The sequence below is a fragment of the Pseudomonas sp. FG36 genome (assembly GCF_057809275.1).
In genome coordinates this window covers 1-51,947 of sequence record NZ_JBMDJQ010000003.1, presented here as the reverse complement: position 1 = coordinate 51,947, position 51,947 = coordinate 1, and the positions used below count along the sequence as shown (strand labels likewise).

Genomic DNA, 51,947 nt, shown 5'->3' with positions numbered 1-51,947 from the left:
TCGTTTCCGTCCAGACCGCCAATTCATACCCATCAGGGTCCGTGAAGTGGAATCGCTTCCCGCCTGGGAACGAAAACACCTCTCGGCTGATCTTGCCGCCAGCAACCATCACTCTGTTCTGGGCGCCGGCGAGGTCGTCTGAATACAAGATGACCAGCGGGCCACCGGGCCTGACTGGCTCACCCGTGGTGAAGCCGCCAGCGAGCCGGCCGTCGCTGAACTCGGTGTATGTAGGGCCGTAATCTACGAAGGTCCAACCGAACCCCGAGCCGTAAAATGCCTTGCTGCGGCTGATGTCGCTGACGTTGAACTCGATGTTGTCGATCTGACGATCTGTTCCTCTGCTGCTCATTGGCACCTCCCTGTTGGAGGTCGGAATCTATCACAGCTAGTCATAGGTCCGCCGACAGGCGCCGCCCTATCCCCCTCCAGTTGGTCTACCCTTACCCTCCCCAACCACTCACATGAAGGGTGCGAAGATGCCCGACGATGAGAAGCGGCGATTTGCCGAGGCGCTAGAGCATTGGGCGGAGGCTGTGGATGCGATCCGCGCCCGGGAGCGGGCTGAGGCCATTGCCCAGGTCGAAGAAGTACGGAGCAGGCACCTGATGCGGGCTTTCCACACCAGCGCGCTATGGGAGCACTATGCGTGGAAGTGCCGGGGCCAGGGGTGAGCCCAGATGCAAAAAGCCCAGCGCGGGGCTGGGCTAGCTGAACGAATATAATGTGTCTAGCCTAATCCCAGGCACCTATCAAGATATTCGACCCAGATTGCCTAACAACTCTACCCTCCACAGCTTTGCTCCAGAAACTCCAAGCACGATCTACATGAGCACCTTGTTCCAGAACCTGAAGCGAATAGGTTTTGCTGTGCACTCGCTCAATGTAAGAGAACACCTCTCTAGCGGCAACTATACCCAGTCCGGAACGACGAAAGTTCGGCTGGATAAAAAACTTTGCGACTTCAGGAGGGCGATTAAGAGCAATCACACAAAATCCTATGTCATCCGTTCCCCTATTGATGATATGAAGCTCATAGTTCTTGACCCAGCTGGTATCCATGAATGGGGTGTCGCTATCGGACGCATTTATTTTTTCCGCAAGCTCATGACTCTCAACCATCTCCAATCGAATGTTGTGCCCTTCCATGATTCGCCCCCAAAACTAGAAATCTAACTCATTGCTGTCCACCTATCCACCCTGGACGGAAAGACAGTAGCACGGAGCAAGCGTTCGGATTAGCCTCCGACAGCTGCAATGCATGGCCAGGAGGGCCATATGACATCGCTCCTCTTCTATACAGACGCCAACGAGATAATCGTTGCAACCGATACGCTCCTACATTATCCCGACAGTTCTCCGCCAGGCTTCGTGAGCAAGGCCCTTGCCTTCCCGCACCTGCGAATGATCGTTGCTGGCACAGGATCCGGTCTGCTCTACAATCGCTGGATCGGCCTGGTGAATCACCAAGGCACCTTCCTCGATGTGGATGCGATCAATGTACACGCTCCGCAAGAGCTTCAGGTTCTCTGGAGCGAACTGAATGCTCAGGCCGAGGCCACGCAGGACCAGACGGCAACGATCTATCACTTTGGCTTCATTGATGATGCTGTTCATGGATTCGCCTATCGCTCTGTCAATGACTTTCGCTCGGAACGCTTGCAGTACGGACTTGGGGTGAAGCCTGAGCTAACTTCTTACTCAGGCCTTGACCTCCAGACTTTTCCGAAATGCGCGCCAGAGATAATGCGCACTCAAATTCGACAAGAACTTGAGAAGACAGATGGCCGTGTCTACATCGGTGGCACCGTACAGGTTACGCACGCAAGTAAGCAGGGCATCTCAATCTACTCGCTCGGCGATCTGAACACTCCGAATTGACCTAATCGGCCCCCGCATCAGCAATCACGGCCAGGGCTTCGTGCTCCATGATGCGGAGATCGGGGAAAATTTCGGTGAGTTCTCGGCGCTTGATTCCGAGCATCGATGCGACCGCGGGGATGGCTGTGTAGTCCAAACCCCAGGGTCCGCCCTGCCCTAAGCGCCACTGCGTGCCCAATGCCTCGAAAACTCGGACGGCCGCCCAGGCATCAGGCCAAACCTCCACCTCTTCCTCGGGGATGTCGGCCAGGGTCAGGCCAATGGCCGCAAGCTGCTCGGCGGACGGGCCACGCTCGTACAGTGCCCGCGCCGCCGCCCTCAGTTTCCCAGGCGGGCTGGGCTGTACGCAGCTTGGTAGGCATCGGTCACTGCCTTCGGCGCGCCGGTGCAGGTGCGCACGAGTTCGACGATAGCCTCGGCGCTGAACTCGTCCTCCAGATCCCAGCCGGTGATGATCTCGCCCAGCTGCTCGGCCTGCAGGGTGATTTCACCGGCGGTGACCTCCTCCCAGCTCGCGCCATCCTTCTGGGCCTTTTCTGCCCAGGTATCTCGCGCCTTGTTCCAACGGTCGAACATGCTGGCGAGGGCCACACGGTCCATGTATCGGAACTGGAACTCAACCGGCACCGACTCGCCGCCGATGCGCGGAACCTGCACAACCGCAGTGAAAGTCGGATTCTGCGCAATCTTGATCTTCGCCATGGGCTCTCCTTAGGCGCTGTAACGGGTAGGACGACCAGACAGGCCAACGCTGATGGTGCGGGTCATCAGCTGGTTGCGCTCCATGGTCGGCGTGCTGGTGATGCTGACGTAGCCAGGCATCAGGATCTGGCCGCCGCCCGGAAGCTTCAGGCGGATCACCGTCAGCTCCTTGGAGTCGTCGTAGCCCTCGACCACCGGCACGTACAGCGCGGCTGGCTGGTCCTCGACCGTTATCGAAACGCTGATCGGGTTACGGTTGGTCGGGAACTGCAGGTCGTCGTCGTTCTCGAGGTAGCCGACCGTGAGGAACTGCTGCTCGCCGCCGGAGACGGTGAAACCGGTCACCTTCGAGATCTGCGTCCAGCCTGATACAGGGACAACCGAGCCGATGCCGGCGCCGGCGGTGTAGCGGTCGGTGTTGGTGGTGTCCAGGCCTGCCAGCGAGAACGCGTCGGTAGTGACGTTGGCGGCCTTGGCGGTCCGGTCGTTGATGAGGGCCCAGCCGGAGCTGATCAGCAGAATGTCGTCGGCAACGATGCCGTGACCTACCGCGCTCGCCACTGGCGGTTTGGCATTGGTCAGGGCAGTGAAAGGCACGGCGGTGCCCAGGGTGCTGGCGATCTCCAGCACAGAACCGTTGGGCAGCGGGATGGCGCCGAACATGTCGGCGGCGTCGCCGGCGGTGAAGGCGGCATCTTGGAAGGCATTGGCACTGATCGAGGCGCCTGCGTCCTTGACCATGTCGCCGCCGTTCTGGGCGATGTTCGCCGCGATGATGCCGCGACCGGCTCCCATGAGGTAACGCTGCCACTGGCGGGTCCAGTAGGTGCCGAAGCGGTTGCGGATGTGCTGCATCGGCTCGGAGTTGGCCAGCTCAGCAGTCAGGTCGGAGACGCCGTAGCCTTTGTTGAGGTACAGGGTCCGGGCGCGCATGCTGCCCTGCTCGGCTTTGCCAACGGCGCCGAGGTCATCGGGGTCATCGTTGGAGATGTTCGGCGCCTCGTCGGCGTCGAGATCCTGCCAGTAGCTGATCTCGGAGGTGCCCTGGCCGTTCTTGGCGATGTTGTCCAGGGTGGCCGAGCGGGTGATGATGCCCGACTCGTAGACGGCGGTCTTTTCTGGAGAGTTAACCGGCTCCAGAGTGCCGTAGTAGTCGGCGACGAAGATGTCCGACAGTTGGGTAGATGCCATGGGTTAGGTTCCTCGGGTGGCTTGGAGTTTTTTGAAAGCGTCGGGGTTGTCACGAGCCATCGCCGCACGCTCGGTCTCGGTGTACTCGCCCCATTTCTTCGTGGCCTTGCCACCGTTGTCGCCGGTCTGGCCGGCACCCTGAGCCCTTGGCCACAGGTGTGATGCGGTTTCGCGAAGCGATTCCGCCCATTCGAGGGGAGACAGAGCGGTCTTGCCGTCCTTCCCGTACACAACTTCGCCGGCACGGTCGGTGGCAACGGGCTCGCCGTCTTCACTCAGCTTGAAGGTGCCACGGGCGCGGAGGATGATGTCCTCGGCAGCCTCGGGCAGCGCACCAGCCTTGATGGCGGCTGCGCGGATGGAGTCAGCCAGCACCTTGTCGCTGTACTTGGCAGCGAAGGCTTCGGCCTTGTCTGCTCGCTCATTGGCGGCCTTGACCTGCTTGTCCAGGTCAGTGCGCAGGCGCTCGGTACGCCGGCTGATGACTTCGTCCAGCTTGCCCTCGGCGATCAGCTTGGTTTCTTCGTCCTGGCCGACCTTGGCCAGCAGGCCCTTGACCGCTTCGATGTCCAGGCCGTCGAACTGGCCTTTCAGCTTGTCCAGCTCGGTCTTAATGGTCTTGTTTGAGCCGATCAGCTCGGCATTCTTGGTCTTGAGGCCCGCGACCTCGCCGTCGAGGAATTTCTGTACCTCGCCGCCCAGCGCTGCCTTCAGCGCGGCGGTTTGAGTTTCGTCGAGGGTGAGGCCGTGGGCGGCCGGGTCGAAGTCAAATGGCATGTGGCTATCCCCTGGGGATTGGATGGACCCGCCTGACGGGCGTAAAAAAGCCCCGTCGATACGGGGCTCTGAAAAATGAGGGTGAAAAAAAACCGCCATTCGGGCGGTCAGGGAAGACGAACTCTCAAAAAATAAAAAACTAGGTTGCAGACCTCACTCATTTCAATTATCTTCAATGAAAATAAACGAAAAGAGGTTTTCAATGAAATCTAACGTGCAGTTCATCCTCGATCAGAACGAGGCGCCGCTGTTCGCAGTGCTTCCTTACGCAGAATACACTCGCCTGATTGAAAACCAGAGCAATCCGGACGAGGCTCTAAGTGCCCCGTCCCTGTTGAGTGCAGATCGCCGCTTCATCCGACTGCCTCATGGCGGGCCCGGTGCGAAGCTGGACGTGTTCAAACTTCTCGATTGGTTGAATATGCGTGCGATTACGGACCTGGCAATCAATCAACGAGCCCAAACTTTGGACAAATTCCCTCAAGACCAAAGCATGACGCTCGACCCGATCATTCGCCGCGTCTTCCTGCCTGAGGGCTCGCCGTACAGGAACACCATGCAGGCTGTGACTGAAGTTGTTGATGCGCTCGAAGAAACCGGCTATTTCAAACGCGTCAAAAAATCCTATCCGTCGCTGTTCTACCGTCCTGTGAACGCTCTGGAAATTGATTGGGCGAAAGCTACTCCATTCTTGAAAGGCCAACCTGACTAGTACCTCGTGAATTAGCACAACCCAACCCGAGCGGTCAGCCTATCTCTGCCCGCTCAAACGCCAACGGCTCCAACTCCTTGAGCTGGTCAAGCGTCAGCGGCTTGAAGTTCCTGTCCAGTTGCAAGGCTGCGAAGCGCTCGGCAGTCAGCCCGCCATCTCGGAACAGCTTGCCGCGCACCGGACCTAGCGCGGCGTCCTGGAAGGCCGCTGGCTGCGTTTTTAGCCACTGGTAGTAGCTGATGCTTGCCGACACCTGCCCGCCTCCATCCGCGCCAACTGCAGCCCTCGTAGCACCTTGCCCGAACAACGCCGACAACCTGGTGATCGGCGTGATGGTGGTTCGGCAGTGGATGTGGAACGGTGGCACAGGCCCGTTGCCAACCTCGAACTCGCGGCCATCCAGGCTCCGGCACTGAACGCTGGTCTTCCGGTCCAGAGTGGCGACGATGCGATAGCCTGGCACCACCTCGGCATTCGCCTTGAGCGTTTCCATGCGCGCCGTGGTGGCCACATGCTGGACTGCGGTCTGGACGACTGCCCGCGCACTCCGGTTGGTGACAGCCAGCACGCCGTCGGTGAAGTTCTGCGCCGCGGTGCCGCGAATGGCCTGGGTGATCTCGGCATTGGTCTGGCCCTGCACGACACCCATTCGAATGGCGTTGGTTACCCGATCCGACTCCGTGCTGGTCCACCCGTTCAAGAAGGGCTTGAGCAGCTTGCCGCCATCCACCCCGGCCACCTGCAGGGGCTGTAGGTTGATCGCCGCCCGGATCAGGGAATCCGCTGGCATCACCGCGTCGATCAGCAGCGCCTTCGCCAGGCTGTGCCCCTCGAATGCGGCTTCGTACTGCGCGATGTCAACCAGGTCGGATTGCATCCGGTCGCTGAAGGCCTTGTAGATCTCCAGCAGCTTGCCACCTACCCGCCCCAGGAATTCCTCCAGTCTGCTCCGACCGTAGGTCGTCAGCTCCTTGCGGGTGAGCTGGTCACGGACATGTGTGTCAGCCCGGCGCAGGTAGGTTTCAGGCAGACTTGAGCAGACAGGTTCCGCAGGCCCTCGAAATGTTGATCTTGGCCACCTCAGGCGGCCGGCTTGCAGCGTCAGATGTGCGCCCAGGACTTCCTGTTCACGACATCTAGCGCAGTTCGCTTGTGCACCCCGTATCGATCAGCCAGGAATTCAACGCTGACTGATCCAGAGGCGTGTAGGCTGCGCATTTCGAGCACTTCGACTTCGCGCAGTTTTGCCTGTCCGTTCGATTCACCCTTCGCACACTGCAATCCAGCGGCGTATGCATGATGCTGGTTCGCAAATGAGGTGATCCATTCCAGGTTGGCAACGGACGCATTGCCCTTATTGCCGTCGATGTGATTGACCTCAGCGCCTGGGAATGGCGGCTCGCCAAGGAAAGCAATTGCCACAAGCCGATGAACCAGCTCTGTGCGCTTACCTCCCGGGAAGCAGAGATCAACGCTCAAGTAAGGTCTAGACTTGCTTCTGCCCGGTGTCTTGAGGATTGACCCAGCCTTGGCACAGGTGCGCGAGGTGAGCCTTTTCACCCGGCCAAGGTTGCTGATGGCGTAGTCGGGGTAATCCGCGATCGTTTTCCATTGTTCAAGCATTACGCAGACCTCAACAGGCATGTGCCACATGCATTGGCGATTGACGCTCGGCTGATGGATGGCGGTGATTTGGCAGCCTCAACCATGCGAGCCAGGTCGCCCTCGGGATGCCCAACGCCATAGCGCTGGACAATCGCAACGAACTCACTGACGTCATGTCCACGGAGGAAGAGCTTTGGCCTTCCGTCCTGGGTGAACTTGGGTGCGCCGTACTCATCGGTCGCCTGGGCGATGTGGTAGAGCTCGTGTTCGACCAAGGCGCAGAACTCGGCGTCGGTGCACTGGGCGCAGTAGTCGGCGGCCAGGGTGATGAGATAATCCGGCTCCTCGCCGAACCATTCCCGCATCTGCTGCTCTTGTCGGGCCTTCTGCCATCCGCCAGCGCGGAACATCAGCTGCTCTGCCTGGCCAAGGACTACCCGTCCCTGCTTGGCGAATCCGCTCGATGCCCACAGCACGCCGATGTTGGCGTCGAACAGGTGGGCATGCTCAGGGTTATGGATGCTGCCGGTGTCGGCGAGGATCTCGGATTGGAGCCATTCCCACACCTCGGGCGCAGGGGTCAGACACATACCAAAGTCGGACAAGTCGAGAAGTGACGATGGAGGGTATGGCCTATCCATGGATCACCTTCAGCTTGAAATGATGGCGTGATGCCGGTATTAAGTGCGTCCTTTCAAATGTAGGGATACTCATTCCATGTTCCGCGTTCAAAGCGTTTCTATCTTGGCGTTCGCGCTTGCCACAGCAACTCTGGCCGGATGTGTCGCGCCCCCCACATGGATCAACAGAGGGCCGACGGATCTGGTCACCGGCTCAGGCCTGATCTCTTGCTATACGGACGCGAACATCATTGATGGCGAAAGGATGGAAGGCACTATCTGTGCTACGCCCGAGTCGGGATTCTTCGGCGGCGGTGAGCCAGAGATCTACTTCGGCCCATGGAATAGAAAATTCATGAAAGAGCCTGCAAGCACAACAACTGCTGGTGTTACTCGCGACTACCGAGGCAAGAAGGTGTTTCTGCAGTGCAACCCTGTACTTGGCACAGATGAAAAAACCGAGGTTGGGCGCGACTGCAAGGTAACGGTCAATGGCCAGTTAATCGTCAGCGCGAACGTGATTTTCAAAAAGTAGGCTATCTACCTGCCGCACTCACCTGCGGCACACCTACCCTTCCCCGTCGCCCAGCAGCACATCAATCAGTTTCTGCTCCGCCAGCCTGAACATGGCCAGTGACTGCAGGTCGTCGGCTACCGGGCCGAAAGCGAACAGCTCTACCTGGCCGAGCGGGTCACGCATGGCCATGACTCCAATGCTGCACACCGGTAGTTCGCCGCTCTCCAGTTGATCTGCGATCTTGCGCAGGGTCCGGGGGGCGTCGCGCCAGTTCTCGCGCTGGAACTCGACAACCTTCATTCGGCCACCATCTTGTGCGTTTCGGCATGTGCGTGGCCAAGCAGCATTCCAACCAGCAGCCCCTGCGGAAGTCCGACTGCCTGGCGGCATCAATCGCTTTAACCAGGGCTGCATCGAACTCAGCCACCGCATTGACGATATCCAGGCTTACTGGCAGCTCATGGCGAATTCGCGTGACGTTGCTCATGGCTACTCCCGCGCCACGAAACGGCGCATCTGGAATTTGTGGCGCCCTACCCCGGCTGAAATACATGGCCGCGCCGGGCTACCGCATACAGGACGATCCCCAACTTGAGGATCACGCCGTACAGGGTGGGCACATAGCCGTTCATGGCCAGGACGAACGAGCCGAACGCGCCGATGGCGACCAGGTAGAACGCCACCGCCAACAGCGGCTCATCCATGGGCCTGATCCTGCGCAAGTAGTCGCACGCGGCGAGAACCACCATAACGCTCAGGAAGGCATTGGCGCCGATCAGGACTGAAATCAGGGTCGAGCTCATCAGGTCGCTCCCTTGGCTCCGAACTGACCCACGAGCGACTTCAGCACCGGGATGATGTTCATTGCCAGAAGGCCTATCAGGAAGGCCACGCCGTATTGGGTTTCTCCGCTGGTGCCAAGGCTGAAGTAGCTGATGGCGAGCGGGGTGCAGAAAACTGCCGATGCGAAGCCGGTGAAGAAGGCGGCGACCGCCTGGTCGCGGGTAAGGCCCCGCAAGAAGGTCAGCGAGAGGATTGCTCCTGCAAAGCCACCGATGATAACGCCGTACTTCACCAGCAGGACGCCGGCAGTAGTGCTAGCTGGTTCAGCCATTGGATATCCTTAAGAAATAGAGGCCTCTCGAGGGTCTGTGCGGGCAACAAAAAGCCCGGCTCTTGGCCGGGCTTGCTTAAGCTAAGACTGACAAACCAGGGAACAGAATCAGCTCAGTACGTCGTAGGTAGCGTAAAATCTGGAGTTAGAGCTGCCAGGCGCATACCAGAGCCCCATTCCCGCAGGGATGACAATCTCGTAAGGAATCATTCCATCCGCCAGCCAGATGGTTGGAACATTGTTCAGCGTTGGCTGAGTCGGAGTGACAGAGCCAGTGAGCAAACGCCCGCCGTAGATGAAGCAAGTACGAATGACGATGCCGGTTGGGTTGTTTGAAGGCGACACAATCGGGCGAACATAGTCATCAAAACCGGGCAGGTTAATGAATTTTTGGCCAGCTTTAAGTTGGTTCATAGCTATCTACCTTTAGTCGAATGATTTTGCGAAAAATTTCGCATTCATGTCGCTCAGTGGCGATAACCAGAGGCTCGCGGCCTTCGAGAGCTCGTAGCTCTTGGGAGAGGACCCGGCGTGTAACGGCAGGGCAAGAACAATACTGCCACAAAAATACTGTATGCACAATCAGTATTTTTCGCTTCCCCCGGACAGGTGCTGGGACTGGGACTGACGCCGATCGGGACCTTCCTGGCCCGTGCTAGGCCCTGTTTAGGGCCTCTTTGTGCAATAAAAACCCGCACATGGTCGGGCCTCTTGGCACGGCCGGCAGTTAGACCGACTTGATAAATACGTTCCACTCTTCAATGGCATCGTCAGCCGCCGAGTTATGCTTGCGCACAGCGTCTCGCTGCTCCTCAACAAATTCCAGCATGCAGGACTTGTACTCCTCAACATCGCTCAGGAATTGCTCTCGCTCGTACGCATCTTCGAATTCGTAGGGGATGATCGGCTCGCTGCAATCATGCGAAGGCTGCACGAAGTCGGCATTGGCTAAGGAGGAGAAAAGGGCAAGAAGCAGGAGCGGCGTTCGCATATCCATTGCCTCGCAGCAAAAAGCCCGACTGGACCGCCGGGCTTTGATAGTCACTCCTCAACACGCGCAGGAATGACAGGATGGAGCTAATTTCGCTCAGTCGCTCACTGATGTCAATAGGCGATTACGCTGCATGACTCAGAAGCAGGCCCTCCGCCTCCAGGATTTGCTGAACCTGAGTCATCGCTTCATCGACCATGCCATTGAGTTTGTCGTTGATGTCGGCTCGCCACCGGCGCCTGGTCGACTCTGGCGCTGCGTCGAGATCCCAGGTGTTCATGTCGTAGAAGCTGTCCGGCAGGATCAGAACATCCTCTTCAACCGCATCGACGCGCTTGCGCTCCGACGCTCCAGCAGCCACTGCGGCACGAATGAGGGCCTCACGGCGCCACTCAGGCAGGTCCAGCGGGATGTCAACCGAAACCGACCTGGCACTCTTGCGGCCGGCGCCTGGCAGTTTCGGTATAGCCCATGCGGTGACCGCCTTGAACACAAACAGCGGCTTTGCCGGGCTTGCGATGAGCGGCTTTACCGCGGCGATCGCCTGCACCTTCTTCGCCTTGCTGGTGCTGTACTTCGCCACCAAGGCATCCCAGTGGCGCGGGATCAGCTGGTGGTGGATGCGCGCCGCCAGCCAGTAGTCGACCTGAGTTCGGTCCAGATCTCCGCCGGCGGACGACAGCAAAGCGAGGCAGCCACCCTCCTCTTCGTTCGGGTTGTACAGCTTCTGCCAGGCCTGGCCCTTCGCCGCGCCTTTCTCACCTGCCGCCAGGGCTGCAACCACTGCTCCGGATACGCTCGAGTAGATCATGCTGCTGCCCTCCTGAGGTCTTTGAGTTTTTGCCTGTACAGGGCCTTGATGGCCTGCAGGTCTTCGATGGTCACGGCCTATCTGGTCAAGTACTACGGCGCCGAGAAAGACGGCATATCCATGCGAGAGCCGATGCACACCATTCCGTCGAAGGATCGGATGGCCGTGGTGCAGGTCGTGCAGCTGCAAACCCATACCCTGACGGATGAGCAGCTGGCCGGCGCCCGCAAATGTGCCGCGTTCATGCGCAAATACCTTCCGCAGCATTTCACCGAGCATGCCGACGTGGTGATGGTTGGCGACTACGTGATGATCGACATCACGCTTCGCATGCTCAAGCCGCACGAGCTGAAGCGCGCCCAAGGCTTCCGGGCTGAGTACATCATCGACCGCGGGCTCTTCCTCAACGAGGAAACAGGCCAGCTGTACTGGAAAGAAATCTCAGGCGCCAACCAGGTGAAGCTGCTTGGCAACAGCGTCTGCAAGGACGAAGCCCGGGCACTGGTGGCAGCCAACGCCTCGGACCTCATCGAGCTATATCAGCGCCTTGCTGCTTGAATGGTGTTAGGTTTGCTTCTGAAAAAAACGCCCCACTTAATACATTGAAGGCCTGCTCGGCTCGCCCTTCATGGTAGACAACCTGGGTGATAACTAAACGCTCTTCGTCCCCCAGTGCGTTCCACTCCCCGAGCCGTTCACAGGTTTTAATAGCGAAACTGCAGGCTACTTTTAGATCCATGAGGAGCAGATTCTGAACTCCGTTTACATGCTTAACATCAACCGACCGCAGAGCCTCCAACGTATGAGGCCATTTGCTGTCTCCACCGAGCGCCACGTACTTAACCAGCGACGGGCTTCCAAAATCCTTGGTCGATTCCGAAAGAGCAATACGGAGTTCCGTCAGATCGAACCATAAAAGCTGTGATATACGCACCAACATGCCTTTGGTTTGGTCTTTCTCTTCCTGTATTTCCTGGATCCTGCGCTCTTTTTCTCGCTCGTGAGCCAGGCTTCCCACCCGAAATGCCCCCCAAATTGCAAGGATGGAGCCGACTGCCTGCACCCAGCTCGCTACGTCGCTCCAGGTGATGCTCCCCGTCCGAATGCCAAGAACAATGAGAAAAAAAACCGCCAGAGCGACCAAGACATTTTGAACTGAGCACCACGGTTTGAAGAGACTCTTGCCGTAATCGTTGAGCATTTTTCTACCCATTTGACAATTTGGCAGAATATTACTTGCCGAGGTATCCCCATGCCCACAGAAAACCGATCCAGCACAGAGCCGAACGCTAAGCAGGCCTTCCGCGACTACTGCGACCGCTGCGCAGAGATAGTGGCGCCATGGCCAGCATGGAAGCGTCAGGCAATCAAGTCCCCTCCCGTGCCTGCTGTTGTGTGCCGGGGTGACGCTGCACTGGGCGCGGCATGTGGCAAGCGCATCAAATGCGAACGCATCGCCAGGGAGAGCAACACGTGAATAGCCAGTCGCATCTGTCGGAGATGGATGAAGTATCCAATTTGAAACAGCTGGTGGCGAAGCTGCAAGCCGACCTTACCGATCGCGACCAACGCATCGATCAACTGGAAAACGGTGAGCTCGACTGGATGGATCCGCGCCGTGCCAAGCTGCTCTCGGACGGTCGAGCGCAAGGGCTGAACGAAGCCACCGAGCTCTGCAGTCGCATGGCCTGGGCCGCCTACTACCCGCCCGGCACCAGGTACAAGGAGTTTGTGCCGAAGGGCCGCACTGCCCTTGGTGACTTGCTGATCGACGCCGCCAACGCGATCGCCGACCTGCCCGACGGTCCATACGAGCGATTCAAGGCGCGCCAGGCCAAGAAGAAATCCTGACAAGAGCACATTTGTACTCCATCCAGCTGTAACCCCTCTCCCCTCTATTCACTGCCGCGAGCGAGCGGCAAAGGAATCGTCATGCCTGAAGAAATCAAGCTGATCCAACGCGTGGCAGTCAAGCGCGACCAAGATGGTTGGTGGAGTCATCCCGACATCCCTTCCTTGGATGGCGGCGAAGACCCGGCACCGTACATGGCCTGGGCAACTGAGCAAGGCCTTGAGCTGAAGACCTGGGGTATGGATTCGGATCTGGTTGAGCACCCGTACTTCGACGGCGCCGGCCACTGCAACGGCTGGGAGCCGGAATCGCCAGGTCCTGAGTGGTTCTTAATGGGCATCTTCGACACGGAAGACGGCCCGCATGTGCAGTGGGCGCGCCGCGAGGTGCAGCAATGACCCGCCTCGCCCTCTGCCTCCTGCTACTTGCCACCCTGACCGGTTGCCAGCCTGACTGCTGGAGTAGCGATCCTGCCCAGTGCCGAGACGAGCGCGAGCAGGCGCGCGTCCAGGCCAACCGCGAGAGGATGGCCAGCCACTTCCCAAGCTCGGACATTCGCACGCTTACCACGATACTAAACGTCTATCGCGACTCAGCCAACGGCGTCCTCTGCTGGTCGGCCGGAGGAAGCACCTTGTCCTGCCTGCCTGAGTGGATGCTGAGGCCAAACGTCCAGGCCGGCAACGAGCGCCAGCTCTCCCCGCACGAAACACAACCCGAACCTACACCCGCACTGGCGCCTGGGCGCTGGATTGATGAGAGGTATCAGCTGTGACTGAACTCGAAGAGCTTCTGCTCGCCGCGAAGGCCGCCGGGCTTGAAGTTGAGCCCTGCACCTGCAGCGACCCGAAATGGCCGCTGCGCATAAAGGGCCAGCTAGGCACCAGAGCCCACTGGAACCCCAACATCAACGACGGCGACGCATTCAAGCTTGCGATTGGGCTGGGCATGCAGATCAACGTCGAAGGTTCCGGTGAGGATGAGGCCGTCTGGGCTGATGACACCATGATCTGGGTGAACAGCGAGCACGCCCAGGGCGATCGCCGGAAGGCTGCGCGGACTGCAATCGTCAGCGTCGCCGCCCAGCGCGGAGAGCAGATGCCATGACCGACCTGATCGAAGTGAAGACGGCAGACCTGGCCGGCGAGGCCCTGGGCTGGGCGGTCGGGATCGCTGAAGGCCTGGACCTGATCCTGGTACCTCCGGAGTACGGCAACCCCTGGCGCGTGTTCGCTCGGTACCAGGGCCAGGCCACGGAGAACACCAAACGCTACAACCCGTGGGAAGACTGGTCGCTGGGCGGACCGCTGATCGAGCGCCATATGGTCAGCCTGCACTGCCCACAGAGCACCGACGACGTGTGGGCTGGTTGGGTTATTACAGACAAGGGCGAGTTTTGTCAGGCCGGCGAAAGCGCCCTGATCGCCGCCTGCCGCGCCATCGCCGCCGCCAAGATCGGCGCCATCGCCCACGTGCCAAAGGAGCTGACGCGATGATCGCCCTCGCCTACATGGCCTACCTGATCTATCGGGCGCCGCGATGATCCCGCATACAGGCTGGCTACGGCGCCAGCTTGAGTCTGCACTGATCCTGCTGGCCGCCTGGATCCTTGGCGGCCGCAACGTCATCAGGTCCGGGGTCGTCTCGCGCCGCGACAACAACGAGATGTTCGAGATGGACGGCGACCTACGCGCCATCGCCAGCCGCATCCGCAAGCAGTACAGCGAGTAACCCCTCCCCCAACTACTCAAGCCCGCCGACAGCGGGCATGGAGAGCTATTGCCATGAAAAAACATAAGCACACACCAGGCCCGTGGGAAGTCCTGAACGACACCGAAGTGTTCACCGGCCTTGGCGCCGACAGCGGCGATGGCGTGAAAGCGCTGCCCTCCGATGGCTGGATGATCGCGGATTGCGGCAGCAGCGTGACCTTCAGTGAGATTGGGGCGGCAGAGCTTAGTCTGGACCTGCGCCGGTCGAACGCCAAGTTGATTGCCGCAGCACCGACGATGCTGGCCGACCTGATCGACGCTGCTGCCCAGCTGCGCAAGTACGAAAACCTGCACCGCGCCAAAGGCACCGCCGACAGCCTGGCCAAGGCCCAGGTCAATGCCGAACTTGCCTCGCGCTTCGAGCAGACCATCGCCCAGGCCACGGCCTGACAAACCTGCCGCCACCGGCGGCGTGGAGACCATCCCATGGGAACCGAAAGCACCGGTGACGTCGACAAGGTCACCGAAAAACGCATGGCCGAGCTGATCGGCTGCACCAAGCGCGCCCTCGAGCACCGGCGCCAGGAAGGCAAAATCCCCGAAGGCGTCTGGATGAAGCACGGCGGCCGGATCATCTACAGCAAGAAGAGGTACGACGAATGGCTGGAAAGCCAATGGATTTACCCCGAGGGGTCGAAATCTTCCGCGGCTCCCTCCGCATACGTTTCACATGGGATGGTGTCCGTCGATGTGAAACGCTCCCCTATCCCCCGACACAAAAAGGGGTCAAGGCTGCATCCACCCTTCGCGATCAGGTAGCCAGCCTCAACAAGCTAGGTCTGCTGGACCAGGAGAAGTACGCCGAGCTCTTCCCCGGGTCCCAGACCGTAGTGGGCGGCAAGCCGACATTCGGCGAGTACGCCCAGCTCTGGTTGGACAGCCGAGAAATCACCCAGGGAACGCATAACAATTACAAGAGCGCGCTGAATCTGTACTGGGTGCCACGGCTGGCCATGGTGCGCATCGATCTCATCACAACCACGCTGATCCGCCGCATCATCACGGAAACCGAGTGGACGTCGGCGAACGTCAAGCGCAACGCGATCACCAGGTTGTCGACGATCCTTGCCGCCGCGATGCGAGAAGGCCTGCTGAGCAAGAATCCAGCGGAGGTGATCGACCTGCCGAAGCGGTCGCGCAAGGAGATCGACCCGTTCAGCCTTGAAGAAGCGAACGCGATCATCGCCAGGCTGTACGAACACCCGCATTGGCCAAGCCGAATCTACGCTGCGCTGTTCGAGTTCATGTTCTTTACCGGGCTCAGGCTGTCGGAGGCCCTGGCGGTACGGTGGGAGGTGATCGACGAGGAGAAAAGGACGGTTCACGTCAGGAGGACCATCGCCTTGGGCGAGGTTGAGGAAAGAACGAAGACAGGGAGGGATAGGTTCGTTCTGCTGAACGAGAGGGCTTTGCGAGCGCTGCAGTATGCCAGGGAGTACGCCGAGCGGCGCAAGCAAGGGAAGGGACTGGCGGCCAATACGCCCTACGTTTCCCCCCCGTCGAAAGGGAGCGAATACGTGAAACAGACGTCGGACCTGCACAAGCAGTGGGTGCCGGTGCTGAATGAGCTGGGCATCAGGAGGAGGCCCCCATACAACTGTCGTCACACCTATGCGACAATATGCTTAATGTCTGGCCTCAACCCCGCATTTATCGCCCAACAGCTGGGTCACAGCGTGCAAATGCTGCTGTCGACGTATGCGCGTTGGCTCAACTCAAGCTCCGACTGGAGCGAGCTGGAAAAGCTCAAGATTGGTATCAAATCGGTATCAGCCGAGAATCCAGCCGCGTAAGTTACTGATAGGTAAGCGCTTTGATCTCCACCGCCAATATCACCATGCAGTTCGGCTCCAAGCCCCTGTTCGAAAACGTCTCGGTCAAATTCAACAACGGCAACCGCTACGGCCTGATCGGCGCCAACGGTTGCGGCAAGTCGACCTTCATGAAGATCCTCGGCGGCGACCTTGAGCCGTCCGGCGGCCAGGTGATGCTCGAGCCCAACACCCGCCTGGGCAAGCTGCGCCAGGACCAGTTCGCCTATGAAGAGTTCGCCGTGATCGATACCGTGATCATGGGCCACGAGCAGCTGTGGAAGGTCAAGGCTGAGCGCGATCGCATCTACTCGCTGCCGGAAATGACCGAGGAAGACGGCATGGCCGTCGCCGAGCTGGAAACCGAGTTCGCCGAGATGGACGGCTACACCGCCGAATCCCGCGCTGGCGAGCTGCTGCTGGGCCTGGGCATTCCCCTGGAACAGCACTTCGGCCCGATGAGCGAAGTGGCGCCAGGCTGGAAACTGCGCGTGCTGCTGGCCCAGGCGCTGTTCTCCGACCCGGACGTGCTGCTGCTCGACGAACCGACCAACCACCTGGACATCAACACCATCCGCTGGCTGGAAACGATCCTCACGGCGCGCAACAGCACCATGATCATCATTTCCCACGACCGTCACTTCCTCAACAGCGTCTGCACCCACATGGCCGACCTGGACTACGGTGAGCTACGCCTGTTCCCGGGCAACTACGACGAGTACATGACCGCGGCCACCCAGTCGCGCGAGCAACTGCTGTCGGACAACGCCAAGAAGAAAGCCCAGATCGCCGAGCTGCAGACCTTCGTCAGCCGCTTCTCGGCCAACGCCTCCAAGGCCAAGCAGGCCACCTCGCGCGCCAAGCAGATCGACAAGATCCAGCTGGCCGAGGTCAAGCCATCGAGCCGTGTCAGCCCGTTCATCCGCTTCGAGCAGACGAAAAAGCTGCACCGCCAGGCGGTGATCGTCGAGAAAATGGCCAAGGCCTTCGACGACAAGGTGCTGTTCAAGGACTTCAGCTTCACTATCGAGGCCGGCGAGCGCGTGGCGATCATCGGCCCCAACGGTATCGGCAAGACCACCCTGCTGCGCACCCTGGTCGGCGAAATGAAGCCGGACGCGGGCGCGGTGAAGTGGACCGACAGCGCCGAAGTGGGCTACTACGCCCAGGACCACGCCCACGATTTCGAGGACGACGTGACGCTGTTCGACTGGATGGGCCAGTGGACCAGCGGCGAGCAGGTGATCCGCGGCACCCTGGGGCGCATGCTGTTCTCCAACGACGAGATCCTCAAGTCGGTGAAGGTGATCTCCGGTGGTGAACAGGGCCGCATGCTGTTCGGCAAGCTGATCCTGCAAAAGCCCAACGTACTGGTGATGGACGAACCGACCAACCACCTGGACATGGAATCGATCGAGGCGCTTAACCTGGCGCTGGAAAACTACCCGGGCACCCTGCTGTTCGTCAGCCACGACCGTGAGTTCGTGTCGTCGCTGGCCACCCGCATCATCGAGCTGACGCCCGAGGGCGTGGTCGACTTCAGCGGTACCTATGACGACTACCTGCGCAGCCAGGGTGTGGTGGTCTGACCCAACGCTGAGTCATCTTCATCGCGGGGCAAGCCCGCTTCTGCAGTGCCTTCGCAGCATTCGCAGGAGCGGGCTTGCCCCGCGTTGCGTTTAATTAGTTAGCCTGCTTCCTTTTCCCTCGCGCCGCAGCCATGATGGGCACAGCCCCACCGCCCGCCCGCGAACGACTCCATGACAGCCCCTCACGCTTCCAGTGTCACCCTGCAGATCCTCTCGATCGTCTTCTACACCTTCATCGCCTTCCTCTGCATCGGCCTGCCGATCGCGGTGCTGCCTGGCCATGTACACGATCAGCTGGGCTTCGGCGCGGTGATCGCTGGCCTGACCATCGGCCTGCAGTACCTGGCCACCCTGCTCAGCCGGCCTTTCGCCGGGCGTGTGGCGGACACCCTGGGCGGTAAGCGCGCTATCCGCTATGGCCTGTACGGCATCGCCGGCTGCGGCGTGCTGACCCTGCTGTCGGCCTGGGCTCTCGCCCTGCCCTGGCTGAGCCTGGCGCTGCTGTTGGGCGGCCGGCTGCTGCTGGGGATCGCTCAGGGGCTGATCGGCGTCGCGACCTTGAGCTGGGGGATCGGCCAGGTGGGGCCGGAACATACCGCCCGGGTCATTTCCTGGAACGGCATCGCGTCCTATGGCGCCATCGCCATCGGCGCGCCCGCTGGCGTGCTGCTGGTGGATGGCCTGAGCTTCGCCGTGCTCGGACCAGCACTGTTGGTGCTGGCGCTATTGGCCTTGCTGGTGCTGCGCACGCGCCCCGAGGTCGTGGTAGCCGGCGGTGAACGGTTGCCGTTCTGGTCGGCGTTCGGGCGGGTGGCACCTTGCGGCGTGGGGCTGACCCTGGCGTCGATCGGCTACGGCACCCTGACCACCTTCGTCACCCTGTACTACCTGGAGCGCGGCTGGGTCGGCGCAGCCTGGTGCCTGAGCGCCTTCGGCCTGTGCTTCATCCTTTCGCGACTGCTGTTCGTCAACGCGGTCAACCGCTTCGGCGGCTACAACGTGGCCATCGTCTGCATGGCCACCGAGGTCCTGGGCTTGACCATGCTGTGGCTGGCGCCCTCGCCGCTGTGGGCGATGCTCGGCGCCGGGCTGACCGGCTTCGGCCTGTCGCTGGTTTACCCGGCCCTGGGAGTCGAGGCGATCCGCCAGGTACCCAGCAGCAGCCGTGGCGCCGGCCTGGGCGCCTACGCGGTGTTCTTCGACCTGGCGCTGGCCATCGCCGGCCCGGTGATGGGCGCGGTGGCGGTGCGCCTGGGGTATGCCTCGATCTTCGCCGTCGCCGCCCTGCTTTCCCTGTCAGGGGTGGGCCTGACCCTGTTGCTGGCCCGCCGCGGCTGAACGTTCGGCGGGCTCCGGTGCGCCCAGTGCCTGGCTGAAGAAGGCCGTGGTCTCGCTGCGCAGCGAGCGATGGATATGTCGACGGTCGACACCCTCGGCGTCCTTGCACAGGACCGGCATGCGCTGATGCTGCTCATCGTCGCATGGAGCCATGAACACGAAATGCCCGGCACCGGCCAGCAGGCGGTAGTCAGGCGTTACCGGCAGCTTGCGCGCCAGGGCATCGGCGTTGTGCTCCAAGGCCAGTAATTGGTCGTTGTCGCCGCTGTAGATCAGCGCCGGCACCTGCACGCCGGCCAGGGCGTGGCGACCGAACATCAGGCTCAACGGCGCCATCAGCATCACCGCGCCCACCCTGGCGTCGGCGCGGGGCGCCAGTTCACTGTGGTCGGCGATCAGCACGCCATGGGTCTTGCAGGCATCGGCGTCACCGGGGCGTTGCTCGCAGTAGCGGCGCAGGCGTTCGAGGTCGGGCCGCGCGCCAGAAAGGATCAGCGCGGTCTCGCCGCCGGCGGAATAGCCAATCACCCCGACCTTGCCGTCATTCAGGTACGGCGCGAGCAGTCTGTCGTTTCGCGCCGCTGTGATCGCGACGCTGATCTGCAGCGGCCGGCCATAGAGGTTGCTGAGGGTGCCCAGGCGGCTATGGTCACGGCTGTTGTCGCCGGGATGGACCACCGCCACCACCACGAAGCCCTGCCGGGCCAGGCCGTTGGCCAGGTCATGCAGGGCCATCGGGCTGCCGGTGTTTCCATGGGAGATCACCAGCAGCGGGAACTGGCCCATGGCTACCGGCGCCTCTTCGGCAACACGGGTCTGGTAGCCCTCGATGCGCACCGGGCGCGCCTCGCCGCTGGAGGGGTAGAACGCCAGGGCCTGCATGGGTTTGGCGTCCACCGGATCGACCAGGGTCAGCCGGTGCAATCCGGCCACCCACGGTGCTGCATCGGCGCGGGCCAACAGGCCGCCCAGCAGGAATAGCGCCATCAGCAGGCTGCTTCGCTTCATCGCAGGGCGCTCCCAGGTTCAAGGCACTGCGCGGTACACGGGTATGGATGCCAGCATAGAACCCAATGCACTGGCGGCACATGAAAACTGGATGAAAAAAGCCGGCTGGCGCACGAGGCGACAGCCGGCTTTGAATCGATGGCAACGATCAGGCAGCGGCGAACAGCTCACCGACGATCTGCGCCTGGGCGGCATCGATGGCCTTGGCGCGGTGCTCCGGGCCATAGGCCAGGCCGTGGGCGCGGACGATTTCCAGGTCGGTAATGCCGATGAAGCCGAGGAACACCTTGAGGAAGTCCTCATGGCCGACACCGGTCGGCTGGCCCTGGTGCAGGCCACCGGCGGTGGACACCAGGATCACTTTCTTGTCACCGCACAGGCCTTCAGGGCCGGCTTCGGTGTAGCGGAAGGTCTGGCCAGCTACCGCCACGCGGTCGATCCAGGCCTTGAGCTGGGTCGGCACGGTGAAGTTGTACATCGGCGCACCGATCACCACCGCGTCGGCGGCGAGGAATTCTGCCAGGGTCTCGGCACTGAGGCTGGCTTCATGAGCCTGGGCGGCATCGCGCATTTCCTCGGGGGTACCGGCGGCTACCAGGGTGGCGGCGGAGAAGTGGCTGATGGCGTCGCTGGCCAGGTCGCGGTAGACCACCTCGATGCTCGGATCGGCGGCCTTCCAGGCCTCGACCACTTCGCGGCTCAGCTGGCGGGAGGCGGAATTGTCGCCCAGGATGCTCGAATCGATATGCAACAGTTTCATGGGACTCTCCTGTGAATGAAGACCGCGGCGGTGGGCGATCACGATGGAGAGAATCCTACCGGCACATCGAATAGCTGATAAGTCGGCAAAAACGCGTTAGTTTGTTCCACTGATGGAACAATGAGACTGTCAAATGCAAGACCTCAACGATCTCTTCTACTTCGCCCGGGTGGTCGAAGCCGGTGGCTTCGCTGCCGCCGGGCGCCAGCTGGGCATACCCAAGTCGCGCCTGTCGCGGCGCATCGCCGAACTGGAGGAGCGTCTGGGTACGCGCCTGCTGCAGCGCACCACCCGGCAACTCAAGCTCACCGCCGTGGGCGAGCGCTATCTGAGCCATTGCCAGGCGATGCTGCTGGAGGCGGAGATGGCCGACGAAGTGGTGGCCAGCATGTCCAGCGAGCCCCGCGGCCGGCTGCGCGTATCGTGCCCCGTCGCCCTGGCCCATGCATTCCTGCCGGATATCATCAGCCGCTTCCTCGCCCAGTACCCCTTGGTGCAACTGGACATGGTGCTGCTCAACCGCCGGGTCGACCTGATCTCCGAAGGCATCGACGTAGCCCTGCGCGTGCGCGACCTGGGCGATGAGGACCCGGCCCTGGTCACCCGGCGCCTGCGCCAGGCGCAGATGCAACTGGTGGCTGCACCAGGGTTTGCCGACCATGTCCGCGAACCCACGCAACTGGGGACCCTGCCGGTGCTGGGCGCTGCCGAGGCCGACCGGTTGGTGCATTTTCGCCTGCATGGCCCCAACGGCCGGCAGGAGGAAGTCGCCCTGGAGCCGCGCCTGGCCATCGACGACTTCGTCGTGCGCAATGCCGCGGTACGCGCCGGCCTGGGCTTCACCGCCCTGCCGTCGATGTTCTGCGAAGAGGAGCTGGCCCGTGGCGAACTGGTGCGCCTGCTGCCAGACTGGTCGCTGCCTGGGGGCTACCTGCAGGCGGTCTACCCGCACCGGCGCGGCCTGCTGCCGGCGGTACGCGCATGGATCGATCACCTGGCGACCTCGTTCGAGGCCTGTGGAGAGCGTTATGTCTGAGAAAAGGATGTCCGAGGAGCAAGTGGCGGCGCTGTGCCTGGCCCTGCCGGGCGCGCAGGAGGACTACAAGTGGGGTGGCATCCGCGTGTTCTCGGTGGCCGGCAACAAGATGTTCGCCGTGCAGGACCTGGGCGGCGCGGGCCTGTCGTTCAAGGTGGCCGACGAGCTGTTCCTGGGCTATTGCGACCGCCCCGGAATCCGCCCGGCCCCCTACCTGGCACGGGCGAAGTGGATCAGCATGCTGCCGCCCTACCCCATGGGCCACGACGAGCTGAGCGACCTGCTGCGCCGCTCGCACCAACTGGTGGTGCGACGCTTGCCAAGGCGCCAGCAGGTTGGGTTGCTGCTGGGGACGGGCGACGCCTAGGCTTCAACCCGGCAATGGCGGCCCCTTGAGCTCGACCCGGTTGCCGTCCGGGTCGAAGCAGTACAGCGACATGCCCTCACCTTCGGCGCCGTAACGCTTCTCGGCAGCCTCCACCCTGACGCCGGCCTCATGCAGCAGCACGCTCAGCGCCTGCTCGTCGAACGGTTCGATGCGCAAGCAGACATGATCGACATTGTGCCCACACTGGCCGGGCGCCTCGCCGCCCTGGCGCCCCAGCGGGCCATCGACCGCCACCAGGTCGATCAGACCGTCACCGGCGCCGAGATGGATCATCCCCAGCGTGTCCCGGCGCTTGCGCACCGGGCAGCCGAGCAGCTCGTGATAGAAAGCCAGGCTGCGGGTCAGGTCGCTGACGCGCAGGACGACATGGTCGATACGTAGTATGGCGAAAGCTGGCATGGCAAAACTCCACGATCAGGCTTTGTCTAGACCATAGCAGCCGACCTGCGAAGAAGCCCTAGGCCATTGCTGCCAATGACCGACGGTGGGTACGGCGCAGCCGCTGTGGGGCAAACGGTCGTGGGCGTGTCAGCCATTGCCCTGGTAACGGCAGCAATCATGTACCGCCCCAGGCGCCACCCCCTGCCCTTGAATGGCCGCTCCCACCCATTGGAATGCGACCATGCACTACAGCGAACCGCCCTACCACCAGCAACAGATCCTGCGCAGCCTGCCAGGCTGGACCAGGCATCTGCATCCCCACCACGCCAGTAGACTGCTGCGGCGTGCCCACCGCGAGCATATCCAGCAGGACGGGCAGCCAGCCCCCTGGTTCGCCCAGGCCCCGGCCGCCCGCCAGGCCGAGTTGCGCCAGGCCATCAAGCAACGCGCGACGAGCCACCAGGCACTGGCCAAGGCACTCCAGGATTTGCGCGGTATCACCGAGTTCTGCGAGCCGCTTCTGCAGGCACGGCTGGGCATTCAGGTGGCGCTGACACAAGCCCAATTCAGGCATCAGCCGTACACGTCGAGCCTGGGCGGCGAATTCCCCGACCCGGACGCGTCCCATCATGCCCCCCGCACACCGGCCTCGATCGAGGAACCTGCCGGCACCGCCAATCTCACCAGCCTGCTCGAAGCGGCCCTGCACAATTTCGAAGGTGTTGCCGAGGTCGGCCCTTTCAGCACCCTGCAAGTCAGTGCCGACGACAGCAGCGCACTCCCCGGCCTGAGCACCACTGCGTTTATCACCCACTGCCGTGCACTCGACCTGGGGCAGCGCTATCAGGAGCACCTGCAGGAAATCTACGGCGGCCAGCGTAAAGCGCTGTTGCGCGGCCTGTGGAGCCAGGCCCGACGCGATGAACTCAGGGTGCAGGCATTGATCGCGCGAATGCGCGGACACCTGACAGACGACGGCCTCCAGGCCCTGCAACAGCTCTGTAGCACGGACTCGCCGCCCTGCTACCGAGGAGCACCGGCCAAGGTAGCAGTCTTGCGCATGCTGGATATCCAGTTGCACGATCTGTTGCTGCTGACATCCAGCAGGCGGGCCACGCCGAACTGCATCGCCTACCTGCCTTTCGACGACGCGCAACCAGTGCAGGAGTTCAGCAACCTGCAGGCCTTTGGCAGGTACCTGCGTCGTCGCTTGCTGGAGCCCGCCTATCGCGAACGCTTCCTGGAGCACGTCGCCCTGAAGGACCGCCCTGGAATGGCGAGCAAGCTCAAGGCCAGACTGTTCGAAGCCACCCCAAGCGGCATGCGCCCACTGGAAACACCGTCCCCCGCCTTCGCCGAAACCGAACCCGACACACATCCCTGGCAAGGATTGCCGGCCACCACCTCGCGACAGGAGCAAGATTCGCCCCGTCCCACGCGCTTCCCGGCACTGGCGGTCCATGAGGTCGCGGTCGCCTTCCCGGTATGGCCCAAGCTGTTCAATGACCATGTCCAGCGCATGCAGGAGGACGCCCGCCGAATTGCGGTGTCAACGGCGGACATCAATGCCAGGGCCAGACGTGAGCGCCTGGCGTTGTGGGGCGAGCGTGGCTTGACCCTGCTCGGCGTGGCAGCCATGTTCGTCCCCGGCCTGGACGTCGCCATGCTGGCCGTGGGCGCGGGCCAGGTCATGGCCAGCATTTTCCACGGCTTCGAAGCCTGGTCCGAAGGTAACAACGCCGAAGCGGTAAACCAGGTCGAGTCGCTGCTGGTCAACCTGGGCAGCGTGGCCGCCATTGCCGGTGCCGCCAAACTGGCAGAAGCCTCCGGCTTCGTCGACTGGATGCAAAGCCTCTGGCTGGATGGCGAGGAGCGGCTATGGCCCCCCCAGCTAGAGCAGTACCGCAGCCCGGTCGAGTTGCCGGCGGACCTGCAGCCGGACGAGCAAGGCGTCTTGCGCCATGACGACCGGCATTTCGTCGACCTGGACAATACACTGCACGAGATCCGCCAAGACCCCGAGGGACACTGGCGTGTTGTCCACCCGGCCAACCCACGGGCCTATCAGCCACGGCTGCACGGCAATGGCAGCGGGGCCTGGCGCATGGCGCACGAGCGGCCACAGGACTGGGGACGGGTCAAGCTGATGCGCCGGCTAGGCCCGCTTGCCAGCGGCTTGACCGATGAGGAACTTATTGCGGTACTCGACAGTACCGACCTGGAACGCGGTGTGCTCGAGCAGGTTCACGTCGATGGCAGGCGCCCTCCCGCGCTGCTCGAGAACGCCCTGCGACGCATCAAGGCCGACAGCATCAGCATCCCGTACCATCCATCCACACCGGCTTCTGCGCTGGCGCTGACGATCGGCCGCGTGTTCCCCGGCCTGCCCAGTCAAGCACTGGAGGAGTTGGTGGACGCGGCCAACGGCGCCGAACGCCAGGCCCTGCTCAGCGGACGAATTCCCCTGCGACTGGCCGAAGAGGCGCGGCTGATGCAGGCCCGGTGCCGACTGGATCGGGCGATCCTGGGCTTGTACCGCCCCAGCCTGGCCAATGACGACAGCCGGCTCATCAGCGACAGCCTGTTGGCCGCACACCCACAATGGACGGAAGAACAGCGCTATCACGCCGCACTGGCCAACCGTCCGGCGACAGCACGCCTGCTCGGCCAGCAACCTGTGCGACCGGGTTGGCGCTCGCCCTTGCGCCTGAGCGAAGGGCGATACGGATATCCACTTAGCCCCGGTATATTCGCCTCGCGTGCAGAGCGCGAGCTGCATGCCCTGTACCCAGGGTTGAATGGCCGTGAAATCCGCCAATCGCTCGCCACCCTGCGTCTGCGGGGAAGTGTTGCCGAGCAGATACAGGCCCTGCGCACCCAGCTGTCCTTGCTGCGCGAACAGCTTCACGCCTGGGCCGAAAGAGGCGCCCATGACTGGGGTGAAGAAGTCGGTGCCTATTACACCAGGACCGCCGACCTGTTGGTTCGGGCCTGGCAACGTCTGGACGGCGACGTGCTGAACCTGTCAAACGTCGCCCTGGACGCGCTACCTGCGCTCCCCGCGAGATTCGACCACATCACCAGGCTGTCGCTGGAAAACCTCAACGTGATTGAGATGCCTGCCGATTTACTGCAGTCCTTCCCGACACTGAGGCGGATCGATATACGAAATAGCCCCCAGTTGAGTGCCACATCAGTCCTGCAGGCATTGCAAAACGCACCACACTTGCAGGTTTTGTCCTTGAGCGGTACCGGTTTGGCGGAGCTTCCAGCAGCGGCACACCAGGTGCTGCCTGGATTGAACCATCTGCGCAGCCTGGAATTGCCCAACAACCAGCTGACGCTGACTCATGACGATTGGCGAATGCTGGCTGGCCTGCGCCTGGAAACCCTGAACCTTCGCGCCAACCAGATCGTTCTGAACAGCGACCAGGCGAACCTGCTCGGCTCCATGCGCACGCTGCGCCACCTGCATCTGAGCGACAACCCCCTCGATACCAGCCCCAACCTGACCGAACTCGGCAACCTCGCCACCTTGCGCCTGGCTAACTGTCAGTTGAGCGAGTGGCCTGCCGGGATGAGCAACCTCATGCAGCGCACCCCGTGCATGTTGCGTGAGGTCGACCTGAGCATAAACAACATCCAGCAGGTGCCAGACCTCCATGCGCTGCTGTCATCGCCCTATCTCAGCGCACTGTTGGCCAGACGTCCGCAGTACAGTTGGCGCTTCAACTACAACCCATTGGCGGAGGCTACCCGTGAAAGCCTGCAGATTGTCGGCGCATCCGTCGAACAGCGGATCGAGGACGTCATCGGTACGCTCGAACCCTCGTCACGGATTGATTGGTTGCGCGATGCCAACCAAGCGCAGCGGGAGATCTGGCAAGCGCTGTTCGATACCAATGAAAATACCAGCCTGCGCCAAATCATCGAACAAGTCGGCTTGTCGGCCAATGCTCGACGTCGCCCCAGTACATTTGCCCGACAGGTATGGGCGCTGCTCGAACGAGCGGCCAGCAGCACTCGTCTGCGTGCACGCCTGAACGAAGTCGCCGACGAGTTCCCGGTGACATGCGGCGATGCGGGCGCTGATGGTTTCGGCACCCTCCAAGTGGAGGTGTTGACGTACGATGAGGCCGCTGGATCGGAATTCGCTACACCTCAGTTGTTCAGTTTTTTCCGCCGGCTGTTCCGCCGCGATCAAGTGAACGTGCTGGCACAGGAGCTGTACAACGCCCGCGTGGCCCGGCGCAACGCACTAAGGCAGCTGGATGCCTGGACGGCCCTGCCACTTGCCGCGCGCGGTGAAAGACCTATTTTGCCGGCCCTGCATCGCTTCGACTCCTTGTCGGATGATGTACTGCACAACGGCCTCGGTGAAGGCCTGGACCTTATCGAGATCCGCCTGGTATTGCGAACAGGCCTGTCAAGAGAACTGGACTTCCCGGAGCCGCAGCAGGGCATGCTGTATGGGCACATCGCTGAAGTTTCGGACTGGACTATGGAGGATGTAGCCTACGAGGTCAGAGTCCGGGAAGCCAACGCACAGGCGCGTCGGCAGTGGATCTCGCGCCATCCGGGCTGGCGCCGCCTGTTGCGTCATGAGTATCAAGCCCGGTTCGACGCGCTCAGAAAGCGCTGGGACATGGGCATGGATTACCTCGACGGCAGCGACCTCGACGGCCCGCTGGAGCCGCCGGTGATCGAAGCGCTGACCCAAGCCTTGGGCCACAGCCCACTGGCAGAGGATGGCCAGCCCCTGCGCGAGCCCATTGCCAGCGACGGCTACGTCGCGGGCATGAACCGCATGGCGCTGGGCCTGGAACAGGACGAGGACGCCCTCTACCTGCGCCTGACCCGCCGCCGCGACCCCAACAACTGAGGCTACTGACCGCGCAGGTCTTCGAAGAAGGCCTGCCGCCCCTGCACCTGGCTCGACGCGCGCGGCTGCGCGGCAGTCTCGCCGCTGGCTCTTTCCACGTGCCAGTAGCAATGCCGGACCGCCCGCGTCACCGCCACATAGGCCAGGCGCTGCACCTCTTCCTTCTGCGCCGTATCGAATGCCTGGGTGTCGCCCGGCTTGCCCAAGCCGGCCAGGCGATACGCCTGATTCTTGTAGGGCGAGCTGGTCAGGTACTGGCAATCGCCAAGCATGAACACCGCGTCAGCCTGCAGCCCCTTGGCGCTGTGATAGGTCAGCTGGCGTAGCCGGCGCTGGCCGGGCGGCAAGCTAGAATCTGCTTTAACTATTTGCGACAAATACTGATCAATCAATAACTTATCGCTAGATTTTCGAAACAGCATCATGACCGTTTCACCCCGTTGGTAATGCTCGATCACGGTTTCGGCCAGTGCCGCCTCGTCCCGGTCGAAGACCTTCACCGGCGACAGCGGCAGCTCGGCCGCCAGTCCGCTGGCCCTGGCTTTCTTGCCGGTGATGGCGGGGGTGCCTTTGACCAGGTGCTCGGCGGCCTCGATGATGTGCTGCTGGCTGCGGTAGTTCTCCACCAGCATCACCCGCGTGTTGGCCGGTGACGGGAAGGCCTTGGTGAACTCCATGAAGTATTTCGGCGAGCTGCCGCGCCAACCGTAGATCGACTGCCAGTCGTCGCCCACGCACATTAGCGATGAATGTTGCGCCACCCGCCCGCTGTGCATGGCCGGCCCACGGCGGCGGATTTCGGCGAGGCAGGCACGCAGCCAGCTGACGATCTGCGGCGAGACGTCCTGGAACTCGTCGATCATCAGGTGCGCCAATGGGCGCAGCAACGGATCGGGCAGCAAACCGAGATTCTCCGGGTTGTTCTCGCCGAACAGGGCAAACATGCGGTTGTAGGTCAGCACCGGCGGCGATTGCGCCAGCAGGTGTGCTTCCAGTGCCTTCCAGAACAGCGCGAGGGCCTCGAAGAATGCCGCGTCGCTGTCGCCGGACGGGAAGCTCATGGCGGCCACGGCGTTGTTGACGTCCAGGCCGAGGTTCTCGATGAAGCTGGCGGCGCTGACGAAGGCGTCGAGCAAGGGTGCCGGCGCCAGTTCGCCCTTGACCTTGTACTCGAAGCCCGGACCGGCCACGGCATCACCCGCCAAAGACGTGGCAAGTCGCTTTGCAGACACGTAGTTATCTAGCCATATCAATGGCTTATCACAGAAAGCTTGAAACAGTGTGCGCTTTACCGCCCATTCCGCGCGCACCGCCAGCTTGGCGCCCGGACGCTGGTACTGGGCGCTTTCGGACGGGTCGAAGCCCAGTACCACCCAGGCGTCCAGCCCTTCCAGGCGGCCATGGACATGAAAGCGGCTGCCGCGGATCTGCACCGTGTCCCGGCAGGGTTCGATACCCTTGATCGGCCAGGCACCAGCGGCGAACCACAGGTCCTCGATCACATCGCTCAGTTCCTCGTCGCGCTGAGCGGCCAGCTGGGTTACCTGCACACGCTTCTGCACATCCGGGTGGTCCGGATCCAGCGGCTTGAGCAGCAGCGCCTCCTGGCGCAACGCGCCGACCAGCTGGGCGAAACGTGGGCTCTGGCCCAGCAGGTCGCTGTAGCACTGGTTGAGCTGCTGGCGCTGGGCATCGTTCAGGCGCAGGTCGAACGGGTTGCTCTCAGCGTTCGCCTCGCCGCCTGCGGGCATCTCGTTGCCCAGGGTCTCGAACGCCCGCACCTGGGCGAAGCCCGGCAGGCTGCGCACCAGCGGCAGGATACGCGAATGGAATGTACGCACCAGCTCCCGCCCCTGGGCAGGCGACAGTTCAAGCTGCCACAAGGCGAACACCTGCAGCAGGCGCTGAATGAAATCACGGCGCGACTCGCGGGTGAATGTCACCACGGTCAGGGCATCGAGCTCGAAGCCCAGGTAATGACGCAGCAGCAGGATACGCAGCACCAGCGAGGTCGACTTGCCGGCACCGGCGCCGGCCACGACGCAAGTCGAGGGCGTGTCGCTGAAGATCAGCTTCCATTGTGCCGCACTCGGTTGCGCCTCGGCAGGCAGACGCCTGGCGACATCAGCCTTGAAGCGCTTTTTCAGCTCGGCGGTCAACGGCAGGCGCCAGTCGTCGAACAGGTTGTCGTCCTGCCCCGGCACACCGGCATTCTCCGGGCGGGTATCGCGGATCACCAGGACCTGGCGCCCGGCCTCGAAACCAGCGGCCCGGCCCTGCTCGTAGCCCTCACGCAAGCCATCGGCATGGCCGTTGCGCTGCCCCGTGGCGTGGCCGAGGAACCAGGAGTCGCGGTGCTGCGCCTGCAGGCGCGACAAGCCTCGCCCCAACAGGCGGGCGGCCAGGCGGCGCAGCCAGGGCAACTGGGCGGGAGGGGTCAGGTCGGCCGGGGCCCGGGGATGCTCGTGCGGCACGGTCACTCCATTGAAAATCAGAACAGCCGGCATGTTCGCCTCATCCGCTTAAAAGTGCCAGCGAATGCTTATGGATCATGGGATTAGGCGATGAACCGCATGCGGAGTCGCACAATTAAATATCGTATTTATAGATAGTAAAGAGCCGATATTTACGCTTTTTATCGATATTTAAGGCGCGCATCATGGCCTCATTCCAGCGAATCAGAGGAGCACCACCATGCTGCAACTGCGACCCTTCGAAAGCCTTGGCCACGCCAACCACGGCTGGCTCGACGCCCATCATCACTTCTCCTTCGCCGAGTACCATGACCCGGCACGCATGCACTGGGGCAACCTGCGCGTATGGAACGACGACCTGATCGCCGCCGGTGCAGGCTTCCCACCGCACCCGCACCGTGACATGGAGATCATCACCTACGTTCGCGAAGGCGCCATCACCCATCAGGACAGCCTGGGCAACAAGGGCCGTACCGAGGCCGGCGACGTGCAGGTCATGAGCGCCGGCAGCGGCATCGTCCACAGCGAGTACAACCAGGAGAAAGTCGACACACGGATCTTCCAGATCTGGATCATCCCGGAAAAGGTCGGTGACGCGCCCTCCTGGGGTAGCCGCCCGTTCCCCAAGGGTGAACGTGGCGAAGGCTTCGTGACCCTGGCCAGCGGCCGCGAAGGCGATGACGACAGCCTGCGCATCCGCACCGACGCGCGCCTGGTGGCCGCGACCCTGCGCGCCGGTGAAAGCGCCGAGTACCGCCTCGACGAGGGCCGCCGCGGCTACCTGGTGCCGGCCAAGGGACTGATCGAGGTGAACGGCGTGCAAGCCAAGGCCCGTGACGGTGTGGCGATCGAGCGGGAAACGCTGCTCAAGGTGACGGCGCTGGAAGACAGCGAAATCGTGCTGGTCGATGTGGCCTGATCGTCCTTGGCCGGCTTGCCGACGCAGGCCGATATCGCACTTTTTCGCGTTTGTGCGCTCTATGCATGGCCAGGTCCCACCGATCCCCGGTGGGACCGCCTTTTCCAACCGGTGCCGATGGCCGCACGAAGACGCTTTCCGTTTCCTCGCTTACTGCTGATGGCCGGCAGCCTGGCGTGCCTGGTCGCCTGCACCCAACAGCAGGGCCGCGACATGCTCACCCAGTTCGGCAACGGCAAGCCCGACGAGCTGTTCCAGACCAGCGTCGACCGCATGGCCACCCTGGCCATGCGCGACAACCTGCAAAGCCTGTACCTGCTGATGAACAAGCTGTATCTGCGCAACCCCAACCAGTGGCGGCAATCGGGTTACCTCGACGCCACCACGGCCGCGCGGCAGATCCGCATCGCCATCGAACAGCGCCAGCCCCTGGCGCAACTGGGCGAGCGCCGCGACCTGGCGGCCTTGAGCTACGCCCTGAGCCCGGAGTTTCGCGGCGACCGGGTGGGCGCCTTCATCTACGCCATCGGCAGCATGCTGGTCACCGCCCACGGCGGGCGCACCGAGTTCTACATGACCGACACCCTCGACCCGTTGTTCATCCACAATGCCGCGCGCAACATCGAGAAGGCCACCTGGATGCTCGGCCAGCGCCAGGATGCCAATGGCGTGCTCCTGCTGTTTTCCAACGAAATATCCGAGCAAGGTAGCAACCTCAGCTTCGCGGTGGAGTTCGGCAAGGTCGTCGCCCGTCTCGACCTGCTGGCGCAGATGCTTGACGAGCGCTATCGACGGATCGGCCTGAATTACGCGCAAAGCCTGCTGTTGATGAATTTCCTGCCGGTGCAATGAGCCGGGTCCGCTAGTATCGCCAGCAGTGCGAAGCGTTGCCGTCGCAGCCCCTCAAGCGCCACGGTTGAGCCGTACCAGGCCCAACAGGCAAATGAGGCGCCAAGCAATCAACCCCGTCGCCGTTTCAGCTGCTGCTTCAACACCCGCAACGGCGGCGCATAGAAGAACCCGAACGACACGCTGCCCTGGCGTCCCTTCACCGCATGGTGCAGGCGATGGGCCCGGTACAGACGCTTGAGGTAGCGGTTGACCGGTTTCGGCGCCCTCGGCCAATGGCGGTGGAAGAATCCGTCATGCGCCAGCACGTAGGCCAGCCCATAGCCCGCCACGCCGCCACCCACCCATTGCAGCGGCGCGTGCCCGGCCTTGCCCAGCATCACCAGGGCAGCGGCGATCAGCCCGAGCGCCAGCAGGTAGAGGTCGTTGGTTTCGAGCATGCCCAGTTGCGGCTCGTGGTGCGAGCGGTGCAGCCACCAGCCCCAGCCGTGCATGACATACTTGTGGGCCAGCGTGCCGACGCCCTCCATGGCCACCAGGGTGCCGAACAGCACGGCGAGATTGAACAACATGTATCGGTCCGGGGGGTTTGGCAACGAAAGGCGCAAGCGTACCATTGCCGCCAGGTCATTCAGAGGGATTTTCCATGAAGGATGTACACGCCTCGGCCAGCACCGGCTACACCCGCCAGTCGGGCAACTACGAGCAAGGTCGGCCTGACTACCCCGTCGCCTTGCAGGACTGGTTACGCGACACCCTGGGCATCGGCGCCGGTACCCCGGTGCTCGACCTGGGCGCTGGCACCGGCAAGTTCACCCGCCTGCTCAGCGCGCTGGCACCGCGCCTGACAGCAGTTGAGCCGGTGGCCGCCATGCGCGCACGCTTCCACGAACGGCTGCCCGACATCCCCGTGCTCGAGGGCACGGCACAGCACATCCCGCTGGCCGAGGCCAGCCAGCAGGTGCTGGTGTGCGCCCAGGCCTTCCACTGGTTCGCCGATGCCGCCGCCCTGGAGGAGATGCACCGGGTGCTGGCCCCCGGCGGCCGCCTGGGACTGATCTGGAACGTGCGCGACGAAACAGTGGACTGGGTGGCGCGGATCACCGAAATCATCACCCCCTACGAGGGCGACACCCCACGGTTTCACACCGGGCGTTGGCGCGAAGCCCTTGCAGGCAGTCGCTTCAGCACACCACAGCTGACCACCCTGTCCCATGTCCATGAGGGTGACCCTCAGACCGTGATCCTCGAACGCCTGCGCTCGGTGAGCTTCATCGCCGCCCTGCCCCAGGCCGAACAAGACGAGGTCATGGGCCAACTGCAAGCGCTGATCGACAACCATCCAGACCTCCGGGGCCGTGAGCGCATCGCCTTCCCTTACCGCACCCAGGCCTACGTCTGCCAGCGCCTGCCGTAACAGGATTGTCATGATTCATGCCTTGACCCCGCGCGGGTCGAGGCGTATGGTCCGCCGCGCATTCAAGCATCCCTTACACAGGAGTTCCCTGCATTGGACAGTAGCCCCAGTCGATTGCGACAGGCCCACACGGCGAGCTAGTCCGGCAGCGTTCCTGCCACTGTCTCGCCGTACTCGGTAGACGGTGGTTTCCTTCGGCCCTCCCTGGCTGAACATTCCTCCTTGCTTCCCAGCGCTGCCCCCGGCATGGCGCGTGGTCCTGCGCATTCCTCGTTTGCAATTGCGCCGTCTCAAGTCGGCGCCCATGCGGGCCATCGCCCGCAGAACGGAGTTCGCTATGGATTGGAAAATCTTCCTGCTGCGCGTCAGCGTGGCCCTGCTGCTCGGAGCCCTGATCGGCGCCGAGCGTCAACTGCGCCAGCGCCTGACGGGCCTGCGCACCAACGCCCTGGTCAGCACCGGCGCCTGCCTGTTCGTGCTGATGACCCAGGCCGTACCGGGCATGGCGCCCACCGATGCCTCGCGCATCGCCGCCTATGTGGTATCGGGCATCGGCTTTCTCGGCGGTGGCGTGATCATGCGCGACGGCTTCAACGTACGCGGCCTGAACACCGCTGCCACCCTCTGGTGCACCGCCGCGGTCGGCGTGCTGTGCAGCCTCGGCCTGTTGCTGGAGGCGTCGCTGGGCAGCCTGGTGGTGCTGTGCGCCAACATCCTGCTGCGCGACCTCGCCCAACGCCTCGACCGCCAGGACGTGCTGCCGGCGAGCGAAGTCGAGCAGCGCTACGAAGTGCGCATCGTCTGCCGCGCCGAGGACGAGATCCAGGTGCGCAGCCTGATGCTGCACAGCCTCAGCGACCCGGGCCTGCGCCTGCAGTCGCTGCACAGCGAGGACCTGGCCGACCCGACACGCCTGGAAGTACGCGCCGAACTGCTCGGCACGCCCCAGGCGCCGACCCAGTTGGAGCGCCTGGTCGGTCGGGTGAGCCTGGAAAAAGGCGTCAGCTCTGTGCGTTGGCAGTTGCAGGCTCAGGGCTTGAACATCGACTAGACGCCATCGCGCACATGCCGCTCACGCTGTTCCTGGCGCTCCTTGGCCTCGACGCACAAGGTCGCGGTGGGCCGCAGCAGCAAGCGGCGCAGGCCGATCGGCTCGCCGGTTTCCTCGCACCAGCCGTAGTCGCCCCGGACCAGCCGCTCCAGCGCCTGGTCGATCTTGTCGAGCAGCTTCTTCTCGCGCTCCAGCGAGCGCAATTGCCAGTGGCGCTCTTCCTCGGCGCTGCCGATGTCGGCGAGGTCGCTGTGCACCTCCTGCTCGCGCAGGGCGCGGAACTCCTGTTCGATACGGCCCTGCAGCTCGCCGCGCTGGGCCAGCAGCAGGTTACGGAAGAATTGCCGCTGCGGCTCGTTCATGTAGGCGGCGGCAGGTTGTTGCAACAATTGCTCTTCAGTCATGGCTAGGTTCCGAAATGCTGGGCGCGCGTCGCGCCCCTTTCGCTGGCAAGCCAGCTCCCACAGGGGCTGCGCAGCGGCCCCTGGCTCAGTCAACGGTCGAACATCAAGGGCAATCCCTGGCACGGGTCGCGCACCTGGCCCTGGTGCCAGGCCAGTTGCCCCGATACCACCGTGCTACGTACCACATGGTGGAAGGCGCGCTGCTGGAACGGCGTCCAGCCGCAGCGCGCCAGGATCGGGTCGTCCGCCACGGCCCGTGGCGTTGCCAGGCGCTCGACGATGGCGAAGTCCGCCCAGTACCCCTCGCGCAGGAAACCGCGTTCGCGAATGGCGAACAGCTCGGCCACCGCGTGGCTGGTCTTGGTCACCACCTGGGCCATGCTCAGCACGCCTTCGCTGACCAGTTCCAGCGCCGCTGGGAGGGCATGCTGCACCAGCGGCAGGCCAGACGGCGCGCGGGTATACACCCGCCGCTTCTCCTCCAGGGTATGCGGCGCATGGTCGGTACCGATCACATCGATACGGTCACGGGCCAGGGCATTGCGCAGGGCGTCGCGGTCGGTGCCGGTCTTGATCGCCGGGTTGCACTTGATCAAATGGCCGAGGCTGGCGTAGTCGCTGTCGTCGAACAGCAGGTGGTGCAGGCACACCTCAGCGGTGATGCGCTTGCCGCTCACCGGGCCAGGCGTGAACAACGCCAGCTCGCGCACCGTGGTCAGGTGCAGCACATGCAGGCGCGTGCCGAAGCGCCGGGCCAGCTGCACGGCCAGGCTTGAGGAGCGGTAGCAGGCATCGGCATCACGGATCAGCGGGTGCGCGGCCGGAGGGATGAACTCGCCGTGGCGCGCCCGCCACCAAGCCTCGTTCTGCAGAATGCTCGGCGTGTGCTCGCAATGGGCCAGGACGATGGTCGGCGCATAGACGAAGAGTTTTTCCAGCACCTGCGGATCGTCCACCAGCATGTCGCCAGTGGACGCGCCCATGAACACCTTGATCCCGGCAACATCGCGCGGATCCAGGGCGGCAATGGTGTCGAGGTTGTCGCGGCTCACCCCGAAGTGAAAGCCATAGTTGGCCCGTGAGCCTACCGCCGCCCGGCGCTTCTTGTCGGCCAGCGCCTCCAGGGTCAACGTCGGCGGGTTGGTGTTGGGCATGTCCATGTAGCTGGTGATGCCCCCGGCCACCGCCGCCCGCGACTCGCTGGCGATACTGCCCTTGTGCGGCGCCCCCGGCTCGCGAAAATGCACCTGGTCATCGATCATCCCTGGCAGCAACCAGGCGCCCTTGGCATCGATTTCCAGTGCCGCCCGGGCGTTGTCGAGGCTGCCGGCAATCCGTTCTATGCGCCCATGGCGCACCAGCAGGTCGGCTTCGAATTCACTCCCCTCGTTGACCAGCCGCGCATTGCGCACCAATAGCGTGTCCATGCTCAGAACTCGTTCTGCAAGGCCTTGTAGCCCTGGACCAGGTCGATATTGGTGCGCGCCACGTCCTCAGAGAACTCCGAGGCCGACACGCTGACCGGCGGGTAGCGCTCCAGGTCGGTATGCGGGCCGATGTGCTCGGTGGGCGGCACGTAGAAGCGCGGTGGCAAGTCGCGGCCGTCGACCACCGAGTTGTGCCGCACCACGCTGCCATCACCGACCTTGCAGTTGAACAGCACGCTGTTGAAGCCGATGAACACCCGGTCGCCGACCTCGCACGGACCGTGGACGATGGAGCGGTGGGCAATCGAGCTGTACTGGCCGATGCGCACCGCCGCGCCGGATTTGGAATGGATCACCACGCCATCCTGGATATTGGAATTGGCGCCGATGACGATTGGCTGCATGTCGCCGCTGGCGTCCACCTCGTCGGCGCGGATTACCGCATAAGGGCCGACGAACACGTTGTCGTGGATGATCACCTTGCCGCAGATGATGGCGGTGTGGTCGATATAGGCCGATTCGGCGATTTGCGGAAGATGGCCGGAGGGGTTTCTGCGGATCACGGTGAGGGTCCTGCCTGGGAGGAAGAATGCAAATGTTACGTTATAACAATTACATTGCAACACCTTCCCGCGTCGATCTGGCAAACTGCACGTTACTGCGCGTCAACGCCCGTGCCTGAAGGTCTTGAGTCCCCCATGCCTGTCCGCCCTACTCTCACCGATGATGTTCCAGCGCTTCCGGCCTTGGAACGCTCCGCCGCCCAGGCATTCCGGCAGTTGCCGCACCTCGCCTGGCTGGCCGACAGCGACGTGATGAATGAAGCCGAACACCTGGCATTCGTGAGCGAAGGTTGCAGCTGGGTCGCCGTGGATGACCAGGACCAGGCACTGGGTTTTCTCTGCGCCAGCGTTGCCGACGACGCCTTGCATATCCATGAGCTGTCCGTGCGGCAAGAGGCCCAGGGCCGCGGCTTGGGCCGGCGCCTGCTGGACCAGGCACGGGATGCCGCTCGCCTCAAGGGCCTGGCCTGGCTGACCCTGACCACCTTCGACGATGTCCCCTGGAATGCCCCGTTCTACGCGCGCTACGGCTTCGAGCCCATCCCTGCGGCACGCTTGGACGCCCGCCTGCGCGCAATTCTCGCCAGCGAGCTGGCCCATGGCCTGGACCAGCGTTGCGCCATGCGCCTGCCGATCGACGCCTGAGCCCTGTTTTCATCCCGCCGGCCATTCACGTAGAGTCTGAACACCCGCGGTAACGGACAACCCGATGGACAAGTACGCCCCCCGCCAGTGGCTGCCACACGAAAAGCCCAGTCTGCCCGGTTCGCCCTCGACGCCGCTGCACGCCCCGGCCAAGCGCCTGGCCTTCGGCGTGGTCGGTCTGCTGGTGGCCATCACCGGCGGCTTGGGCAACGCCCTGGTGGTGGCCAACCTGCCATTTCTGCAGGGTGCCCTTGGTGCCACCAGCGCGGAGATGGCCTGGCTGCCGGCGGCCTACGTGATGACCAACGTGTCGATGAACCTGTTGCTGGTGAAGTTTCGCCAGGAGTTCGGCCTGCGCGCCTTCACCGAAGTGTTCCTGGTGCTCTACGCGCTGGTCACCCTCGCCCACCTGTTCGTCAACGACCTCAACTCGGCCATCGCCGTGCGTGCCGCCCATGGCATGGTCGGTGCCGCGCTGAGTTCGCTGGGGCTTTACTACATGATCCAAGCCTTCCCCGCGCAGTGGCGGCTCAAGGCGATGGTCCTCGGGCTGGGCGCCTCGCAGTTGGCCGTACCCTTGGCCCGGGTGTTTTCCGAAGACCTGCTGCAGATCGCCGAGTGGCGCGGGCTGTACCTGTTCGAGCTGGGCCTGGCCCTGGCGGCGCTGGGCTGCGTACTGTTGCTCAAGCTGCCCCCGGGCGACCGCTTCAAGACCTTCGAGCCGCTGGATTTTCTCACCTTCACCCTGATGGCCAGCGGCACCGCCCTGCTCTGCGCGGCGCTGTCGCTGGGGCGTATCGACTGGTGGCTGGACGCGCCGTGGATCGGCGTCGCCCTGGCCGGCGCCATTGCCCTGATCCTCTCGGGCCTGGCCATCGAGCACAACCGCAGCAACCCGTTGCTGATGACCCGCTGGCTGGGCAGCGGCGCGATCATTCGCCTGGCACTGTGCGTGATCCTGATCCGCATGGTGATTTCCGAGCAATCCACCGGCGCGGTGGGCTTCCTCCAGGCGCTGAACATGGGCAACGAGCAGATGCGCGCGCTGTACGCGGTGATGCTGCTGGGCGCGATCACCGGCCTTGCCACCAGCGCGCTGACCATCAACCCCACACACCTGGTACTGCCGCTGTTCATCTCCCTGGCCGCGATGGCCACCGGCGCGTTCATGGACAGCGGCTCCACCAACCTGACCCGCCCGGCACAGATGTACCTCAGCCAGTTCTTGCTGGCCTTCGGCAGCACCTTCTTCGTCGGCCCGTCGATGGCGCTGGGCATCAGCCATGTGCGCGCCAATCCGCGCAACCTGGTGAGCTTCTCGGTGCTGTTCGGGATCTGCAACAACCTCGGCGGGCTGATTGGCTCGGCGCTGCTGGGCACCTTCCAGACGGTGCGGGAGAAATTCCACTCAAGCCAGCTGATGGACCGCCTGAGTGCCCTGGAACCCCTGGTCAGCGCCCGGGTCCAGGGGGGTGGCGCCGGTTATGCCGGGGTGCTGGCCGACCCTGCGCTGCGCAACGAAGCCGGCATGCGCCTGCTGGCCAACGCCGCGACCCGCGAGGCCAATGTGCTGGCCTACAACGATGTGTTCATGCTGATCGGCGCCATCGCTATCCTGACCATGATCTGGATCTTCATCCGCAGCCTGTACCTGCGCTATACCCACTCCACCAGCGGTGCCTCCAACCGATGACCCAGGAAACGCCAACGACCACCACCACCGCCATCGCCGAAACCCCGGAAGGCAGCGCGCCCCCGAGCGAGCCGACCAGCCCGGCGCGTACCCGGCGGGTACGCCTGCTGTCATCGCTGAGCTTCGCCGCCGTGGCCCTGGCCGGCATCCTGCTGGTGCTCTACGCCTGGCGCCTGCCGCCATTCAGCAGCGCCATCGAAAGCACCGAGAACGCGCTGGTGCGCGGCCAGGTGACGATCATCGGCCCTCAGTTGGGCGGCTACATCGTCGAGGTGCCGGTGCACGACTTCCAGTTCGTCAAACAGGGCGACCTGCTGGTGCGCCTGGACGACCGCATCTACACCCAGCGCCTGGCCCAGGCCGTTGCCCAGCTCAAGCAGCAACAGGCGGCGCTGGCCAACAACCTGCAGCAGCGTAACAGCGCCGAGGCCACCATTGCCCAGCGCCAGGCCGCGATCGCCGACGCCGCCGCCCAGGCCGACAAGGCCCGCGCCGACCTGCAACGCAACCAGGCGCTGGTAAGCGACGGCTCGGTATCACGCCGTGAACTGGACCTGAGCCGCGCCAGCCAGGCCGCCGCCGTCGCCAGCCTGGCCCAGGCCAGGGCCGCACTGGAAATCGCCCGCCAGGACCGCGAAACGGTGGTCGTCAATCGCGCTGCGCTTGAGGCTTCGGTGGAAAACGCCAAGGCTGCCGTGGAGCTGGCCCGCATCGACCTGGACAACACCCGGGTCAAGGCGCCACGTGACGGCCAGCTGGGGCAGATCGGCACCCGCCTGGGCGCCTACGTCAACCCCGGTGCGCAGTTGATGGCATTGGTGCCGGACACCCTGTGGGTGATCGCCAACCTGAAGGAGACGCAGATGGCCAACGTGCGCATCGGCCAGCCGGCGACCTTCACCGTCGATGCGCTCGATCATCTGAAACTGCGTGGTCACGTGCAGCAGATCTCGCCAGCCACTGGCTCCGAGTTCGCCTTGTTGCAGGCCGACAACGCCACCGGCAACTTCGTCAAGATTGCCCAGCGCATCCCGGTGCGGATCACCGTCGATGGCGACCAGCCCGAGGCCAGGCACCTGCGGCCGGGGATGTCGGTGGTGGTGAGCATCGATACCCGGGAAGCACAGTAAGCGGCGAATTCAGAAGCGCTGCGCCACCATCTTGAACGGATAGGGCTGCGCCTTGTACTTGCCGACCTTGCCGCGCTTGGGCAGCGACACCTTGTGCTCCTGGCTGAGGTCCTTGTAAGGGATCTGCTGCAGCAGGTGGCTGATGATGTTCAGCCGCGCCTTGCGCTTGTCCTCCGAGCGCGCCATGTACCAGGGCGCCCAGGACGAATCGGAGGCGGCGAACATGTCGTCGCGGGCGCGGGTGTAGTCGTCCCAGCGGTTGTAGGACTTGACGTCCATCGGCGACAGCTTCCACAGCTTGCGCCCGTCGCTGATGCGGTCCTGCAGCCGGCGGGTCTGTTCCTCGGCACTGACCTCGAGCCAGTACTTGATGAGGATGATCCCCGACTCGACCATCATCCGCTCGAACATCGGCACCACGGTGAGGAACTTGTGGGCCTGCTCGTCGCTGCAGAAGCCCATCACCCGCTCCACGCCGGCGCGGTTGTACCAGCTGCGATCGAAGATCACCACCTCGCCGGCCGCCGGCAGGTGGGTCAGGTAGCGCTGGGCGTACATCTGGGTCTTCTCGCGCTCGGTGGGCGCCGGCAGCGCCACCACGCGGAACACCCGCGGGCTGACGCGCTCGGTGATGGCCTTGATGGTGCCGCCCTTGCCCGCGCCGTCGCGGCCTTCGAAGACGATGCACACCTTCAGGCCCTTCTCCACCACCCACTGCTGGAGCTTGACCAGCTCCACATGCAGGCGCTTGAGTTCCGCCTCGTAGGTCTTGCGTCCAAGCTTCTCGTCGACTTCACCCTTGCGCTTGCCCTTGGCCATCGCCTGCTCCTCTCTGCCCGCTTCAGGTCGCCCCGACGGCGCCGGGGCGGAACCAGCAGAGTATGGCTGAACACCCACCGTTTGCCGGTTGGCCGCCAGTCGGTGCCACAGGCAGGCTTTGCCAAACAGCGCACAGCACGGGCGATATGTCGTCGTGCCACGATTGCGGCCGCTCTGGCGCGCGGGTTCTAATCCGGGCCTGCGCTCCACCCAGCAATTGGCAATACAAGGAAGCCTTACAATGGACAGGAAGATCATACCGCTGGCGTTGCTGGCGACCCTGGTCGGCTGCTCGGACAACCAGCAGCCCCGTGAAGCCGACCTGCGCCAGGCTGCCCAAGCCTACCTCGACAGCCAGTACCCGCACTGTTTCGTGATCAGCGCCTTCCCCACCCGCACCCGGGATTTCGATGTCGAAGGGACCAACCAGGCACTGCACGTCCTGGCCCAGGTCGGCGTGGTCAGCGAACGGGAGGTTGCCCGTACCGAAGTCCCTGAGCGCCTGTGGCAGCCGGCACGCACCGACATCTACTACGCCTACGACCTCACCGACGAGGGCCGCCGTTACTACAAGGCCGATGCAAGGCGCAAGGCAAACGGCGCCAGCACCGGTGGGCTGTGCTTCGGCAAGGCCGAGGTCACCACCATCAACAGCGTCGGCAAGCCTACCGAACATGATGGGCGCAAGCAGTCGCAGGTGAGCTACAGCTACCAGGTGAACGAACTGCCAGCCTGGGCCAGCGACGCGGCGGTCCAGGCCGGCATCGCAGGCCTCGGCCAGGCAGCCGCCAGTGCCGCCAAGCCGCTGGAGGAAACCCGCGCCATGGTGCTCACGGACCACGGATGGGTGCACGAGCAACTGCTGGCCAACTGATCAGGGTGTTAATCCTGGGAAAATCCGCGCAGGCCATCCTTGCCTCAACCCGGCCGCCTGGCGGCCGTTTTTCAGGTCAATCGATGGAGATCCCAGTGATGAAAACCCTAACCTGTGCACTCGCCCTGCTGGCAACGATCTCGGCCACCTCGGCCTTTGCCGAAGGCGGCGCCGACCGCCTCAAGGAACGCAGCGACCAATGGGCGCTGCAACGCCAGCAGGCCGAGCAGATCGCCAAGGGTGACGCCCAGTCACCCGCCCAGCAGCAAGCCCGGCAGACCCAGGACAGCGCCAGCACACCCTCCAGCTGATAGGCCCCTTGGGCATTTTTGTTCAATACCCGCGCCGCGGCCTCGGGCAGGATAGCCGCACTATCCTCGCCACAAGGAAACGCCCGATGAGCCTGACACTGTCCATGGCGGCCTTCGCCCTGGCCGCCTCCATCTCCCCCGGCCCGGTCAACATCGTCGCCCTCGGCAGCGGCGCGCGCCATGGCCTGCGGGCCAGCATCGGGCATGCGGCCGGCGCCACCCTGGGCTTCTGCCTGCTGCTGGTGCTGGTGGGGCTGGGCGTGCATGAGCTGCTGCTGCGCTGGCCGTTGCTGGGGCAGCTGTTGCATTGGGGCGGGGTGATGTTCCTGCTGTACATGGCATGGAAGCTGGCCAGCGACGACGGCGCGCTGGGCGCCGAGGATGGCAAGCGGGCGCCAAGCGCCTGGCACGGCGCGGCCATGCAGTGGCTGAGCCCCAAGGCCTGGCTGGCGGCCGTGGCCGGCATCGGCGCCTATACCGGCGGCGAGCAGCAACTGCTGTGGCTGTTCACCTGGATCTACGGGCCGATCTGTTTCGTCTCCGTGGCCAGTTGGGCCTGGGCCGGCAGCGTGATCCGCCAGTACCTGGCCGAGCCTTGGCGGATGCGTCTGCTCAATCGGGTGCTGGCGGGGTTGCTGGTGGCGAGCGCGGTGTACCTGATGGTATGAGGTTGACGGTTCGTGCCCTATCGCGGGACAAGCTCGTTCCCACGTGCTTTTCAGGCATTGCGATAGTGCCCCGGCGTGGTCGCCAGGTGCCGCTTGAAAGCCCGCTGCAGATGCGCCTGGTCGGCAAAGCCGGCTTCCAGCGCCACCTCGGCGATGGCCCTGCCTGCGCGCAACTGCGCCCGGGCATGCTGCACCCGCTGGTCGAGCAGGTAGGCGTGCGGCGATAGCCCGAAGCGCTTGCCGAATGCCCGGGTCAGGTAGGCCCGTGACAAGCCTGCCGCAGCGCAGATGTCCTCCAGGGTCAGCGGATCCAGACGGTGGGTGCGAATGAACGCGGCGGCCATCTCCAGGCGTGGATGCGACTGTGGGTGACGCGCCGCGCCGCCCTCGAGATAACCTGGCAGCTCTGCGAAGAACGTCGCCAGCCGCTCGGCCTTGTCCAGCGCCTCGCTGTCGAGCAGCCCGGCGAACAGGTCGAGCAACCGCCCGTACAGCGCGGTCGACGTGCTCAATGTCGCGGCCGGCAGTTCGAACCCTCGGGCCTGCAACCACGGCAAATCAACGAACAGCATCAGGTAGGACCAAGGCTCGCCCTGGATGGGGTTGCAGGTGTGCACCACCCCTGGGTTCATGAGCACCGTGGTCCCCACGGCCACCTCATGCCGTGCATCACCGGTCAGGTAAGTGCTGCGCCCGCCGGTGATCACGCCGATGGAAAAGCTCGCGTGGGAATGCGCGGTGTAGCACACCTGGCGACCATCCCCGACCAGACGGGCCTCGACGAAGGGCAATGCCGGATCACGCCAGAACCGCGAGACCTCGATCATCGCCCCACCCTCACCCTTCGCCGCCCTGCACCACCACCAGCAACTGCGCCTGGCGCTCGCCGACCGAACGCAGGCGGTGCGGGGTCTGGGCGTTGAAATGCAAGGCGTCGCCGGCCTCCAGTAGCACCCGCTCGCTCATGAAGTCCACCTCCACCTGCCCCTCGTGGACGAACAGGAACTCCTCGCCCTCGTGTTCCTTGAAGGTCGGGTCACTGAACTCGGTCGGCGGCTGGATCAGAAACGGCAACAGGCTGCGCTGGCCAACTTGCGAAGTCAGCACCGCATACCCTGGTCCCTCGTCACCACCCACCAGCGCCTGGCGCTCGCCGCGGCGCACCAGGCTGTAGCGCGCCTGGCCGTCATGCTCGCCGTCGAACAGCTCTTCGACATTGACGTTCAACGCCCGCGCCAGCTTCAGCGCCGCGGCGATCGACGGCGTGTTGAGGCCACGCTCGACCTTGGACAGGTAGCTCTTGGTCATGCCGGACTTCTCGGCCAGCTGCTCAAGGGTGATCCCCAGTTTCTTTCTCAGCAGTTTCAGTCGGATAGACATGTGAAGCGGGTTTCCCGAACAAACGCACTTGCGTATGACACTTTGTGTCATATAGGATTATTTGTGTCATCTGATGGTTCGCCCCCTCACCGTCCAAAGCTCGGGGGCGAGCCAGCCCTGACATCCGTCATCACGCCACAGAGGAAAGATCCCCATGGCCAATACCCTTACCCTCAGCAAAGACCAGCTGGTGCAAAAGGCACTGACACAGATGCAAGGCTCGCTTGCCGATAATACGTGGACTGTGCGCGAAAAGCTGGCCCTGACCTGCCGAATTCTCTTCGATAACGGCCACGACTCGGGCCTGGCCGGGCAGATCAGCGCCCGTGGCGCGCAACCGGGCACCTTCTACACTCAACAGTTGGGCCTGGGTTTCGACGAAATCACCGCTGGCAACCTGCTGCTGGTCAACGAAGACCTCGAAGTGCTGGAGGGCGAAGGCATGCCCAACCCGGCCAACCGCTTTCACAGCTGGGTGTACCGCGCCCGCCCCGACGTCAACTGCATCATCCACACCCACCCTACCCACGTCGCCGCGCTGTCGATGCTGGAAGTGCCGCTGCAGGTCTCGCACATGGACCTCTGCCCGCTCTACGAAGACTGCGCATTCCTCGAAGCCTGGCCGGGCGTGCCGGTGGGTAACGAGGAAGGCGAGATCATCAGCGCCGCCCTGGGCGACAAGCGCGCCATCCTGCTCTCGCACCACGGCCAGCTGTCCACCGGCACCAGCATCGAGCAGGCCTGCGTCTACGCCCAGCTGATCGAGCGCGCCGCGCGCCTGCAACTGCTGGCGATGGCCGCCGGCACCATCAAGCCAATTGCCCCGGAGCTCGGCCGCGACGCCCACGACTGGATCGACCGGCCCAAGCGCCACGGCGCCGCCTTCAACTATTACGCCCGGCAGGCCCTGCGCAGCCACGCCGATTGCCTGAACTGATCCCTTTACGCCTTGCTTGCGGAGCCTTGCACAATGACTAATCAATTCCACGGCATCATCGGCTACACCATCACCCCGTTCAGCGCCGACGGCGAACAGCTCGACCTGCCCGCGCTGGGCCAGTCCATCGACCGCCTGATCGCAGGCGGCGCCCACGCCATCGCCCCGCTGGGCAGCACCGGCGAAGGCGCTTATCTGAGCGACAGCGAATGGCAGCAGGTCGCCCAGTACAGCCTGGAGCGCATCGCCAAGCGCGTGCCGAGCATCGTCAGCGTCTCCGACCTGACCACCGCCGGCGCCGTGCGTCGCGCCCGCTTTGCCCAGCAGCACGGCGCCGACGCGGTAATGGTACTGCCGGCCGCGTACTGGAAGCTCAGCGAAGCCGAGATCCTCCAGCACTACCGCGCCATCGGCGCGGCCATCGACATCCCGATCATGCTCTACAACAACCCGGCCACCAGCGGCACCGACATGCCGGTGGAACTGATCCTGCGCATCGTGCGCGAGGTGGACAACGTGACCATGGTCAAGGAGAGCACCGGCGACATCCAGCGCATGCACAAACTGCAACTGCTCGGCGAGGGCCAGGTGCCGTTCTACAACGGCTGCAACCCGCTGGCGCTGGAAGCCTTCGTTGCCGGTGCCACGGGCTGGTGCACGGCGGCGGCCAACCTGATTCCCGAACTGAACCTGCGGCTGTACCAGGCGGTGCAGAGCGGTGAGCTGGAACAGGCCAAGGTGCTGTTCTACCGCCAGCTGCCGTTGCTCGACTTCATTCTCAAGGGCGGCTTGCCGGCGACCATCAAGGCTGGCCTTGAGATGACCGGGTTGCCGGTAGGCGAGCCACGGCGGCCGGTGTACGGGCTGGATGCCGAGGGCCGCGACAAACTGGAGACGCTGCTCGACGCTTTGCGTCAGGGTTGATGTAACAAACGCACCTGTGGGAGTTCGCTTCCACAGGTCATTGCACACACTTGAGAAGCCCACCCCAAACCCGGAGAATGCCCCGACCCAAACGACCAGAAGCCATGGAAAAGGACCTTTCCAGTGAACCAGAAACAACGCGACACCCTCAGCAAGTTCCTCAGCTACGTACTGCGCCACGCCCCCGAATCCATCGACCTGTCCCTCGACCGCGACGGCTGGGCCGATGTCGATGCGCTGATCCACGGCGCCGGCTGGCAAGGTCATGTCTTCGACCTGCACGCCCTGCGTGAAGTGGTCGAGACCAACGACAAGCGCCGTTTCACCCTCTCCGACGATGGCCGCCGCATCCGCGCCGCCCAAGGCCACAGCAGCAACCAGGTCGAAGTGCGACACGTCGCCAAGGCGCCACCCGCCCTGCTCTATCACGGCACCGCCAGCCGCTTCCTGGGCTCCATCGAAGCACGGGGCTTGATCCCGGGCAGCCGTCACCATGTGCACCTGAGCGAGGATCCACAGACTGCCTTGGCGGTGGGCAAGCGCTATGGTCAGCCTGTGCTGCTCACGGTCGATACCCAGGCCATGTGCGCAGCGGGAGCAGTGTTCTATCAAGCGGACAACGGTGTCTGGCTGGTAGACCAGGTGCCGCCGGTATATCTGTCACGCCAGGCAGAAGAATAAGCCGACAGGAGCGGCCTTGTGCCGCACCTGCAGGCGGACGCGGAAATCCGTGGGCTAATGCACCATCCCTTGCTCCGCATCATCCATCCGTTGCCACTCGCCGCACACGGGGCTGCACAAGCGCCGATCCATAGCGCTTGCAGCCGTCCACTGTCCGCCCATCAGACATCCTCCCAGGCAGGCGCCTGAGAGGGCCTGCCTGATCAGGGCATTACAGGCGGGACATATTGCAACGTGGTGCCCAGCGCCCACAGCAACACCAGCACCAGCGGCACATGCACCAGCAACTGCACGAACGAGAAGCCGATCAGGTCACGCGCCTTGAGCCCCAACACCCCCAGCAGCGGCAGCATGTAGAACGGGTTGATCAGGTTCGGCAGCGCCTCGGCGGCGTTGTAGATCTGCACCGCCCAGCCCAGGTGGTATTGCAGGTCGTTGGCCACCAGCATCACGTACGGCGCCTCGATGATCCACTTGCCACCGCCGGACGGAATGAAGAAGCCGAGCACCGCCGAGTACACGCCCATCAGCAAGGCGTAGGTGTCATGGGTGGCGATCTGGGTAAAGAACAGCGAGATGTGGTGGGCCAGGGTCTGGGCGTCCGCGCCCTTGACCTGGGTGAGGATGGCGGCGATCGAGCCGTACAGCGGGAACTGGATCAGCACCCCGGTGGTGGTCGGCACGGCCCGGGCCACGGCATCGAGGAAGCTGCGCGGGCGCCAGTGCAGCAAGGCACCGAGCATGATGAACAACAGGTTGTAGGTGTTCAGCCCGGAAATCGCGGTGATCGCCGGCTTGGTGGCGAACTCCTGGTACAGCCAGCCTGCGGCCAGGGCCACCAGCAGCAGGATCAGGATCGGGCTGTATTCCAGCCACTCACCCGGGCGCGTGCGCTGGGGCGAAGGTGGTGCGCTGAAGCTCGGGTCCACTCCACAGTCCTGCGCGCTGCGGGCGCTGTTCGGGCCAGGCGCGGTGGCATAGGCGACGATCAGCGAGACGATCACCAGCGCGGCGAGCATCACCCCGGACTGCCAGAGGAAGATGGTCTCGGTGAACGGGATCACCCCGGTGATCGACAGGATCGACGGCGGCAGGCTGGCCGGGTTGGCCTGCAACTGCGCGGCCGACGACGACAGGCCCAGCGCCCACACCGCGCCCAGGCCCAGGTAGGCGGCGGCGCCGGCGGCGCGGTAGTCCATCTTCAGGTCGGTGCGGCGCGCCAGGGCGCGCACCAGCAGGCCGCCGAACACCAGCGACAGGCCCCAGTTGAGCAAGGAGGCGAGCATCGAGATCAGCGCCACCCAGCACACCGCCGAGCGGCCGTTCTTCGGCAGGCGCGCCAGGCGGTCGATCAGCCGGGCGGCGGGTGGCGAGCTGGCCACCACATAGCCGCCGATGACCACGAAGGCCATCTGCATGGTGAACGGGATCAGGCTCCAGAAGCCGTCACCGAAGGCCTTGGCGGTGTCGGTGGGCTTGCCGCCCATGGCCAGGGCGCCGAGGGCCACCAGCATCACGGCCAGGGCGGCGAACACCCAGGAATCGGGGAACCAGCGTTCGGCCCAGTTGGAGCAGCGCAGGGCAAAGCGGGCGGAGCGGCTGTCTTGGATATCAGCGGCCACGATGTTTTCCTTTTTTCTGATTTTTATAGGACTGAAACGGCGTCACCCCATCGCGGGGCAAGCCCGCTCCCACGAGGGATGCGTGGTCCTTCGTGGGAGCGGGCTGCCCCGCGATGGGGCGCTTGCAACGGTGCTGCTTAGAAGGTCATTTCCTTGACATCGTCCGGCACGATCAGCTTGCCGGCAGTCTTCGCGACGATTTCCTCGACACTCACGCCCGGCGCGGTCTCGCGCAGGATGAAGGCGCCGTTTTCGATCTCCAGGTAGGCCAGGTCGGTCAGCACCTTGCGGATGCAGCCGGCACCGGTCAGCGGCAGGCTGCACTTGGGCAGCAGCTTGGACTCGCCGTCCTTGGAGGCATGGGTCATGGTGACGATGATGTTGTCGGCACCGGCCACCAGGTCCATGGCGCCGCCCATGCCCTTGACCAGCTTGCCGGGGATCATCCACGAGGCGATGTTGCCCTGCACGTCCACCTCGAAGGCACCAAGCACGGTGAGGTCGACATGGCCGCCGCGGATCATGGCGAAGGACTGCGCCGAATCGAAGATCGAGGCGCCACGGCGGGCGGTGACGGTCTGCTTGCCGGCGTTGATCATGTCGGCGTCGATGGTGGCTTCGGTGGGGAACTCGCCCATGCCCAGCAGGCCGTTCTCCGACTGCAGCATCACTTCCATGCCGTCGGGCACGTAGTTGGCCACCAGGGTGGGGATGCCAATGCCGAGGTTGACGTAGTAGCCGTCCTTGAGTTCACGGGCGACGCGTTGCGCCATTTGTTCGCGGGTCAATGCCATGGTCAGGATCTCTTTGTTGTTCTTGAGGGCGGCGCTCAGGCCTTGACGGTGCGCTTTTCAATGCGCTTCTCGAAGGTGCCGACGATGACCCGGTCGACATAGATGCCCGGGGTGTGGATCTCGCTGGGCAGCAGCACGCCGGGCTCGACGATCTCTTCGACCTCGACCACGGTGATCTTGCCGGCGGTGGCGGCCAGCGGGTTGAAGTTCTGCGCGGTGTTGCGGTACACCACGTTGCCGTAGTGGTCGGCCTTCCAGCCTTTGACGATGGCGAAGTCGCCGGTGATGGACTCTTCGAGGATGTACTTGCGGCCGTTGAACTCGCGTACTTCCTTGCCTTCGGCGACCGGGGTGCCGTAGCCGGTGGCGGTGAAGAAGGCCGGGATGCCGGCGCCACCGGCGCGCATCTTCTCGGCCAGGGTGCCTTGCGGGGTGAGCTCCACTTCCAGTTCGCCGCTGAGCAGCTGGCGTTCGAACTCGGCGTTCTCGCCGACGTAGGAGGCGATCATCTTGCGGATCTGCCGGTCCTCGAGCAGCACGCCCAGGCCGAAGCCATCGACGCCGCAGTTGTTGGAGACCACGGTCAGGCCCTTGACGCCACGGCGCTTGATTTCAGCGATGAGGTTCTCGGGGATGCCGCACAGGCCAAAGCCGCCGGCCAGCACGGTCATGTCGTCGGTCAGGCCCGCCAGGGCCTCTTCGTAAGTTGCTACACGCTTGTCCAGTCCGGCCATGCTCAGTCGCCTTTTGTAGTTGTTGGAACCGTACGGTCATCTTCACTGTAGTCGACTGATTTGTTAATTTTGTTTTCGTCATCGATTGATAACTTTTCCAAAACAAAGGGTCAGCCCCCATGAACGTCAAGCAGCTGCGGGCCTTCGTCACCGTGGCCAAGTACCAGAGCTTCGCCCAGGCAGGTGAGCACCTGCACGTGTCGCAACCGGCCCTGAGCCTGACCATCAAGGCCCTGGAGGACAACCTCGGCGGCGCCCTGCTCACCCGCACCACCCGCAGCGTCAGCCTGACCCCCGAGGGCGAGGTGCTGCTGCCCCTGGCCAGGCGCCTGCTCGCCGACTGGGACGATACCGAGGAAATGCTGCGCCAGCGCTTCACCCTGCAACTGGGGCGGGTGTCGGTGGCGGCAATGCCGGCCTTCGCCGGCAACCTGCTGCCACGGTCGCTGAAGGTGTTTCGCCAGCGCTACCCCAAGGTCAATGTCACCGTGCACGACGTGATCAACGAGCAGGTGCTGGAACTGGTGCGCCATCGCCGCGTCGAACTGGGCATCGGCTTCGAGCCGGAAAGCAGCGAGGCGCTGCGCTTCCACCCGCTGTACATGGACCGCTTCGTCGCCGTGGTGCCGGCCGACTCGCCCCTTGCCCAACAGCCCCAGGTGCGTTGGCAGGAGCTGCTGGCCGAGGACTTCATCGCCCTGCAGCGGCCATCGGCGGTGCGCCTGCTGCTCGAACAGCACCTGGCCGCCAACCATGGCAAGCTGGCGGTGGCCTTCGAGAGCCATCAGCTGTCGACCATCGGCCGCATGGTCGCCAGTGGCCTGGGAGTCAGTGCGGTGCCGGCGTTGTGCATCGAGCAGATGCAGGAACTCGGCGCCCGTTGCGTGCCGCTGGTCGATCCCACCGTGGAGCGGCGCATCGGTGTGATCGCCCTGGGTGATCACAAGCTGTCCAAGGCCGCCGAGGCACTGCTCGATGTACTGCTGACCCATACCCACCCACAGGAGGTGACATGCGTTACGTGAATCTGGCGGGCTCCCGCGTTCCGGCCATCGGCCAGGGCACCTGGTACATGGGCGAAGACCCGGACCGCAGGGCCGCCGAGGTGGCGGCGCTGCAACAAGGCATCGACCTGGGCCTTGGCCTGATCGACACCGCTGAAATGTACGCCGAGGGCGGCGCCGAACAGGTGGTCGGCAAGGCCATCGCCGGGCGTCGCGACCAGGTGTTCCTGGTCAGCAAGGTCTATCCGCACAATGCCAGCCGACGTGGGGTGCCGGCCGCCTGCGAGCGCAGCCTCCAGCGCCTGGGCACCGACTGCATCGACCTGTACCTGCTGCACTGGCGCGGTCAGTACCCGCTGGACGAGACGGTGGAAGCCTTCGAGCGGCTGATCGAGCAGGGCAAGATTCGCCGCTGGGGCGTGTCCAATTTCGACCTCGACGACTTGCGCGAACTGGATAACAGCGCCTGCGCCACCAATCAGGTACTGTACAACCCGGCCGAACGTGGTATCGAGTTCGACCTGCTGCCATGGAGCCGCGAGCAGGGTTTGCCGACCATGGCCTACTGCCCGTTGGCCCAGGCCGGGCGCTTGCTGCGTCACCCGGTGATGGCGCAGATCGCCGAGCGCCATGGCGCCACGCCGGCCCAGGTGAGCCTGGCCTGGGTCACGCGCAATGATGGAGTGATCGCGATTCCCAAGGCGGTGGATCCGCAGCATGTGCGCTTGAATGCGGCGGCGGCCGACCTGGTGCTTGCCGAAGAGGACCTGCAAGCCATCGAGCAGGCGTTCCCGGCTCCGACTCGCAAACAGCGACTGGCGATGGTCTGAGGCTTAGGGTCTGTACGAAATGTGTCTGCGCGAAGGCCAGACAAGGCGAAACGGGGGGA

Annotated in this window: 63 protein-coding genes and 2 pseudogenes (1 of these 65 running past the window's edge); 34 read left to right on the top strand and 31 right to left on the bottom strand. The window is 63.6% G+C overall.

Annotated features, from left to right (window positions below):
- Positions 1 to 352, bottom strand: partial view of a VOC family protein gene (locus tag ACODS9_RS04065; RefSeq protein WP_489093297.1) — the 5' portion only. 5 nt of this gene lie to the left of the window's left edge; 352 of the gene's 357 nt are visible here — the first part of the coding sequence; it begins with the start codon at positions 350 to 352; its stop codon lies off the left edge, out of view.
- A gap of 476 nt (positions 353 to 828) precedes the next feature.
- Between ACODS9_RS04065 and ACODS9_RS04060 the strand changes: the two genes are divergently transcribed.
- Complete coding sequence (locus ACODS9_RS04060) at positions 829 to 1,176, top strand: hypothetical protein (protein ID WP_489093296.1); 348 nt, start codon at positions 829 to 831, stop codon at positions 1,174 to 1,176.
- 102 nt (positions 1,177 to 1,278) lie between these two features.
- Positions 1,279 to 1,881 carry a hypothetical protein gene (locus ACODS9_RS04055; RefSeq protein ID WP_489093295.1) on the top strand — a complete coding sequence of 201 codons (603 nt, stop codon included), beginning with the start codon at positions 1,279 to 1,281 and terminating at the stop codon, positions 1,879 to 1,881.
- 1 nt (position 1,882) lies between these two features.
- Here ACODS9_RS04055 and ACODS9_RS04050 read toward each other — a convergent pair whose 3' ends face one another.
- The 4 genes from ACODS9_RS04050 to ACODS9_RS04035 all read right to left on the bottom strand — a co-directional run bounded on the left by ACODS9_RS04050 (position 1,883) and on the right by ACODS9_RS04035 (position 4,551).
- A complete protein-coding gene (locus ACODS9_RS04050) occupies positions 1,883 to 2,131 on the bottom strand; it encodes a DUF1799 domain-containing protein (RefSeq protein ID WP_489093423.1) in 249 nt (82 codons plus the stop codon).
- 68 nt (positions 2,132 to 2,199) lie between these two features.
- Positions 2,200 to 2,583: a phage tail assembly chaperone gene (locus tag ACODS9_RS04045; protein WP_489093294.1), complete on the bottom strand. Its 384-nt coding sequence runs from the start codon at positions 2,581 to 2,583 to the stop codon at positions 2,200 to 2,202.
- A gap of 9 nt (positions 2,584 to 2,592) precedes the next feature.
- Positions 2,593 to 3,774, bottom strand: a complete 1,182-nt coding sequence (locus tag ACODS9_RS04040) for a phage tail protein (protein WP_489093293.1) — start codon at positions 3,772 to 3,774, stop codon at positions 2,593 to 2,595.
- Between the two features lie 3 nt (positions 3,775 to 3,777).
- The gene (locus ACODS9_RS04035; protein WP_489093292.1) at positions 3,778 to 4,551 is read right to left on the bottom strand and encodes a hypothetical protein; all 774 of its coding nucleotides are present in this window, start codon (positions 4,549 to 4,551) and stop codon (positions 3,778 to 3,780) included.
- A 202-nt stretch (positions 4,552 to 4,753) separates the two neighbouring features.
- Here ACODS9_RS04035 and ACODS9_RS04030 point away from each other — a divergent pair, with 202 nt between their 5' ends.
- Positions 4,754 to 5,263 carry a hypothetical protein gene (locus ACODS9_RS04030; RefSeq protein WP_489093291.1) on the top strand — a complete coding sequence of 170 codons (510 nt, stop codon included), beginning with the start codon at positions 4,754 to 4,756 and terminating at the stop codon, positions 5,261 to 5,263.
- A gap of 34 nt (positions 5,264 to 5,297) precedes the next feature.
- Here the strand turns inward: ACODS9_RS04030 and ACODS9_RS04025 are convergent, their stop codons facing one another.
- The 4 genes and pseudogenes from ACODS9_RS04025 to ACODS9_RS04010 all read right to left on the bottom strand — a co-directional run bounded on the left by ACODS9_RS04025 (position 5,298) and on the right by ACODS9_RS04010 (position 7,509).
- Complete coding sequence (locus ACODS9_RS04025) at positions 5,298 to 6,140, bottom strand: minor capsid protein (RefSeq protein ID WP_489093290.1); 843 nt, start codon at positions 6,138 to 6,140, stop codon at positions 5,298 to 5,300.
- Positions 6,141 to 6,285: 145 nt separating this feature from the next.
- Positions 6,286 to 6,366: pseudogene (locus tag ACODS9_RS04020) on the bottom strand (putative metallopeptidase); the annotation flags it as partial.
- Complete coding sequence (locus ACODS9_RS04015) at positions 6,365 to 6,886, bottom strand: HNH endonuclease (RefSeq protein WP_489093289.1); 522 nt, start codon at positions 6,884 to 6,886, stop codon at positions 6,365 to 6,367. The pseudogene ACODS9_RS04020 and the gene ACODS9_RS04015, both read right to left, overlap by 2 nt.
- Complete coding sequence (locus tag ACODS9_RS04010) at positions 6,886 to 7,509, bottom strand: putative metallopeptidase (protein ID WP_489093288.1); 624 nt, start codon at positions 7,507 to 7,509, stop codon at positions 6,886 to 6,888. Before ACODS9_RS04010 ends, ACODS9_RS04015 begins: the two co-directional genes overlap by 1 nt.
- Positions 7,510 to 7,585: 76 nt before the next feature.
- On the opposite strand from ACODS9_RS04010, the gene ACODS9_RS04005 reads away from it, so the two are divergent.
- Positions 7,586 to 8,023: a hypothetical protein gene (locus tag ACODS9_RS04005; protein WP_489093287.1), complete on the top strand. Its 438-nt coding sequence runs from the start codon at positions 7,586 to 7,588 to the stop codon at positions 8,021 to 8,023.
- 33 nt (positions 8,024 to 8,056) lie between these two features.
- Here ACODS9_RS04005 and ACODS9_RS04000 read toward each other — a convergent pair whose 3' ends face one another.
- The 7 genes and pseudogenes from ACODS9_RS04000 to ACODS9_RS03970 form a co-directional block, all read right to left on the bottom strand.
- On the bottom strand, positions 8,057 to 8,305 hold the full coding sequence (locus ACODS9_RS04000; RefSeq protein ID WP_489093286.1) for a hypothetical protein: 249 nt from the start codon (positions 8,303 to 8,305) through the stop codon (positions 8,057 to 8,059).
- A gap of 233 nt (positions 8,306 to 8,538) precedes the next feature.
- Positions 8,539 to 8,808: a hypothetical protein gene (locus tag ACODS9_RS03995; protein ID WP_489093285.1), complete on the bottom strand. Its 270-nt coding sequence runs from the start codon at positions 8,806 to 8,808 to the stop codon at positions 8,539 to 8,541.
- Positions 8,808 to 9,119, bottom strand: a complete 312-nt coding sequence (locus ACODS9_RS03990; RefSeq protein WP_489093284.1) for a peptidase M48, Ste24p — start codon at positions 9,117 to 9,119, stop codon at positions 8,808 to 8,810. Before ACODS9_RS03990 ends, ACODS9_RS03995 begins: the two co-directional genes overlap by 1 nt.
- Before the next feature lie 108 nt (positions 9,120 to 9,227).
- Positions 9,228 to 9,533 carry a hypothetical protein gene (locus ACODS9_RS03985; RefSeq protein ID WP_489093283.1) on the bottom strand — a complete coding sequence of 102 codons (306 nt, stop codon included), beginning with the start codon at positions 9,531 to 9,533 and terminating at the stop codon, positions 9,228 to 9,230.
- Positions 9,534 to 9,846: 313 nt separating this feature from the next.
- A complete protein-coding gene (locus ACODS9_RS03980; protein WP_489093282.1) occupies positions 9,847 to 10,110 on the bottom strand; it encodes a hypothetical protein in 264 nt (87 codons plus the stop codon).
- A gap of 124 nt (positions 10,111 to 10,234) precedes the next feature.
- A complete protein-coding gene (locus tag ACODS9_RS03975; protein ID WP_489093281.1) occupies positions 10,235 to 10,921 on the bottom strand; it encodes a hypothetical protein in 687 nt (228 codons plus the stop codon).
- A pseudogene (locus ACODS9_RS03970) lies at positions 10,918 to 10,995 on the bottom strand (recombination protein NinG); the annotation flags it as partial. The gene ACODS9_RS03975 and the pseudogene ACODS9_RS03970, both read right to left, overlap by 4 nt.
- Here ACODS9_RS03970 and ACODS9_RS03965 point away from each other — a divergent pair.
- Positions 10,988 to 11,479, top strand: coding sequence for a hypothetical protein (locus ACODS9_RS03965; protein ID WP_489093280.1), 492 nt, complete (start codon positions 10,988 to 10,990; stop codon positions 11,477 to 11,479). The pseudogene ACODS9_RS03970 and the gene ACODS9_RS03965 overlap by 8 nt on opposite strands.
- Here the strand turns inward: ACODS9_RS03965 and ACODS9_RS03960 are convergent.
- A complete protein-coding gene (locus ACODS9_RS03960) occupies positions 11,448 to 12,122 on the bottom strand; it encodes a hypothetical protein (RefSeq protein WP_489093279.1) in 675 nt (224 codons plus the stop codon). The two genes, ACODS9_RS03965 and ACODS9_RS03960, sit on opposite strands and share 32 nt — an antisense overlap.
- A gap of 272 nt (positions 12,123 to 12,394) precedes the next feature.
- Between ACODS9_RS03960 and ACODS9_RS03955 the strand changes: the two genes are divergently transcribed.
- The 11 genes from ACODS9_RS03955 (at position 12,395) to ACODS9_RS03905 (ending at position 19,283) form a co-directional block, all read left to right on the top strand.
- Positions 12,395 to 12,772 (top strand): hypothetical protein, encoded by a 378-nt coding sequence (locus ACODS9_RS03955; protein WP_489093278.1) that lies wholly within the window; start codon positions 12,395 to 12,397, stop codon positions 12,770 to 12,772.
- A gap of 81 nt (positions 12,773 to 12,853) precedes the next feature.
- Positions 12,854 to 13,171, top strand: coding sequence for a hypothetical protein (locus ACODS9_RS03950; protein WP_489093277.1), 318 nt, complete (start codon positions 12,854 to 12,856; stop codon positions 13,169 to 13,171).
- A gap of 128 nt (positions 13,172 to 13,299) precedes the next feature.
- Complete coding sequence (locus tag ACODS9_RS03945) at positions 13,300 to 13,548, top strand: hypothetical protein (RefSeq protein ID WP_489093422.1); 249 nt, start codon at positions 13,300 to 13,302, stop codon at positions 13,546 to 13,548.
- Complete coding sequence (locus ACODS9_RS03940) at positions 13,545 to 13,880, top strand: hypothetical protein (RefSeq protein ID WP_263158032.1); 336 nt, start codon at positions 13,545 to 13,547, stop codon at positions 13,878 to 13,880. The genes ACODS9_RS03945 and ACODS9_RS03940 overlap by 4 nt, the downstream gene beginning before the upstream one ends.
- Entirely contained in the window at positions 13,877 to 14,269 is a 393-nt protein-coding gene (locus tag ACODS9_RS03935) for a DUF2591 domain-containing protein (RefSeq protein WP_489093276.1), read from the top strand. The genes ACODS9_RS03940 and ACODS9_RS03935 overlap by 4 nt, the downstream gene beginning before the upstream one ends.
- Positions 14,270 to 14,312: 43 nt before the next feature.
- Positions 14,313 to 14,504: a hypothetical protein gene (locus tag ACODS9_RS03930; RefSeq protein ID WP_489093275.1), complete on the top strand. Its 192-nt coding sequence runs from the start codon at positions 14,313 to 14,315 to the stop codon at positions 14,502 to 14,504.
- A 53-nt stretch (positions 14,505 to 14,557) separates the two neighbouring features.
- Positions 14,558 to 14,935, top strand: a complete 378-nt coding sequence (locus tag ACODS9_RS03925; protein ID WP_489093274.1) for a hypothetical protein — start codon at positions 14,558 to 14,560, stop codon at positions 14,933 to 14,935.
- Between the two features lie 36 nt (positions 14,936 to 14,971).
- Positions 14,972 to 15,304 carry a hypothetical protein gene (locus ACODS9_RS03920; RefSeq protein ID WP_489093273.1) on the top strand — a complete coding sequence of 111 codons (333 nt, stop codon included), beginning with the start codon at positions 14,972 to 14,974 and terminating at the stop codon, positions 15,302 to 15,304.
- On the top strand, positions 15,205 to 16,338 hold the full coding sequence (locus tag ACODS9_RS03915; RefSeq protein ID WP_489093421.1) for a tyrosine-type recombinase/integrase: 1,134 nt from the start codon (positions 15,205 to 15,207) through the stop codon (positions 16,336 to 16,338). Before ACODS9_RS03920 ends, ACODS9_RS03915 begins: the two co-directional genes overlap by 100 nt.
- Positions 16,339 to 16,358: 20 nt before the next feature.
- Positions 16,359 to 17,945 carry an ABC-F family ATPase gene (locus ACODS9_RS03910; protein ID WP_046855494.1) on the top strand — a complete coding sequence of 529 codons (1,587 nt, stop codon included), beginning with the start codon at positions 16,359 to 16,361 and terminating at the stop codon, positions 17,943 to 17,945.
- Positions 17,946 to 18,116: 171 nt separating this feature from the next.
- A complete protein-coding gene (locus tag ACODS9_RS03905) occupies positions 18,117 to 19,283 on the top strand; it encodes an MFS transporter (RefSeq protein ID WP_489093272.1) in 1,167 nt (388 codons plus the stop codon).
- Here the strand turns inward: ACODS9_RS03905 and ACODS9_RS03900 are convergent.
- Positions 19,242 to 20,291 carry an alpha/beta hydrolase family protein gene (locus ACODS9_RS03900; protein WP_489093271.1) on the bottom strand — a complete coding sequence of 350 codons (1,050 nt, stop codon included), beginning with the start codon at positions 20,289 to 20,291 and terminating at the stop codon, positions 19,242 to 19,244. The two genes, ACODS9_RS03905 and ACODS9_RS03900, sit on opposite strands and share 42 nt — an antisense overlap.
- Before the next feature lie 148 nt (positions 20,292 to 20,439).
- Complete coding sequence (locus tag ACODS9_RS03895; protein ID WP_401108392.1) at positions 20,440 to 21,051, bottom strand: FMN-dependent NADH-azoreductase; 612 nt, start codon at positions 21,049 to 21,051, stop codon at positions 20,440 to 20,442.
- 133 nt (positions 21,052 to 21,184) lie between these two features.
- Between ACODS9_RS03895 and ACODS9_RS03890 the strand changes: the two genes are divergently transcribed.
- Positions 21,185 to 22,087 carry a LysR substrate-binding domain-containing protein gene (locus ACODS9_RS03890; RefSeq protein ID WP_489093270.1) on the top strand — a complete coding sequence of 301 codons (903 nt, stop codon included), beginning with the start codon at positions 21,185 to 21,187 and terminating at the stop codon, positions 22,085 to 22,087.
- On the top strand, positions 22,080 to 22,454 hold the full coding sequence (locus tag ACODS9_RS03885; RefSeq protein ID WP_046855489.1) for an MmcQ/YjbR family DNA-binding protein: 375 nt from the start codon (positions 22,080 to 22,082) through the stop codon (positions 22,452 to 22,454). The genes ACODS9_RS03890 and ACODS9_RS03885 overlap by 8 nt, the downstream gene beginning before the upstream one ends.
- A gap of 3 nt (positions 22,455 to 22,457) precedes the next feature.
- Here the strand turns inward: ACODS9_RS03885 and ACODS9_RS03880 are convergent, their stop codons facing one another.
- A complete protein-coding gene (locus ACODS9_RS03880; RefSeq protein WP_401108386.1) occupies positions 22,458 to 22,874 on the bottom strand; it encodes a VOC family protein in 417 nt (138 codons plus the stop codon).
- Between the two features lie 223 nt (positions 22,875 to 23,097).
- Between ACODS9_RS03880 and ACODS9_RS03875 the strand changes: the two genes are divergently transcribed.
- On the top strand, positions 23,098 to 27,738 hold the full coding sequence (locus ACODS9_RS03875; protein WP_489093269.1) for a dermonecrotic toxin domain-containing protein: 4,641 nt from the start codon (positions 23,098 to 23,100) through the stop codon (positions 27,736 to 27,738).
- A gap of 2 nt (positions 27,739 to 27,740) precedes the next feature.
- Here ACODS9_RS03875 and ACODS9_RS03870 read toward each other — a convergent pair whose 3' ends face one another.
- The gene (locus ACODS9_RS03870) at positions 27,741 to 30,245 is read right to left on the bottom strand and encodes a UvrD-helicase domain-containing protein (protein WP_489093268.1); all 2,505 of its coding nucleotides are present in this window, start codon (positions 30,243 to 30,245) and stop codon (positions 27,741 to 27,743) included.
- Between the two features lie 187 nt (positions 30,246 to 30,432).
- Between ACODS9_RS03870 and ACODS9_RS03865 the strand changes: the two genes are divergently transcribed.
- Positions 30,433 to 31,131: a pirin family protein gene (locus ACODS9_RS03865; RefSeq protein WP_401108378.1), complete on the top strand. Its 699-nt coding sequence runs from the start codon at positions 30,433 to 30,435 to the stop codon at positions 31,129 to 31,131.
- A gap of 159 nt (positions 31,132 to 31,290) precedes the next feature.
- Positions 31,291 to 31,983: a hypothetical protein gene (locus ACODS9_RS03860; RefSeq protein ID WP_023631093.1), complete on the top strand. Its 693-nt coding sequence runs from the start codon at positions 31,291 to 31,293 to the stop codon at positions 31,981 to 31,983.
- Positions 31,984 to 32,090: 107 nt separating this feature from the next.
- Here the strand turns inward: ACODS9_RS03860 and ACODS9_RS03855 are convergent, their stop codons facing one another.
- Positions 32,091 to 32,552, bottom strand: coding sequence for a sterol desaturase family protein (locus ACODS9_RS03855; protein WP_023631094.1), 462 nt, complete (start codon positions 32,550 to 32,552; stop codon positions 32,091 to 32,093).
- 74 nt (positions 32,553 to 32,626) lie between these two features.
- On the opposite strand from ACODS9_RS03855, the gene ACODS9_RS03850 reads away from it, so the two are divergent.
- Complete coding sequence (locus tag ACODS9_RS03850) at positions 32,627 to 33,397, top strand: class I SAM-dependent methyltransferase (RefSeq protein ID WP_489093267.1); 771 nt, start codon at positions 32,627 to 32,629, stop codon at positions 33,395 to 33,397.
- Positions 33,398 to 33,734: 337 nt separating this feature from the next.
- A complete protein-coding gene (locus tag ACODS9_RS03845; RefSeq protein WP_489093266.1) occupies positions 33,735 to 34,448 on the top strand; it encodes an MgtC/SapB family protein in 714 nt (237 codons plus the stop codon).
- Here the strand turns inward: ACODS9_RS03845 and dksA are convergent.
- The 3 genes from dksA to ACODS9_RS03830 all read right to left on the bottom strand — a co-directional run bounded on the left by dksA (position 34,445) and on the right by ACODS9_RS03830 (position 36,842).
- Entirely contained in the window at positions 34,445 to 34,852 is a 408-nt protein-coding gene (dksA, locus tag ACODS9_RS03840; RefSeq protein ID WP_489093265.1) for an RNA polymerase-binding protein DksA, read from the bottom strand. The genes ACODS9_RS03845 and dksA overlap by 4 nt on opposite strands.
- An 89-nt stretch (positions 34,853 to 34,941) precedes the next feature.
- The gene (locus ACODS9_RS03835; RefSeq protein WP_489093264.1) at positions 34,942 to 36,279 is read right to left on the bottom strand and encodes a dihydroorotase; all 1,338 of its coding nucleotides are present in this window, start codon (positions 36,277 to 36,279) and stop codon (positions 34,942 to 34,944) included.
- A 2-nt stretch (positions 36,280 to 36,281) separates the two neighbouring features.
- Complete coding sequence (locus ACODS9_RS03830; protein ID WP_046855480.1) at positions 36,282 to 36,842, bottom strand: gamma carbonic anhydrase family protein; 561 nt, start codon at positions 36,840 to 36,842, stop codon at positions 36,282 to 36,284.
- Positions 36,843 to 36,977: 135 nt separating this feature from the next.
- Between ACODS9_RS03830 and ACODS9_RS03825 the strand changes: the two genes are divergently transcribed.
- The 3 genes from ACODS9_RS03825 to ACODS9_RS03815 all read left to right on the top strand — a co-directional run bounded on the left by ACODS9_RS03825 (position 36,978) and on the right by ACODS9_RS03815 (position 40,310).
- A complete protein-coding gene (locus ACODS9_RS03825; protein WP_489093263.1) occupies positions 36,978 to 37,487 on the top strand; it encodes a GNAT family N-acetyltransferase in 510 nt (169 codons plus the stop codon).
- Between the two features lie 64 nt (positions 37,488 to 37,551).
- A complete protein-coding gene (locus ACODS9_RS03820) occupies positions 37,552 to 39,180 on the top strand; it encodes an MFS transporter (RefSeq protein WP_046855478.1) in 1,629 nt (542 codons plus the stop codon).
- Entirely contained in the window at positions 39,177 to 40,310 is a 1,134-nt protein-coding gene (locus ACODS9_RS03815; RefSeq protein WP_267302961.1) for an HlyD family secretion protein, read from the top strand. Before ACODS9_RS03820 ends, ACODS9_RS03815 begins: the two co-directional genes overlap by 4 nt.
- A gap of 9 nt (positions 40,311 to 40,319) precedes the next feature.
- Here the strand turns inward: ACODS9_RS03815 and ppk2 are convergent, their stop codons facing one another.
- Positions 40,320 to 41,129: a polyphosphate kinase 2 gene (gene ppk2, locus ACODS9_RS03810; RefSeq protein ID WP_489093262.1), complete on the bottom strand. Its 810-nt coding sequence runs from the start codon at positions 41,127 to 41,129 to the stop codon at positions 40,320 to 40,322.
- A gap of 241 nt (positions 41,130 to 41,370) precedes the next feature.
- On the opposite strand from ppk2, the gene ACODS9_RS03805 reads away from it, so the two are divergent.
- From ACODS9_RS03805 to ACODS9_RS03795, 3 genes are all read left to right on the top strand, one after another.
- Positions 41,371 to 42,003 (top strand): hypothetical protein, encoded by a 633-nt coding sequence (locus tag ACODS9_RS03805; RefSeq protein ID WP_489093261.1) that lies wholly within the window; start codon positions 41,371 to 41,373, stop codon positions 42,001 to 42,003.
- Positions 42,004 to 42,101: 98 nt separating this feature from the next.
- Entirely contained in the window at positions 42,102 to 42,314 is a 213-nt protein-coding gene (locus tag ACODS9_RS03800; RefSeq protein ID WP_489093260.1) for a hypothetical protein, read from the top strand.
- A gap of 86 nt (positions 42,315 to 42,400) precedes the next feature.
- Positions 42,401 to 42,982, top strand: a complete 582-nt coding sequence (locus ACODS9_RS03795; protein WP_489093259.1) for a LysE family translocator — start codon at positions 42,401 to 42,403, stop codon at positions 42,980 to 42,982.
- 50 nt (positions 42,983 to 43,032) lie between these two features.
- Here the strand turns inward: ACODS9_RS03795 and ACODS9_RS03790 are convergent, their stop codons facing one another.
- Positions 43,033 to 43,809: a helix-turn-helix transcriptional regulator gene (locus tag ACODS9_RS03790; protein ID WP_401108349.1), complete on the bottom strand. Its 777-nt coding sequence runs from the start codon at positions 43,807 to 43,809 to the stop codon at positions 43,033 to 43,035.
- Between the two features lie 10 nt (positions 43,810 to 43,819).
- Entirely contained in the window at positions 43,820 to 44,362 is a 543-nt protein-coding gene (locus ACODS9_RS03785) for a helix-turn-helix domain-containing protein (protein WP_489093258.1), read from the bottom strand.
- A gap of 154 nt (positions 44,363 to 44,516) precedes the next feature.
- Here ACODS9_RS03785 and ACODS9_RS03780 point away from each other — a divergent pair, with 154 nt between their 5' ends.
- The 3 genes from ACODS9_RS03780 (at position 44,517) to ACODS9_RS03770 (ending at position 46,904) form a co-directional block, all read left to right on the top strand.
- On the top strand, positions 44,517 to 45,299 hold the full coding sequence (locus tag ACODS9_RS03780) for an aldolase (RefSeq protein ID WP_110701327.1): 783 nt from the start codon (positions 44,517 to 44,519) through the stop codon (positions 45,297 to 45,299).
- A gap of 33 nt (positions 45,300 to 45,332) precedes the next feature.
- Positions 45,333 to 46,223: a dihydrodipicolinate synthase family protein gene (locus ACODS9_RS03775; protein WP_401108345.1), complete on the top strand. Its 891-nt coding sequence runs from the start codon at positions 45,333 to 45,335 to the stop codon at positions 46,221 to 46,223.
- Between the two features lie 123 nt (positions 46,224 to 46,346).
- The gene (locus ACODS9_RS03770) at positions 46,347 to 46,904 is read left to right on the top strand and encodes an RNA 2'-phosphotransferase (RefSeq protein ID WP_489093257.1); all 558 of its coding nucleotides are present in this window, start codon (positions 46,347 to 46,349) and stop codon (positions 46,902 to 46,904) included.
- A 203-nt stretch (positions 46,905 to 47,107) separates the two neighbouring features.
- On the opposite strand, the gene ACODS9_RS03765 is transcribed toward ACODS9_RS03770, so the two are convergent.
- The 3 genes from ACODS9_RS03765 to ACODS9_RS03755 all read right to left on the bottom strand — a co-directional run bounded on the left by ACODS9_RS03765 (position 47,108) and on the right by ACODS9_RS03755 (position 50,054).
- Positions 47,108 to 48,526: a short-chain fatty acid transporter gene (locus ACODS9_RS03765; protein ID WP_094012630.1), complete on the bottom strand. Its 1,419-nt coding sequence runs from the start codon at positions 48,524 to 48,526 to the stop codon at positions 47,108 to 47,110.
- Between the two features lie 137 nt (positions 48,527 to 48,663).
- Positions 48,664 to 49,320 carry a CoA transferase subunit B gene (locus tag ACODS9_RS03760; RefSeq protein ID WP_367856013.1) on the bottom strand — a complete coding sequence of 219 codons (657 nt, stop codon included), beginning with the start codon at positions 49,318 to 49,320 and terminating at the stop codon, positions 48,664 to 48,666.
- A gap of 35 nt (positions 49,321 to 49,355) precedes the next feature.
- A complete protein-coding gene (locus ACODS9_RS03755) occupies positions 49,356 to 50,054 on the bottom strand; it encodes a CoA transferase subunit A (protein WP_023632552.1) in 699 nt (232 codons plus the stop codon).
- A gap of 119 nt (positions 50,055 to 50,173) precedes the next feature.
- Here ACODS9_RS03755 and ACODS9_RS03750 point away from each other — a divergent pair, with 119 nt between their 5' ends.
- Positions 50,174 to 51,079 (top strand): LysR family transcriptional regulator, encoded by a 906-nt coding sequence (locus ACODS9_RS03750; RefSeq protein WP_038706217.1) that lies wholly within the window; start codon positions 50,174 to 50,176, stop codon positions 51,077 to 51,079.
- A complete protein-coding gene (locus ACODS9_RS03745) occupies positions 51,067 to 51,888 on the top strand; it encodes an aldo/keto reductase (protein WP_489093256.1) in 822 nt (273 codons plus the stop codon). The genes ACODS9_RS03750 and ACODS9_RS03745 overlap by 13 nt, the downstream gene beginning before the upstream one ends.
- Positions 51,889 to 51,947 lie beyond the last annotated feature (59 nt).

Bases quoted from the DNA above. Each gene is read 5' to 3' on its own strand.
- ACODS9_RS03975 (WP_489093281.1), bottom strand. From the start codon at position 10,921: ATGATCTACTCGAGCGTATCCGGAGCAGTGGTTGCAGCCCTGGCGGCA.
- ACODS9_RS03805 (WP_489093261.1), top strand. From the start codon at position 41,371: ATGGACAGGAAGATCATACCGCTGGCGTTGCTGGCGACCCTGGTCGGC.
- ACODS9_RS03750 (WP_038706217.1), top strand. From the start codon at position 50,174: ATGAACGTCAAGCAGCTGCGGGCCTTCGTCACCGTGGCCAAGTACCAG.
- ACODS9_RS04005 (WP_489093287.1), top strand. From the start codon at position 7,586: ATGTTCCGCGTTCAAAGCGTTTCTATCTTGGCGTTCGCGCTTGCCACA.
- ACODS9_RS03815 (WP_267302961.1), top strand. From the start codon at position 39,177: ATGACCCAGGAAACGCCAACGACCACCACCACCGCCATCGCCGAAACC.
- ACODS9_RS03870 (WP_489093268.1), bottom strand. From the start codon at position 30,245: ATGCCGGCTGTTCTGATTTTCAATGGAGTGACCGTGCCGCACGAGCAT.
- ACODS9_RS03895 (WP_401108392.1), bottom strand. From the start codon at position 21,051: ATGAAACTGTTGCATATCGATTCGAGCATCCTGGGCGACAATTCCGCC.
- ACODS9_RS03775 (WP_401108345.1), top strand. From the start codon at position 45,333: ATGACTAATCAATTCCACGGCATCATCGGCTACACCATCACCCCGTTC.
- ACODS9_RS03785 (WP_489093258.1), bottom strand. From the start codon at position 44,362: ATGTCTATCCGACTGAAACTGCTGAGAAAGAAACTGGGGATCACCCTT.
- ACODS9_RS03745 (WP_489093256.1), top strand. From the start codon at position 51,067: ATGCGTTACGTGAATCTGGCGGGCTCCCGCGTTCCGGCCATCGGCCAG.
- ACODS9_RS03790 (WP_401108349.1), bottom strand. From the start codon at position 43,809: ATGATCGAGGTCTCGCGGTTCTGGCGTGATCCGGCATTGCCCTTCGTC.
- ACODS9_RS03990 (WP_489093284.1), bottom strand. From the start codon at position 9,119: ATGGCTGAACCAGCTAGCACTACTGCCGGCGTCCTGCTGGTGAAGTAC.
- ACODS9_RS04000 (WP_489093286.1), bottom strand. From the start codon at position 8,305: ATGAAGGTTGTCGAGTTCCAGCGCGAGAACTGGCGCGACGCCCCCCGG.
- ACODS9_RS04025 (WP_489093290.1), bottom strand. From the start codon at position 6,140: ATGCAATCCGACCTGGTTGACATCGCGCAGTACGAAGCCGCATTCGAG.
- dksA (WP_489093265.1), bottom strand. From the start codon at position 34,852: ATGACTGAAGAGCAATTGTTGCAACAACCTGCCGCCGCCTACATGAAC.
- ACODS9_RS03835 (WP_489093264.1), bottom strand. From the start codon at position 36,279: ATGGACACGCTATTGGTGCGCAATGCGCGGCTGGTCAACGAGGGGAGT.
- ACODS9_RS03925 (WP_489093274.1), top strand. From the start codon at position 14,558: ATGAAAAAACATAAGCACACACCAGGCCCGTGGGAAGTCCTGAACGAC.
- ACODS9_RS03855 (WP_023631094.1), bottom strand. From the start codon at position 32,552: ATGTTGTTCAATCTCGCCGTGCTGTTCGGCACCCTGGTGGCCATGGAG.
- ACODS9_RS03760 (WP_367856013.1), bottom strand. From the start codon at position 49,320: ATGGCATTGACCCGCGAACAAATGGCGCAACGCGTCGCCCGTGAACTC.
- ACODS9_RS03930 (WP_489093275.1), top strand. From the start codon at position 14,313: ATGATCCCGCATACAGGCTGGCTACGGCGCCAGCTTGAGTCTGCACTG.
- ACODS9_RS04035 (WP_489093292.1), bottom strand. From the start codon at position 4,551: ATGCCATTTGACTTCGACCCGGCCGCCCACGGCCTCACCCTCGACGAA.
- ACODS9_RS03800 (WP_489093260.1), top strand. From the start codon at position 42,102: ATGAAAACCCTAACCTGTGCACTCGCCCTGCTGGCAACGATCTCGGCC.
- ACODS9_RS03985 (WP_489093283.1), bottom strand. From the start codon at position 9,533: ATGAACCAACTTAAAGCTGGCCAAAAATTCATTAACCTGCCCGGTTTT.
- ACODS9_RS04060 (WP_489093296.1), top strand. From the start codon at position 829: ATGAGCACCTTGTTCCAGAACCTGAAGCGAATAGGTTTTGCTGTGCAC.
- ACODS9_RS03900 (WP_489093271.1), bottom strand. From the start codon at position 20,291: ATGAAGCGAAGCAGCCTGCTGATGGCGCTATTCCTGCTGGGCGGCCTG.
- ACODS9_RS03945 (WP_489093422.1), top strand. From the start codon at position 13,300: ATGGCCAGCCACTTCCCAAGCTCGGACATTCGCACGCTTACCACGATA.
- ACODS9_RS03950 (WP_489093277.1), top strand. From the start codon at position 12,854: ATGCCTGAAGAAATCAAGCTGATCCAACGCGTGGCAGTCAAGCGCGAC.
- ACODS9_RS03995 (WP_489093285.1), bottom strand. From the start codon at position 8,808: ATGAGCTCGACCCTGATTTCAGTCCTGATCGGCGCCAATGCCTTCCTG.
- ACODS9_RS03920 (WP_489093273.1), top strand. From the start codon at position 14,972: ATGGGAACCGAAAGCACCGGTGACGTCGACAAGGTCACCGAAAAACGC.
- ACODS9_RS04030 (WP_489093291.1), top strand. From the start codon at position 4,754: ATGAAATCTAACGTGCAGTTCATCCTCGATCAGAACGAGGCGCCGCTG.
- ACODS9_RS03865 (WP_401108378.1), top strand. From the start codon at position 30,433: ATGCTGCAACTGCGACCCTTCGAAAGCCTTGGCCACGCCAACCACGGC.
- ACODS9_RS03755 (WP_023632552.1), bottom strand. From the start codon at position 50,054: ATGGCCGGACTGGACAAGCGTGTAGCAACTTACGAAGAGGCCCTGGCG.
- ACODS9_RS03795 (WP_489093259.1), top strand. From the start codon at position 42,401: ATGAGCCTGACACTGTCCATGGCGGCCTTCGCCCTGGCCGCCTCCATC.
- ACODS9_RS03905 (WP_489093272.1), top strand. From the start codon at position 18,117: ATGACAGCCCCTCACGCTTCCAGTGTCACCCTGCAGATCCTCTCGATC.
- ACODS9_RS03965 (WP_489093280.1), top strand. From the start codon at position 10,988: ATGGTCACGGCCTATCTGGTCAAGTACTACGGCGCCGAGAAAGACGGC.
- ACODS9_RS03845 (WP_489093266.1), top strand. From the start codon at position 33,735: ATGGATTGGAAAATCTTCCTGCTGCGCGTCAGCGTGGCCCTGCTGCTC.
- ACODS9_RS03885 (WP_046855489.1), top strand. From the start codon at position 22,080: ATGTCTGAGAAAAGGATGTCCGAGGAGCAAGTGGCGGCGCTGTGCCTG.
- ACODS9_RS03850 (WP_489093267.1), top strand. From the start codon at position 32,627: ATGAAGGATGTACACGCCTCGGCCAGCACCGGCTACACCCGCCAGTCG.
- ACODS9_RS03825 (WP_489093263.1), top strand. From the start codon at position 36,978: ATGCCTGTCCGCCCTACTCTCACCGATGATGTTCCAGCGCTTCCGGCC.
- ACODS9_RS04010 (WP_489093288.1), bottom strand. From the start codon at position 7,509: ATGGATAGGCCATACCCTCCATCGTCACTTCTCGACTTGTCCGACTTT.
- ACODS9_RS03980 (WP_489093282.1), bottom strand. From the start codon at position 10,110: ATGCGAACGCCGCTCCTGCTTCTTGCCCTTTTCTCCTCCTTAGCCAAT.
- ACODS9_RS03960 (WP_489093279.1), bottom strand. From the start codon at position 12,122: ATGCTCAACGATTACGGCAAGAGTCTCTTCAAACCGTGGTGCTCAGTT.
- ppk2 (WP_489093262.1), bottom strand. From the start codon at position 41,129: ATGGCCAAGGGCAAGCGCAAGGGTGAAGTCGACGAGAAGCTTGGACGC.
- ACODS9_RS04045 (WP_489093294.1), bottom strand. From the start codon at position 2,583: ATGGCGAAGATCAAGATTGCGCAGAATCCGACTTTCACTGCGGTTGTG.
- ACODS9_RS03820 (WP_046855478.1), top strand. From the start codon at position 37,552: ATGGACAAGTACGCCCCCCGCCAGTGGCTGCCACACGAAAAGCCCAGT.
- ACODS9_RS03880 (WP_401108386.1), bottom strand. From the start codon at position 22,874: ATGCCAGCTTTCGCCATACTACGTATCGACCATGTCGTCCTGCGCGTC.
- ACODS9_RS03780 (WP_110701327.1), top strand. From the start codon at position 44,517: ATGGCCAATACCCTTACCCTCAGCAAAGACCAGCTGGTGCAAAAGGCA.
- ACODS9_RS03890 (WP_489093270.1), top strand. From the start codon at position 21,185: ATGCAAGACCTCAACGATCTCTTCTACTTCGCCCGGGTGGTCGAAGCC.
- ACODS9_RS03875 (WP_489093269.1), top strand. From the start codon at position 23,098: ATGCACTACAGCGAACCGCCCTACCACCAGCAACAGATCCTGCGCAGC.
- ACODS9_RS04015 (WP_489093289.1), bottom strand. From the start codon at position 6,886: ATGCTTGAACAATGGAAAACGATCGCGGATTACCCCGACTACGCCATC.
- ACODS9_RS03860 (WP_023631093.1), top strand. From the start codon at position 31,291: ATGGCCGGCAGCCTGGCGTGCCTGGTCGCCTGCACCCAACAGCAGGGC.
- ACODS9_RS03935 (WP_489093276.1), top strand. From the start codon at position 13,877: ATGACCGACCTGATCGAAGTGAAGACGGCAGACCTGGCCGGCGAGGCC.
- ACODS9_RS04055 (WP_489093295.1), top strand. From the start codon at position 1,279: ATGACATCGCTCCTCTTCTATACAGACGCCAACGAGATAATCGTTGCA.
- ACODS9_RS04040 (WP_489093293.1), bottom strand. From the start codon at position 3,774: ATGGCATCTACCCAACTGTCGGACATCTTCGTCGCCGACTACTACGGC.